The sequence below is a fragment of the Deinococcus carri genome, from assembly GCF_039545055.1.
Lineage (GTDB): Bacteria > Deinococcota > Deinococci > Deinococcales > Deinococcaceae > Deinococcus > Deinococcus carri.
Genome location: NZ_BAABRP010000009.1, coordinates 75,001 through 130,753 on the forward strand (window position 1 = coordinate 75,001; position 55,753 = coordinate 130,753).

Genomic DNA, 55,753 nt, shown 5'->3' on the forward strand with positions numbered 1-55,753 from the left:
TTCACCCCGGCCCGCCTCCGTCTCGCGCAGCAGTTCGCCCACCTGTGCCCCGCTCAGCCGCCGCCGCACGTACGCGAGGTCGCGTTCCAGGTCGCGGCGCAGGGCGCGGGCGTCGCGCAGTTCGCGTTCGGCCGCCGTGATGCGCTGGGTCAACACGGCCAGTTGGCCGCTCAGGTCGGTTTCCAGGGCTTGCAGGGCCTCCGGCGTCAGCACCTGGCGGCCTTCCGGGTCGCGTTCCTGGGGCTGGGAGAAGGTGGCGCGGATGGTGTCCAGGCTGAGGCCCAGCGCCCGCATCCGCCGCACGCGCTCCAATCGGGCCACGTCCGCCTCCGAATACAGGCGGTAGCGGCTGCCGCTGCGCCCCGGCGTGACGAGGCCCAGTTCCTCGTAGTACTTCAGGGTCCGCAGCGTGAGGCCCAGCCGCGCGGCGACCTCGCCCACACGGTAGCGGGGGATGTCGTCGGGGGTGGCCGGGCCAGTCATGGGGAACAGTCTAGGGCAGCGCGAAGTGAAGTTGCCGCGTGTCTTGGCAGCAACTCCACTTCGCGCTGCCCTCATTACGGTTTCTCACTCCGTTCGGCCCAGAAACTACCCTTCTGGGCACCGCCCTCAAGTCAGTGAACGTGCGGGTCGCTGGACCGCGCCGCGTCGATGGGGCGGGCGGCCAGGGCCATCAGCAGCACGGCGAGCGCCACCGCCACGGCCCCGAAGGCGTAGGGCACGGGCGCGCCCAGACGCTCGGCCACGACTCCGCTGGTCACGGGTGCGGCGGCCGCCCCCAGCCAGCGCAGGAAGTTGTAGGCGCTGGTGGCCGTGGCGCGGGGCATGTGGCTGACCTCTACGCTGAGGGTGGTCAGCAGGGCGTTCATCAGGCCGAAGAGGGTGCCGCTGAGGACGACCAGCGCAATCTTCACGCCGCTCGCCAGGGGCGCGAACCCCAGCAGCACGAACAGCAGCGTGAGGCCCGCCAGCGCCCCGATGACGATTCGGCTGGCGCGCACCCGGTGCAGCAGCCGCTCCGCCAGCAGGGTGCTGCCCAGCCCCAGCAGGAGGCCCCAGCCGAAAAAGGTCAGGCCCAGCCCCAGGGTGCTGAGGTGCAGAAAGAGCGGCGTGTAGCCCAGCAGCAGGAAGAACCCGAAGTAGTACAGCAGCCCCGTGATACCGACAGCCAGAAAGGCGGGGTGGCGGTACGCGCGGAACACGTCCCCGACCGGGCGCACCGGTTCCCGCTTCTCCGGTACCCGCACGAAGACCGCGACGGCGGCCAGGGCCAGCAGCATCAGTGCGGCGGCCCCCAGAAAGGGAAAGCGCCAGCCGTGGCTGCCCAGCACGCCGCCCAGCAGCGGCCCCATGCTCATGCCCAGGCCGATGGCGGCCTCGTAGCGCATGATGGCCTTTTCCGCGTGCCCGATCAGCGCCAGCAGCAGCACCAGCGCGGTGGGTGTGAACAGCGCGCTGCCCAGGCCCCAGCCCCCCCGGAACACCGCCAGCGCGGGAATGCTGCCACTCAGGCCGCAGGCGAGGGCGAAGACGGCAATCAGCGCGAGGCCGAGCAGCGCCACCCGGCGGCGGCCCAGGCGCGTGCCGATGTTCCCGGCGAACAGCGTCATCACGGCCATCACGCCCAGGTAGGTGGTAAAGAGCAGCTCGACCTGCGTCGGCGTTGCACCCAGTTGGTGCCCAATCTCCGGGAGGATGGGGTCCACCACACCGATACCCATAAAGACGATCAGGCACGCCGCCGTAATGGCCCAGGCCGCGACGCCCTGCCGCGCCGACGACCCCACGTCCGCGCTGGCAGCAGGATGGAGAGAGGAAGGAGTAGACATAAACCTAAACGTACACGTACAGGTTGTGAAAAACCGTGATCGTCCTTCCCTCCTGTCACTGTTCTCAGGACAGGCTCAGGGGATGGGTGTTTGGCGTCCGTCTGTGCAACTCCCTCGGCGGGAAGGTTTCCAGCTCATACGGCACGCCAGAACCGTTTGCTGCCCACCAGAGCGGCTCCCAGAGTTCAAGGCCAGAACACCCCGGAAGCGGGGGAAGGAGGCAAACAGCCGGCCCCCTCCCCTACACCAGCCCCAGCTCGGCCCGCTGTGCCCGCGTCAGGCTGCTCAGGACGAGGGCATGACTTCCGGTCAGCAGGTCATGGAGCAGAGCCTCGGGCACCGTGCCATCCAGCGTGACGGTCACCCAGTGGCGCTTGTTGAGGTGATACCCCGGCACGATGGCGGGATATCCGGCGCGCAGGTCATCACCCCGTTCGGGCCGCACCTTCAGGCTGAGGGTCACCGGGTCGCCCGTGATGTCGGTCAGGGCGTACATCTTCCCGCCGACTTTAAAGACCAGGGTGGTGGCGTCGAAGGGAAACGTCTCGCACGACCCTGGCAGGGCAGCGCAGGCGGCACGCACGTCAGCGATGGAACGCATGAACACAGTATCTGGCAGCAGCAGGCGGGGGACGCTTCCGCTCACATCCCCCGCAGGCCCATCAGGTCCAGTTCCCACCGCAGTTGTTCGGAGAGGTCGGCGGGCAGGTCGGCCTCCAGCGCCAGCCAGGGCAACTCCTCCAGCGTCTCACAGGTCCAGTCGTGGGTACCGCGGCCCGTCCGCAGGCGCAGGCGGACGCGCCCGCTTGCCAGGATATCTACCCGCAGGCGGCACTCGTCCGCACCGTAAATGTTGAAAATGGCCCGCCTGACTTCGCCCTGGTCCATGGCCTCATCCCAACTTGCTCTGATTCCAGAACACCCGGACAAAACACCGGATGTTCTCGGTGGCTAGAGGCTCAGGGGCGGCCCTTCGCCTTTCTTGCCGCGAGCAACGTAGGCGGACTCGCTCATGGTCCATCGCCGCAAGCCGGTCTTTTCTTCTTCTCGCTCCGCTCCGGTTCGTCTACGCCTCACCTGAAGTTGGTATCAGTTCTTCTCGCCGAAGCTCCAGATTTCCAGGTCGTCCACGGCCTCGCCCACCTTGCGAAGCTGCGCGAGGTCCTCGGCGCGGGCCTGGGTCCTGGGCTGCGTGGAGGCGTCGTGGCCCACGGCGGCGGCCATCACGTCGGTGGGCACGGAGGCGATCAGGGTGGCGAGTTGTTTGGGGGTGGCGTCCAGCAGGGCGTCGGACAGAATCTCATCGGGTACGGCGGGCGTGATGCTGGCCCGTGCAGCGGCCAGGGCCGCCGGGTCGATGTCGGGCCTGAGCGCCGTCTCCTCGTCCAGCCCGGCGGTGCCGGGGGGCTGGGTACTCCCCGAGGACGCTTGCCCCGCCGACCGTTTCCGCATGCGCAGGAACAGAACCACGCCCACCAGAAGAGCGATGAGAATCAGGAACTTCATGTCTCTACCTTAGCGGCACGCGGCCCCCCTCCGCTTCCCCTGACCGGAGGGGGGGACGTGAAGAACCCCCCAGCAGGCAGCAAAAAAAGGGCAGGGAGCGCCGGGCCTCTGCCCTCATACTCCCTGCCCTTTGTGCCCTCGTACGGATTCCGGCTCAGGCCTCGCTGTAGGTCTTTTCAATCGGCATCCCGACCGCGTTGCCCCACTCGGTCCAGGAGCCGTCGTAGTTGCGGACCTGCGGGTAGCCCAGCAGCTCGCGCAGCACGAACCAGCTGTGGCTGGAGCGTTCCGCGATGCGGCAGTAGGCGATCACGTCCTTGTCGGGGGTCACGCCCTCGCCCGCGTAGAGGTCGCGCAGTTCGTCCGCGCTCTTGAAGGTGCCGTCCTCGTTGGTGGCGCGTGCCCAGGGGATGTTGCGTGCGCCGGGAATGTGGCCGCCGCGCAGCACGCCTTCCTGGGGATAGTTGGGCATGTGCGTGACCTTGCCGGAGAACTCGTCGGGGCTGCGGACATCCACCATCGCGCCCTGGCCGCCGCGCACGGCCTCGATATGCGCCTTCACCTCGTCACGGTAGGCGCGCAGGCTCTCGTCGCGGTGCAGGGCGGCGTACTGGGTCGGCTCATAGCTGGGCGCATCGGTGGTGAGTTCGCGGCCCTCCGCGACCCACTTCTGGCGGCCGCCGTTCATCAGCTTGAGGCCCTGCACGCCGTTGTAGCTGAGGAACCAGTAGGCGTAGGCGGCCCACCAGTTGCTCTTATCGCCGTACAGCACGATGGTGTCGCCCTCGCGGAGGCCCAGGCGGCCCAGCAGTTCGGCAAGCTGCCCGGGCTGGATGAACTCGCGCATGACCGGGTCCCAGAAATCCTGCTGCCAGTCCACCTTCACCGCGCCGGGGATGTGGCCGGTGTCGTAGAGCAGGATGTCCTCGTCCACCTCGATCAGGCGGACGCCGGGGGTGCTGAGGTTCTGGGCCACCCAGTCTGTGCTGACCAGCACGTCTTTCGCGTATTCCATGTGTGCCTCCTTCAGGCGTTCGGAGCTGATTGTACCTGCGCGGGCCATTCATTGACCAAAAAGGTCAACTGGACAGGCCTCACCATAACCCGCCCGGCGGCGGGGGTACAGTGACCGCATGACGGACGCCGCGCCCCTGCCCGAGAAGCTCCAGAACATCGTGACCCTGTTTCGCAGCGCGCCCAAGCCGCTGCGCCTCCAGGCCCTGCTGGAGTACAGCAAGAAGCTGCCGCCCCTGCCCGAGAAGTACGTGGAGCACCCGGAGTTCCTCCAGCCGGTGCCCGAATGCGCCAGCCCGTTCTTTCTGGTCACGGAGCAGAACGGCGAGGGCGGCGTGAACATGCACTTCAAGGTGCCGGAGGAAGCGCCCACCGTGCGCGGCTACGCGGGCATCCTGCGCGAGGCGCTCAATGGCGAGTCGCCCGAGACGATCCTGAACGTGCCCGACCAGTTCTACATGGACATGGGCCTCAGCGAACTGATCACGCCGATGCGCCTGCGCGGCATGGGAGCCATCCTGATGCGGCTGAAGAACGACGTGCGGGAACACGCTCAGGGCCAGGGCTAGGCGGCTGGCGGACGGCCGCCCTGGTCCTGGTTTCACTCCACGGGGGTCAGGTCGCGGGCGGGCGGCCCGTCGCGGTGCGCCTCCATCAGCGCGGTCAGTGCCCGGCCCCGGTGGCTGAGAGCGCGCTTCTCGGCCACGGTCATCTCGGCCAGGGTGCGGGTCTCGCCGTCGGGGACGAAGAGGGGGTCGTAGCCGAAGCCATTCTCGCCGCGGGGGCCTTCCAGCAGGGTGCCGGTCATCTCGCCGCGGTAGGTTTCCAGGTGGCCGTCGGGATAGGCGAGCATCACCACCGAGACGAACTTCGCGCGGCGGTCGGCCGCCCCACGCAGCCTTTCGAGCAGGTAGAGATTGCGTTCGAGGTCGCTGTCACGGCCCCCGAAGCGGGCGCTGTACACGCCGGGCTGCCCGCCCAGGGCCGCGACCTCCAGCCCCGAGTCGTCGGCCAGGGCGGGCAGGCCGCGGGCCATCGCTGCCGCGCAGGCCTTGAGGGCCGCGTTCTCCTCGTAGGTGGTGCCGGTTTCCTCGGGCAGAGGCAGGCCGCCCAGGCCCTCCAGTTGCCAGCTCAGGCCCGGAAGCGCCTCGGCGATTTCGCGCACCTTTCCGGCGTTCCCGGTCGCCACGACCACCCGCATCCCGCTCCCGTTTTCGCCTGTTTCCGCGTTCCTCGTCACCCGCCGAGTGTAGGCGAGGCGCGGCCCGCCCGCGTGAGCATCACGCCGTTTGGGGGGTGCCCCGCCGTCCCGGCGGGGGCACAGTGCCGAGGGGCAGGTCGGCCCGCACCCGCCACCTCTCTTCGCCCGCCCGCTTCTCGAAGAGGGCCACCGAGCGAAAGGTCTGGGCGTGGTGCGGCGCGGTCAGGGCCTCCAGCCGGGCGCGCAGGCCCGCCGGGTCCGGGCCGCCGTAGGGCTGCACCAGCGTGAAGTGGGGCTGCCAGGAATCCAGCCCGCGCGGCGTGTGGAGGAGCCGCAACCTGGCCTGCTGAAAAGGCTCGGCGTACTTCCCCGCCGCCACCTGCCCGGCAAAGGGCGAGGCGGTCACGAACCGCGCGAGCCGCGCCAGCAGCAGCGTATGCAGCACCAGCAGCGCGCCGCTGGCGTCCAGGCGATGCACCCAGGTGGCCCCGTCGTCCCAGGCCTCCACCCGCCCGCCTGTCAGGGTGAGGACCGCGCCGGGCGTCAGGCAGGCAAGGCAGGCCCGCACCTCCGCCTCGATCTGCGGCCACCAGGCGGGGTCGGTGTAAAACCCCTCCACGACGGTCAGGTGCAGCCCATACGGCCCGGCCTCCGTCTGCCATTCCGGGCGCAGGAAGTCCGGCAACGCCACTTCGCGCCCCGCGCGCACGTCGAAGCCGAGCAGCCCGCTGCCCAATTCGTAGTACGGGTCGCCCGCCGGGGGACAGAGGTAGACGCCGAAGCGGGTGCCGTGGCGGGGGTCAGTCATAGGCGCACCTGGAGGTCAGAACGGGAAGCTGACGGCTCAAAGCGGACCGCTCCCCTCAAAACACCCGCCAGCGGTAGAACAGGAACGCCAGGGTGGCGGACAGCAGACTGGCGATGCTCAGCACAATCCACATGCCCTCGGGGTTCTGCTGGAGGGGCAGCGGCACGTTCATGCCGAAGATGCTGGTGATCAGGGTGGGAATCGCCACCAGGATGGTCGTGACCGTGAGCACCTTCACGACCTGGTTGACGTTGTTGCTGATAACGGAAGCGAAGGCCCCCGCCATGCTGGTCAGGATGTTGCTGGCGATGGACGCCATCTCGATGGCCTGGAGGTTCTCGATCAGCACGTCGTCGAGCAGATCCGAGTCCTCCTCGTACATCTCGAAGATGCGGTCGCGTTTGACGCGCTCCATCATGGCCTCGTTGGCCTTGAGGCCGGTGATGAAGTACACCAGGCTCTTTTCGAGCTTGAGGAGGTCCATCAGCTCCCGGTTGCGGGTGGCCGTCTCCATGCGGTCCTCGATGCGGTCCACCTGCTTGTTGATCTGGCGCACGTCGATCAGGAAACGCTGGGCGTTGCGCAAAAAGAGTTGCAGCGTGAGGCGATTTTTCTTGACGGTGGACACGCGCCGCACCAGGCCGCTCACTACGTCGTTCACGACCGGGTTCTCGGTGGCACACACCGTCACGAGGCAGTGGTCGGTGTGCAGGATGCCCAGCGGCACCGTGTCGTAGGGAATGTCGCTGTCCTCGCCCAGCCGGTAGCTGGTCTGCATGATGATCAGCAGCTGGCCGTCCTCGCGCTCGAAGCGGGAGCGTTCGTCGGGGTCGAGGGGATAACTCAGGTAGTCGAGGTCGAGGCCCGTCTCGCGGCTCACGCGGGCGAGTTCCTCGGCGGTGGGGGCGGTCGCGTTGATCCAGCAGCCGTCGATGTAGCTGCCGATCACCTGCAACTTGCCGCCGATGCTGCGGTAATAGGTCAGCATGGCCGCGCCGCCCTGGGTTCAGTGTCCTGCATGGTGCGTCCTCCGGGAGTGGGATGGCGTGGGGGCCAAACTGGGCGGGTCCTGCTCGGCCTGGGGTTCGGGATTCACGTCATCACCTCCTCTCGGGAAGCGCCGCACCTGCTCGGCAGGCTGGGGGCACCAGCCGCCATGCTAGCGGGGGCCGGTGGGGCAGAGCAAGGGGAACACGTCCTCGCACCCGGCCAAAAAAATGCCCCGGCACGGGGCCGGGGGCAGAGAAGGGCGTCGAGCGGGCGTCAGAGGCCGAAAAAGGCGCGGTTCTTGACGATGAACTCGGTTTCGCCGGCGGGCACGTCCTCTTCGGGGAAGATGGCGCTGACCGGGCAAGCGGGCACGCAGGCCCCGCAGTCGATGCACTCGTCGGGGTGAATCACGAACTGGTCGCCGCCGTCGTAGATGCACTCCACGGGGCAGACCTCGGTGCAGGCCTGGTCCTTGACACCGATGCAGGGGCTGACGATGACGTGAGGCATGGGGCACAGTATGCACACCCCCCTGGGGCGTGACAAGGCCACAGGCCTCAGAACTTAGACAGGGATTTTTGAGCCAGACACGCCGGGGGGCAGGTGGGCTTCGGCCAGCCGCAGATCGGCGTCCTTGTCCACGTCGGTGCCGATGGCGGCGTGCGGGGTGATCAGGGCGCGGGCCGGAACGCCCAGGATGGCGCTGACCCGCGCTTCGAGTTCGGCCACCGTCAGGCGGCGCGTGACCAGCCTCAGCAGGATGCCCGGCCCGATCAGGCCCGCCAGTTTCAGCGGGGCCTTGCGGGCGGCCAGCACCTCGCGCAGCCGGGGCAGGAACTGGCCGATCAGGCGCGGGTCCAGCAGAAAGACGTTCCCCCCCGTGAAAGTGCCTTCCCGCAGGCGGGCATAGGTGCGCTTGACGCCGGGAAAGGCGCGCTCGCAGTCCTCCCGGCGGACCACGGGGTAGACCAGGGCGGCCTCCGGGGGGGCGGCGTCCAGCACCTCGGCCAGGTGCCCCGGCGTGACGAGCGGAATGTCGGCCGTGACGACCAGCACGCGCTCGCCGCCTGGCAGGCCGGAAGCGGCGAGTGCCTCCACTCCGGCTTCCAGGTTGCTCAGGAGGGTGCCGTGGTCGGTGACGCGCTCGTCGATCAGGGGGTCCATCGCGGGGAGGGTGGGGCCGACGTAGGCGACGCGTGAGACGCGCCCGCTGGCGCGCAGGGCACGCAGGACATGCAGGGCCATCGGCTCGCCGCCCACCGGAATCAGCGCCTTGACGGGCACGCCGTGCGCCGCCGCGAAGGGGTCGCCGGGGTCGCCGCCGCCCAGCACGACGGCGCTCCATTGCCCGGCTCTAGGCTGTGTCATGCGGGAGAGGGTAGCACTCCTGCCGGAAGCAGGGGACGGGCCGGCAGGTGCAGCGTGGCCGTGAAGCCCTGACCGGGGGCACTGTCCAGCGTGAGCGTGCCGCCGTGCAGTTCCGCCGCCCGGCGCACCAGCGCGAGGCCCAGGCCATGCCCGCCGGTGCTGCGGCTGGCGTCGGGGCGGTAAAAGGCCTCGCCCAGCCGCGCCAGCACCGCCGCCTCCACGCCGGGGCCGTCGTCGCGGACCTCGACGATGCCGCCGCCTGCCCCGTCGTCCCGGACGCTGACCGTGACGGTCGCGCCGGGGGCGTGCAGCGCCGCGTTCGCCGTCAGGTTCCAGACGGCCTGGCCCAGCAGCACCCGGTCCCCCGCCACCCGGACGGGCTGCGGGGCGAGCAGGTCCACGTCGGCCTCCGGGTTCAGCTCGCGGGCACGGTCCACCGCCCCCGCGGCGAGGTCGCGCAGGGGAACCTCCTCGCGGGTCAGGGCCGCCGGGTCACGCGCGAGCAGCAGCAGGTGGTTCGCCAGGTCGGACAGCCGGGTGATGTCCGTTCCGATTTCACGCAGTTCGGCGCGGTAACGGTCGGCGCTGCGGTCGCGGGCCAGCGTGGCGTCCACCCGCGCGGTCAGGGCGGCCAGCGGGCTGCGCAGGTCGTGCGCGGCGGCCCGCAGGAAGTCCTGCTCGCGGTCGCGGGCGTCGGCCAGGCGGGCAAACGTCTCCTGGAGGGTCAGGGCCAGCCGCGCGAGTTCGTCGCCCTCGCCCGCGCCGGGGACGGGCCGCCGCAGATTCCCCCCCGCCCCGATGTCCCGCGCTGCGCCTTCCAGCGTCCGCACAGGCGCGAGCAGCCGCCCCGCCACCGTCCAGCCCAGGGCCAGCGCGAGGGCCAGCGCCAGCGGCACCAGCACCCACAGCGCCCGCCCGAAGGCCGCCTGTGCCTCGCCCAGTGCCCGCGCGTCGGTCACGACGGTCAGCTCGGCGCGGCCACGAGCCAGCACGCTCACCGCCACCAGGCGGTCGCCCAGGCGGTACGTGCCGGGCCGCAGGCCCGTGGGAATGCCCTCCGGGAAGCGGGGGGTGGTCAGCATCCTGACCCGGCCGCCCCCCGCCGTGAGCAGCCGCACGTCGAGCTGGCGGGTCTGGGGGTCGGCGTCCACAATCGCCGCCAGGTCCGCCGGGGCCAGGGTGCCCTGCACGCCCAGCAGGGCTGCCAGCAGGTCGTCGCCCCGGCCCAGTTCCGCCGCCACCCGCGCCTGCACCACCCCCACCGCCGAGGTCAGCCGGTCCCGCTGCGCCGCGAACAGAAAGCTGTTCACCACGAAAAACAGCCCCGCCGCCACCAGCGCCACCGCGAGCGCCGTCGCCAGCGCGGCCCAGAGGGCGAGGCGGGCGCGCAGGGAAAGGGGGGCGCGGTGCGCAGGAAGCGGGGCGCGGGGAATGTTCTCCTGCGGACCGCGGACCGCGGAGTGCCTCCCCCTCATACGAATTCCGGTTGAACAGTGATGCAATCACTGCGAAACCCGACTGGAAGGACTCGTAGAGCTGCGCAGCAGAGCAGGAAAAGGACGGATTCCAGAATGGAGTGAGCCTTCGGCGCTTTCCCGAAGGAGAACGGAATGGCCGGAATCCGTATCACCGTTCCACCCGGTACCCCCGCCCCCGCTCGCTGCTCACCGCCTCCGGCGCGAGCTTGCGCCGCAGGTAGCGCACGTACACGTCCACGATGCGGGCCTCACCGCCGAAGTCCGGCCCCCACACGCGGTCGAGGAGTTCCTCGCGGGCAAACCAGCGGTCGGGCGAGAGCGCCAGGGCTTCGAGCAGGGCGTACTCGCGACCCGTGACGGCGACCTCTGCCCCGTCCCAGGTGACGGTGCGGGCCACGGTGTCGAGCAGGCCGCGCCCCCCCGCGAAGCTGACGCGCGGTGCCCCCTGCCCCCGCTCGCGCCGCGACAGGGCACGCAGGGTCGCCAGCAGTTCCGGCATGGCAAAAGGCTTGACGAGGTAGGCGTCGCCGCCCAGATCCAGGCCCTGCACCCGGTCACCCAGCTCCCCGCGCGCGGTCAGGAACAGGATGGCGGCGTCCACGTCCGCCTCCCGCAGTGCCCGCGCGACCGCGAAGCCGTCTAGGCCGGGCAGCATCACGTCCAGCACGATCAGGGGGTAGTCGCCCAGCAGGGCTTCTTCCAGCCCCTCCGGCCCGGTCTGCCGCCACGTGACCGCGTAGCCCGCCTCGCGCAGCGCCCCCACCGTGGGCTGGGCGATGCGCGGGTCGTCCTCCACGAACAGCAGCCGCATGGGGTTAGTGTAGAGGTCGCGGCGAAGCGGAGGTTAGGGCGGCGCTCCGTTGCGTTGCCGCAAGTCTCAGGCGTCTACTCCACTGCGCGCCGCCCTTTTTGCGTTTCTCGCTTCGCTCGGAAAGGTTGCCAAAAGACGGCAACCTTTCTGCGCCCCCCCTTAAGCGGCCACGGCCCGCAACAGACCCCAGCCCAGCAAACCCACGGCCACCAGCACGAGCAACCCCAGCCCCGCACTCCGTGCCCGCGCATCGGCCAGCACCGGAGCCGGGAGTCCCCGCGCGGCGAGGGCGAGGATGGTGGGCACCACCAGCAGGTCGTCGCCCCACCCGGCCAGCGGAATCACGTCCGGCAGCAGGTCCACGGGACTCAGCGCGTAGGCCAGCGCCAGCAGCGCCGCTGCCCGCGCCCCCGCAGGCGTCCGCCGGTCCCCCACCGCAAAGAGCAGGGCCAGCGCATCCCGCCAGAACAGCCGCAACCGTGCCATCACGCCGGGGAATACGGTGGGAAGGGGGCGGAAGTTCCGGTAGCCTGGGCCAATCCCTGAAGAACCGAGGCAACCCTCAGGCCAAAACGCAAAAAGTCGCCCCACAGAAAGCAAAAGCTCTTGCCTCCCCTGTTTTTAAACTTTGGAGCCGACGCCCCAGTTCCACCCTTCAAGTGGGCGAGCCTGGAAGAGGAGCTTTCGGGCCGCCAGGCCCGCAGCCGCCAGGTGAATCGCAACAAGTTCCAGGCAGGAACCGTCAACGCTCAAAGCATGTTCGCCGCCGGGCGGGACACCCTTTGCCCAGCGCAGCGCCGCTCCCCCCAGCCCCCCTACCCCCAGAGGGGGCAGGGGGGCTGGGGGGGTGGGGGCTACTCGCAGCAAGATGCCCTGCCCCTCCCAACGTAAGCAGCTAAAACACACCCACCCACCAGCTTCCCCCCGCCTCTGCTACACTCTTTTCCGGCTGCGGGCATCTGCCCGGCCCCGGAGGTCATCAGGAAAGCGGCTCGTCCGTAAGGAGGAGCAGGCGTGTACCGCGAGGACACGCGAGAAACCGCGAACGCCACATCACCGACCAAACGCCCCGCCCGCGCGGGGAGGTGATGCTTCTGGCTCGTTCCGGTTTCTCCCACGGGGAGGACAGCCCGGTTCGGGCGTGTTCGCGTTTGGCCTGAGGGCCTTCCCTGTGCTAGGATTTTTCACTGGTGACTCGCCCGTGGGGTGAGCTTGGCCTCTGCCGGGGCAGCGTTCTTTCGGCAGTGTGGCAGGAGGATTTGGGATGTTTGCGATCATTCAGAGCGGTGGGAAGCAGTACCGCGTGCAGGAAGGCGACGTGGTGCGCGTCGAGAACCTCCAGGGCGAGGCGGGCGACAGCCTGTCCCTGACCCCCATCTTCGTGGGCGGCGAGCAGGCGGTGTTTGGCGAGGGTGCGGGCCGCTTCACGGTGAACGCCGAGATCGTGGAGCACGGTCTGGGCAAGAAGATCTACGTGCGCAAGTACAAGAGCGGCATCCAGTACCGCCGCCGCACGGGTCACCGTCAGGGCTACACGGCCATCCGCATCACGGGCATTCAGGGCTAATCCGGACGGAGGTGAATTGAAATGGCACACAAGAAAGGCGTAGGTTCGTCCAAGAACGGACGTGACAGCAATCCCAAGTACCTGGGCGTCAAGAAGTTCGGCGGCGAAGCGGTCGTCGCGGGCAACATCCTGGTCCGCCAGCGCGGCACCAAGTTCAAGGCTGGGCAGGGCGTCGGCATGGGCCGCGACCACACCCTCTTCGCGCTGGTGGACGGCAAGGTCGTCTTTACCAACCGCGGCGAGCGGGGCCGCTTCATCAGCATCGAAGCCCCTCAGACCGAAGTCGCCGCCGACTGAACGCGGCGGGACAGCAGAGAGGCCGGGCCTGCGGGTGCCGGCCTCTCTGCTGTTTCCCGCGCGGCTGGCGGTCAGGCTGCCCGGCGTGACCCGCCAAGGCGTGCGGTAAACTGAGGCCAGTTGCGGCCTGACCGCCGCGCCCGTCACCCAGGCGGGCAGAAGCGCGGTCAGGCTGCTGTTCACGGGGCCGCGCGAGCAGGCCCCACAAAGGAGCAGGCATGGCGTTTCGAGACGTACTGGACATTGAAGTGGCCGCGGGCAACGGCGGCGACGGCAGCATGAGTTTTCACCGGGCCAAGTATCTGGAAAAGGGCGGCCCGGACGGCGGACACGGTGGGCGCGGCGGCAGCATCATCCTGCGGGCGATCGAGGGCGTGGAGAGCCTGGAGCGGCTGGTGGGCCGGCGCAAGTTCAAGGCGCAGAACGGGGCCTACGGCGAGGGCCGCCTGCGCCAGGGGTCCGACGGTGAGGACCTCTACATCGACGTGCCGGTCGGCACCACCGCCTTCGACCGCGACTCGGAGCGGGTGATTGCCGACCTGGTGCGCGTGGGGCAGGAAAAGGTGATCGCGCGCGGCGGCTTCGGCGGGCGCGGCAACTCCACCTTCGTGAGCAGCACCCGGCAGGCCCCCCGCTTTGCGGAACTGGGCACGCCCGGCGAGAAACGGCGCGTGCGGCTGGAACTGCGCCTGATCGCGGACGTGGGGCTGGTGGGCTACCCCAACGCGGGCAAGAGCAGCCTGCTGGCAGCCCTCTCGCGCGCCAACCCCGCCATTGCCGATTACCCCTTCACCACCCTCTCCCCCATCCTCGGGGTCGTAGAGAGCGCGGACGGCGAGCAGCGCTTCACGATGGCCGACATTCCCGGCATCATCGAGGGGGCCAGCGAGGGCAAGGGCCTGGGGCTGGAGTTCCTGCGGCATATCAGCCGCACCCGGCTGCTGGTGTACGTGCTGGACGTGACCCGCGACCCGGTAGAGGAGCTGCGCGCCTTGCAGGCCGAACTGCGCGCCTACGACCCCACGCTGCTGGAAAACGTCGCAGCCATCGCGCTGAACAAGGTGGAACTGGTGGACGCCGATATCACGGCGATGGTGGAGGACGAACTGGCCGAATTCGGGCTGCCGGTTCTGCCCGTCAGCGCCAGGACCAGCCAGGGCCTGCCCGAACTGCGCGAGGCCCTGTTCGCCCTGTTGCCCGACCGCGAACTCTGGGCGCAGACGCACGCGCTGGACATCGAGCCGGAGGAGGTGCGGGAAGAACCCCTCACCATCACCTTCCGCGAGGGCGAACCTGAGCGCGGCAGCACGGCACCCGAGCGCATCTGGGAGGTGGAGGGCGGCGGCTTCGAGTTCCGCATCAACCGCTTCGCCCGCCACATCGAGGACGCCGCCGAGTACCTCTCGGGTCTCTTCAAGCGCCAGGGCCTCTACAAGGCGCTCAAAAAGGCCGGGGCACGCGAGGGCGACACCGTGGAAATCGGGGCCTTCCGCTTCGAATATTTCGACGACGAGGAGTGACAGGCGCGCCTGGGGGCGTAGGTCTAACCGTCTCCTATCAAACGGTCTAAAGGTCGAACGGTCCGGGAAGCGGGTTGCCTCTCCCTGGACCGTTCGACGGTTTGACCTTTAGACCCTCAGACGGAAGCCTCAGCTCCCCTTCGTCAGAATCCGCACCGACAGAATCTTGTCGGCCACCGCGCCGGGGATGGGCGTTTCCTGGCCGGTGCTGGTGTCACTGGTGCGGGTGAGTTTCGCCAGCACGTCGTCGCCCTGCACCACCTTGCCGAAGATGGTGTGCTTGCCGTTCAGGGAGTCGGTGGGCGCGAAGGTGATGAAAAACTGCGAGCCGTTGGTGCCGGTGCCCTGCGGGCCAGGGCCGCTGTTCGCCATCGCCAGGACGCCGGGGCCGTCGAAGGTCAGCCGCGTGCGAATCTCGTCGGGGAACTGGTAGCCGGGGCCACCGGTGCCCCACCCGGCCTTCTTGCTCTCGTCGGCGCTGAGCGGGTCGCCCGTCTGCGCCATGAAGCCCTCGATGACGCGGTGAAAGCGGATGCCGTCATAGAAGTGGTTGCGGGCCAGCGTCACGAAGTTGTTGACGGTGACGGGCGTTTCCTGTTCGTACAGGTCGGCCAGAATCTGGCCCCGGTCGGTGTCGATCAGGGCGTAGTAATCCTTGCCGTCTTGCAGGCTCATGGCGGGTTCGGCCTTGAAGTCGCGCACGGGCTTGTCGGACAGCGGCGGCACCAGCGTATAGCCCGCGGGAAGGGGACCGGGGGTGGTGACGGCCGCCGCCTTGGTCGTGTCCGTCTTGGTGGTGTCGGTGGTGGCCGTGTCGGTCTTCGTGGTATCGGTCTGGGTGGTGTCGGTCGCCGTCTCCTTCTTCTGGCAGGCGGACAGGGCAAGGAGCGCGGTGAGCAGCAGGGCGGCCTGTTTCATGACGCGCAGTCTAGCGGGCCTGCGTGAGGACCGCTGCGTCCTCATGGGGCCACATCTTCTACACTGGGCGGGTGATCGTGACGATAGACGGCGTGGCCGCCAGCGGAAAGTCGAGCGTCGCGTCGGGCGTCGCGCGGGCGCTGGGCGTGCCCTACGTGAGCAGCGGGCTGCTGTACCGCGCCGCGACCCTGCTGGCCCTCGAAGCGGGCGTGCCGCTGGACGAGGCCCCCGCCCTGCTGACGCACCTGCACGCCCACCCCCTGCGGCTCGAAGCCCTCTCGGCGGGCAACCGCGTGTGGTGCGGCAAGCGCGAGCTGACGGACGACCTGCATTCCTCGCGGGTGGACGGCGGAGTGAGCCGGGTGGCGGCGCTGCCCGAGGTGCGCGCCTGGGTCGATGCCCAGCTTCGCGCCCTGCCCGCCCCCTTTGTCGCGGAGGGCCGCGACATGGGCACCCACGTGTTCCCGCAGGCGGACGCCAAGTTCTACCTGACCGCCAGCCCCCGCGTGCGAGCCGAGCGCCGCGCCCGCGAACGCCCCGAGGATGTGCCCGCCATCGAGGCGGCCCTGATCGAGCGTGACCACCGCGACCGCGCCCAGAGTGCCCCGGCCCCCGACGCCCGCCTCATCGACACCGGGACACTGCCGCTGGACGGCGTGATCGGCGCGGTCCTGGCGGCGCTGCCCGCCCGCCGGGCGTAGGGGGAGCGGGTGCCTGCCTCCGCCCTCTCCGCCGAGGCCATGCCGGTTCCGCACCCCCTGGCCTATCCCCTGGTTCACGCCCTGGTGTCCCTGCCCGTCGCCTACGGGGGTGGCCTGAGCGTGGAGGGCCTGGAACATGTACCACATGGCACGCCCGCCGTGATTGCGGGAAATCATCAGCTCGCCCTGGACCCCTTCGTGATCGGGTACGCCGTGCCGTCCCGTCTGGCCCGCGTGCAGTTCATGGCGAAACAGGAAGCCTTTACCTGGCCGCTGGTCGGCCCCATCCTGCGGTCGGTCGGTGCCTTTCCGGTGGACCGCACGGCGCACGACACGCGGGCGGTGCGGCAGGCCATTCGCGTGTTGCAGGCGGGCGGCATAGTCGGCATCTTTCCCCAGGGCACCCGCGGCGGCGCGGAGCTGCACGGCGGCCTCGCCCTGATCGCCCTGCGGGGCCGCGCGCCCATCGTGCCGGTGCGGGTCTGGCACGAGCGCCCCACGGGGCTGCGCCGGGGCCTGCCGGGGGGCCACTGGTACGTCCGCTTTGGCCCCCCCCTCGCCCCCGAGGGCAGCATTCGCGGCCTCACGCTACGCTGGGAAAACGCGGTGGCAGTGCTGGGGTAGGGCGGGGACGTAACCGGTTGCCGGACCTTTGCGAGCCGAACGGAGTGATACGGGATTAAGTTGATTCGCTGATATCAAGATAGCTTGCCTGCCCCCTCTCCCCCTGCGGGAGAGGGCTGGGGAGAGGGGGCGACCGGGCAGCTTGCACGCTTCCCGGATGCCAAGGGCTCATTTTAATCCCGTATGAGAAACCGTGAGGAGGGTGGCGCGCAGTAGAGTTGCCGCCCGAGACATGCGGCGACGTAACGGAGCGTCCCAACCCAAGCACAGAGATGCGGTGCAGGACTCAAGCAGAGGCCCCCAAGGCCGCAACGCAGCGCGCAAGAAGCAAAGAAGCAGGGCAGGGAGTGGTTCCCTGCCCTGCTTCTTTGCATGACCCGAACTGGAAGGTCAGCGCACCACTGTGAACTTCTGGCTGGTGTAGACCTCGGTGTGGGCCGGGTTGCTCTCGTCGCCCAGCGCCTTCAGCACGCGCAGGCGAAGCTGGTACTGGCCCGCGGGAGCATCGCTGCCGTTGCTGAGCTTGCCGTTCCAGCGGAAGGTGTCGAAGGCGTCACTGTTGGCATCAACGTAGATGTTCGTCTCGTTGCGGCCCCAGTAGTTGTAGGTGGCAATGGTGTCCTTGAGGTTCCCATTCGCGTCCAGCAGCTCGAAGGAGACGCGGCGCGACTGGTGCGAGAACTGCGCCAGCACGTAGGGCGAGTCCAGGTAGTTGCCCACCTTCTGGAAGGTGTAGTCGGGCAGGGTGGTGGGCTTGTCGCTTTCCATGTACAGCTCGTCGGCGACATCGTCACCCAGGGCCGGGAAGTCGTAGACCTTGCCACCGATCTGCACGTCGCCCAGCACCTTGATGCTCTGGTAGTCGCCCTTGAAGCCGCTGTAGGGCACGTTCAGGCTGTTGCCCGAGGCACTCTCCAGATACACGTAGCCACCGTACTGCGACCGGTCGGGGGCACCGGCGGGCGGCGTCACCACGATGTTCAGCTCGGCCTCACCGTAGGGCGGCACCACCACTTCGACCGTGCCATTGTCGGCGTCCTTCCCGTTGATGGTCATGGTGGCGTACTTCTGGCTCGGGCTGGGGGCCAGCGTCGTGCCGCCGATGGTCAGGGCGGGGTAGTTGTAGGCCGTGAAGACCTCGCGGCGGGCGCTGTTGTTCTTCAGCACCAGCACCTTGCTGCGGGTGGCAAAGGTGTCACTCTCACCCAAGCTGAGCTTGCTGGGCGTCACGCTGACGGTGTTGTTGTAGGCGTTGACCACGTTGACCATGCCCGCGCCCTGAAGCTGCACGTAGGTGGGCAGGCCCTTGATCAGGGTGGCCCCGTTCAGGAACCAGCGCATGGAAGCCGTGTTCATCAGGCGGGTCCGCATGTCCTTGGCCTGAATGTTGGGGTAGGCCTGGAGCATCAGCGCGGCCACACCCGCCACGTGCGGCGCAGCCATGCTGGTGCCGCTCAGCACCGCGTAGCCCGTCGCTTCCTTGCTCAGGGGGTACGTGCTCTTGATCAGGCCGCCGGGGGCCGCCAGGTCAGGCTTGAGTTCCAGGTCGGGCGAGGCCCCGAACGAGGAGAAGCTGCTGATCGCGTTGCCGGTGGGGTTGGGGAAGCTGCTGGTTCCGGCGTTGAAGGTCATGCTCACGCCGCCCGCGATCAGGCTGTCGATCTTGGCCCCGTCGGAAGCCAGGATGGACACGACCGGAATCTCGACCACGTCGTTGTCGCTGGCGAGAGACGGCGCGACGGTGGGGCTGATGAACCCGGCGGTGTTGTTGTAGAGGATGACGGCCTTAGCCCCGGCCTTCTGGGCATTCAGCGCCTTGATGCGGAAGGAGCAGGTGCCGCGCCGGACCAGGACAGCCTTGCCCGCCAGGCTGTTGGGCGCGTAGGGGTCGCAGCCATCGTTGGTGGCCGTGGGGCTGCTCTTGGGTCCCTTGGTGATCGGCAGGGACAGGCCGGTGGGTGCATCGGGGGCACCGGTGGCGGGCATGTAGCCGATCTTGCTGCCGTCGGGGTTGATGGTGAAGTTCGCCAACTCCATCTTGATGTTGTCCACCGACGCGACCGCCATCACGTTCTCGCCCAGGCTGGGCGCACCCGTCGCGTACTGGCCGCTGGTCCCGCTGTTGCCTGCCGAGACGCTCACGACCATACCCTTCTTGACCAGACGGCTGGCGGCCTTGGCGGTGGGGTACTCGGGCCACTGGAAGGACGCGCCGATGCTCATGTTCAGCACCTGCATGCCGTCTTTGTAGGCCATCTCCATCGCCTGGAGCATGATGTCGGACTGGGTGCTGCCCTCACAGCCGAACACCTTGTAGGCACCAAAGGAGACTTCGGGAGCGACACCCTTGAAGCCGGTGGTGGGATCGTTTCCGCCCACGATGCCCGCCACGTGCGTGCCGTGGCCGCCGCAGTCGTCGGGGTTCTCGTCGGGCATGGGGTTGTAGTCGGCCACGCCCTGGGCGTCCTTGGAGCCGAACTTGTCGCCCACGAAGTCGTAGCCCTTGATCACGCGGCCCTTGAAGGCCGGGTGGTCGAGGTCGATACCGGTGTCCATGATGGCGACCTTGACGCCCTTGCCGGTCAGGCCGAGTTCGTTCTGCGCGATGTCGGCACCGGTCATGGTCACGGCCGTGACCATGTCGGGCTGGAGGACGTCGTTCAGGTCACGCTGAACCTTGGGCATGTCGATGCGCTCGACCGGGTAGACGGCCAGCACGCCCGGCACGCGGGTGATCTCGTTGACCTCCGCATCGCTGGCGCTGATGCTGAAGCCGTTGAAAAGTGTGCTGTAGCTGGCGAGTTCCTGGTACTTGATGCCCTGCTGCGCGGCCAGGCTGCGGAAGGCCGCCTGCTGCGCCCCGATGCTCTGGGCACCCAGCGCCGTGGGGTCGCCTTCCAGCTCGACGAACCACTTGCCGGGAACGAGGTCTGCGCCGCGCATCTGGCCGAGGCTGATCGGCTGGCTGGCACCGGGGTTGCTGGCCGTGCTGGGCGTGGTGCTCTGACCGCAGGAGGCCAGGACCAGGGCAACGGTCAGCAGCGGAAGGCTCTTGAGGGGGTTCTTCACGGGAGGACTCCTTTACCGGTGTCTTACCGGCGCATCAGGTCGAGCTGGTAGGTGTTGGTAGCCTTGTCGTCGCTGGCCTGCTCGTCATCGTGGATGTTGAAGCTGGTCACGACCACGTAGTAGGTCCCGTCCTTGGGCACGTTGAAGCGAATCTCAGACTCCAGACCCGCGCCGCTGTCGTCGTCCTTTTCCAGCACGGTCTTGCCATCGGGCATCAGGATCATGACATAGGGGTCGAGAGTGCTGGCGGAGTTCACGCTGACGCTCTTGACGGTCAGCTTGAGCATGTCGCCCGACGCTGCGTTGAATTTGAAGTAGTCGAAGTCGCGCGCCTGTCCGGCAATGGTGCCCTTCTGGGACACGCCGATGGTGAGGGGAGCAGCCATAACCAGGCTGTCGTTCGGCTCATTAGCGTCGGTGATAGCCACAGTCACGGTCGTGCTGGCCTCACCTACATTGCCCTGGTCGTCGTAGGCCCGAACAGTGATGTTGTGAACGCCGTTGTCCGCGTACCCGTAGATCACCCTGACCATATAGGGAGCTTCGTTATCGGTCCCCACCAAGCGGCCGTTGTCGTAGAACTCCACACGCGATACGCTGCGGCCGTTCGTGATCGCCGCGCTGAAGGTCACCTGGCCGCCCAGGGTCAGCGTGGAGGGCAGCGCCGTGAGGCTGACCGCAGGCCCGTTGCCAGCAGCATTCACGGCGACGGTGGTGCTGGCCTCGGTCATGTTCCCGGCTGCGTCGCTCGCCACGACCCGGTAGGTCACGCTGCCCTGGGTGCCCGCCGCAACGGTATCGGTCAGCTCATAGGGGGCGCTGGTGTCCTCACCGAGCTTGGTGTCGCCGCGGTAGAAGGTGACTTTGGTAACCCCGACGTTGTCGCTGGCCGTCGCGACCAGCTTGACGCTGCCGCCAGCGGTAACTGTGGTGGGCGTAGCCGCCAGCGAAATCTTGGGGGCCTCGGTGTCGCCCGAAGGCGCGGCCGGGATGTTTACCGTCAGGGTGCCGGTTGCCGTTCCCCGGTTCCCCGCCGCGTCCACCGCCACAGCCTTGATGGTGTGGGTGCCGTTGTCCGCCGCGGCGTAGCCCTGGCTGACCGTGAAGGGGGCTTCCTTGTCGGTGGCAATCAGTTTGTCGCCGTCGTAGAACTCCACGGCAGTCACGCCGACATTGTCCGTGGCGGTGGCCGTGAAGGTGGCCTGACCGGCGGCCGTCAGTTGCGTGGGGGCCACCGTCAACGCCACCTGGGGAGCCTGGGTGTCCTTGGTCCCACCCGTGTCACCTGAAGGCGTGCCCCCCGTTCCACAGGCAGAGAGCAGCAGGCCGGTCAGCAGGGCGAGAGACAAACTGCGGTGTGCTTTCATGTGAACTCCTTGGATACCGAATGAGGAAGAGCAGTCTGGGAAACGACCCAGAACAACATGACCCGAGGTGACAGGCCGTCCCTCAGACTTTCAGTTTTGCCGTGATGCGTTGGGGCGCATCCTAGCGTCCCCATAAGCAGAGTGCAAGGTTTTCCCATCCCAGGGTCAGCTGTTCCTCATAGACCGAAACTGTTTCCCACGGCAGCACCATCCAGCCTCCCTCATCCCGACCTGCTTTGAGTCCCGGATATTCACGTAGCCTCATGCCCAGGGACGGCCTCCCGCTTGCGAGCAAGTAACGGAGGCTGACCCGCTTGCGACCTCTCGCTGCCAGCCGGTCCTTTTTGCTCTCTGCTCTTTTGCTCTCTGCTCTGCCCCGCAGGCGTCGTGAACGGACCCCACTCCTCAGCTTTGCCAGTCCGCTCGCCCCTCGTCTTGGCTCACCTGAAGTTGGAATCAGGCCAGCACGGCCACCGGACCCAGGGCCACCACCGTCGGGCGAACCAACGGGCAGAGGGCCAGCACGGCCCGCACATCCTGCGGGGTCACGCGGGCGTAGCGGTCCACCAGTTCGGCGGTGCTGAGGGCGCGGCCCAGCGCCAGCCCCTCCATGCCCAGCGCGAAAAGGCGGCCCTGGGGCGTCTCGGCCCGGAGCAGGGTGCCCACGGCCAGCTTGCGGGCGGCGCGGCGAATGGCGGCGTCCGTCAACGCGCCGGGCACGGTTTCCAGCACGGCGCGGTAGGCATCCAGCACCACCTGCGCCCGGTCGGGGTCACAGGAGAAGCCGCCCTCGAAGGTGCCCGCGCCCTGGTAGTCCAGGTGGGCGAGGTCGGCGCTGTCACTCAGCCCGGTATCGAGCAGCGCCCAGTACAGCAACCCGTTCTCGCCGCCCACCAGCTCGGCCAGCACGGTGGCCGCCTCGCGCAGGGGGTGGGTGGCGGGCAGGCCGGGCAGCGCCAGCGCGACCTGCACGCGGGTGAGGTGGTCGCCCGGCACGACCCGGACGGTGCCGGGGGCGGCGGGACGGGCGGGGGCGAGGGGAGCCGGGGCCCGCCGCGCGGCGGGCCAGTCACGCAGTTCCGCCTGTGCCCAGGCCAGCACCGCGTCCGGGTCGAAAGCCCCCACCACCACCAGCGTTACCCGGTCCGCGCCGTAGCGTTCGCGCCAGTTGCGCTCCAGGGCGGCGCGGGTCAGGTGGCCCACCGTTTCGGGGGTTCCCAGCACCGAATGGCCCAGGGGATGCGTGCCCCAGTAGTCGGCGCGCAGTTCGTCGGCCACGCGCACGGCGGGCTGCTCGGCGTACATGGCGATTTCTTCCAGAATCACGCCGCGCTCGGGTTCGATGTCTTCCGGGCGCAGGGCCGGGCGCAGCAGCTCAGTCAGCGTCTCCAGCAGCTCGCCCACCTGTTCGGGGAGGGCGGCGGCGTGGTAGACGGTCGCCTCCTCACTGGTAAAGGCGTTGGCGTGGCCGCCCAGGTCGTCGAGGCGCTCGTTCAGCTCGGCGGCACTCAGCCGGGCCGACCCCTTGAACATCAGGTGTTCGAGAAAGTGCGAGGCCCCCAGCTCCTCCGGGCGTTCGTCGCGCGCGCCCGTCGCCACGAAGTATCCGGCGGCGACCGTCTGTGCTTCCGGGTCGGGTTCCAGCAGCAGGGTCAGGCCGTTCGGGAGGAGGTGCTGGCGCAGCGTTGGCGGGTGCGGGGTCATCCCACCAGCTCCTGCGGGCCGAGGGTCACGCGGGTCACCTGCGCGGCGGGATGGTAGCCGGCCAGGAAGGCGTTCACGTCCTCCAGGGTCAGGGCCGCGAGCTGCGCGCGGAGCTGCGCCACCGGGCGGACGTGCCCGAACACAGCCAGGTCACGGGTGAGGCCACTCGCGCGGGCGCGCAGGCTCTCGGCCCCGAAGACCACGCTGGCGGTCAGGCCGCGGCGGGCGCGTCCGAACTCGGCCCCGGTCAGGCCCTGCGGCAGCCGGGCGAGTTCGGCCAGCAGCACCTCCAGCGTCTCGGGGGCGCGCTCCGGCGTGCTGCCCGCGTAGGCCGTCAGAAAGCCCTGCCCCCCCAGCAGGACGGACGAGGCCATCACGCTGTAGGCCAGGCCGCGTTCCTCCCGCACCGCGTGAAAGAGGCGGCTGGCACTCCCACCTGACAGCGCCGTCAGCGCCACCTGCCAGGCCAGCCAGTCGGGGCCGCGCGGGGAGACCCCCGGAGCCGTGAGACTCAGATGCGTCTGCTCGGCCTCCGGATAGGGAACGTGGGCGCGCAGGCCGGGCCGGAAGAGGGCGGGGACTGTCTCGTCCGCACCAAGGCCCCAGCCCGCGAAGGTCCGTTCCAGCAGCGTGCGCACCTCGGCGGGGTCCGCATCGGCCACCAGCCCCAGCAGGCTGCCGCGGGTGCCGTAGCGGTCGAGGAAGCCGCGCAGGTTCCCCACATCAAGCCGGGCGAGGCCCTCCGGCGTGCCGCTGGCCGGGTGTGCGTAGCCCGCGAAGGGCGAACCCGGTGCGCGGGGAAAGGCCAACCGCCGCGCCTCCGTCGCCAGCAGGTCGGGCGGGCTGTCCTCCAGCCCTTCCAGGTCCTGCCGCGCGAGGTCGGCGAGGATGGGCAGCTCCTCCGAGGGCAGCGCGGGGCGCAGCAGCAGGTCGGCGACCAGCGCCAGCGCCGCCGGGAGGTCCGCCGTCAGGCCGCTGACGCCGAAGCGGGTCGCCTCGGGGCCGACGCCGCCGCCCCGGCGCACGCCCAGGTCGTCGAGCGCGTCCTGAAACTGCCGGGCGTCGCGGCCCCCCGCGCCCTTGTAGAGCCACTCCTCCAGCACGCCCGCCAACCCCTCCAGGCCCACCGGGTCATGGGCGCTGCCCACCGGTACCCGTAGGTCGAGCGCGAACCCCGGCCCCTTGCGGCGCTCGAAGGCGGCGGTGAGTCCCCCCTCCAGAGTCCAGACGTGCGTGGCGGGGGCGGCAGTGAGCGTCACCGGGGGATTGTAGCGCCGCCACGGCGAAAGACCGGGGGCCAGGTCACGGGGACGGTAACTGCCGATACAGAATGAAAATGAGGCCTCGGCATCCAAGGAGCGTGCAAGCTGCCCGGTCGCCCCCTCTCCCCGGCCCTCCGCTGCGCGGCTCGGTGAGTCACCCGCAAGGGGAGAGGGGGCAGCTCAGGAAACTGGAGCAATCAGGAGGATTTTTTGCATCCGGGAGTGGGGAGAGCAAACCTGCCTGTACACCCTTCCGCCACCCCTGTCTTTTCAAACTTTGGAGCCGATACCCACGTCCCACCCTTCAAGCGGGCAGGCCTGGAAGACAAGCCGTTCGGGCCGCCAGGCCCGAGGCCGCCCGGCGGGCCGGGCTTGGCGTGGAGGGGGAAACCGGGGCGGAGCCTGACAACGCCGGAAACGCCCGGAACCTCCCTTGCCCAGCGCAGCGCCGCTCCCCCCTGCCCCCCGGTGGGGGGTAGGGGGGCTGGGGGGGCGGGGGGAAGCTCGCTACAAGATATCCTGCCCCTCAACATCCTTCCCGCCCTACAAGGAGAGCAAAAAACACGTCTCAGCCAAAGAGCTTCCTCCTATCAGCCGTTGCCAGAGGCTACGACCCGTCCGCGAGGCGCAGTTCCGTAGGCGGCGGCGCGTGCAGCGTCAGGCGCTCGCCAGTCAGTGGGTGCGTGAAGGTCAGGCGCTCGGCGTGCAACAGGTAGCCGCCGTCACCCGGCAGCCCCGGCAGGTCAGGTCGGGGGCCGCCACCCGGCGCATACAGCGGGTCCCCGACCAGCGGATGCCCAATGGAGGCGAGGTGAATACGAATCTGGTGGGGCCGCCCGGTATGGATGTCCACCGCGAAAAGCGTCTCCCCTGCCCGGTGGTCCGGCCCCCGCCGCTCCAGCACGCGGGCCAGGCTGGAGGAGGCCTTGCCCGCCGCGCTCGCCGCGAAGACGCTTCCCAGGCGGGGGTGCGGCACCGGACCGATGGGCGTGGTGATGTGGAACTCGTCCTCCGTAGCCCAGCCCGCTGCCAGCGCCCGGTACTGCTTGCCGACCGCGTGGTCCCGCCAGGCCTGCGCCAGCATGGCCGCCGCCCCGGGGGTCCGCGCGAACAGCACCAGCCCGGAGGTGCCCCGGCCCAGGCGATGCAGCGGGCGGGCCTCCGGGAAGTCGGCCCGGACCCGCGTGAGCAGGGTGTGCTCCAGAAAACCGCCGCCCGGCAGGGTGGGCAGGCCCGACGGCTTGGCGACCACCAGCAGCGCCGCGTCCTGATACAGCAGGTCGTAGTGCAGCGGCACGTCCTCCTCCTCCCAGGGGGGGCGGTGCCATTCGAGAACCTGGCCGGGGGTCAGCACTTCCGCGCCGTGGGCGGGCACGCCGTTCAGCACGACCTCGCCGCCTTCCAGCCTGGCCCGCCAGTCGGCGGCGGTGGAATGGGGGTAAAACCGGGTCAGGTAGGCCAGCGTGGTCAGGCCCCGCGCACGGCGGCCCAGTTCCTCGCGGTAGGTGTAGCCGCCGTTGCGGGCCACGCTGCCCCTCTCCTCTCCGGGGCTACGCGACCGGACGCCGCTGGTACAGGTCCACGACGCGGTGCAGGAAGCGCAGGCCCGGCCCCAGGCTGCTGGCCTGCACCCACTCGTCCTCGCGGTGGGCGTTGCCGCCCCGGTACACCCCCAGGGCGATGGCGGGCAGGTGGTAGGGCGCGGCCGCGTTGGCGTCGGTGCTGCTGGAGGCCAGGCGCAGGTCGGTGTGGCCCTCGCGGGCGGCCTCGCGCGCCAGATGCAGCAGCGGATCGGCTCCCAGGTCGCCCCCCGGACGGTCGCCCACCCGCTCGAGCCGCACGGTCACGCCCGCCTCGCGGGCCGCCGCGTGCAGCACCGCCTGCGCCCGCGCGTCGAGGTCGGCCAGGGCCTCCGGGTCCAGCGAGCGCAGGTCGAGCAGCAGCTCGGCGCTTCCGGCGATGGAGTTGACACTGGTGCCGCCCCGCGCCTCGCCCACGTTGAGCGTGGTGCGCGGGCTGCTGGGGCGGTGCAAGGCGTACAGCGCGCTGATGGCGATCCCCAGGGCGTGCAGGGCGCTGGGGGCCTGGTCCCCCCAGGAGTGCCCCCCCGGCCCCAGGAATACGGCCCGGTAACGCCGCACGCCCACCGCCCGCGTGACCGCAACGCCCAGGTAGCCGTCCACGGCGATAAAAGCCCCCAGCTCGGCGTGGTGGCGGGCCAGCAGGTGCTTCGCGCCACGCAGGTCGCCCAGGCCTTCCTCGCCCACGTTGGCGGCCACCCACAGCGGGCGGCGCAGGCTGCGTTCCTGCCCGCGCAACTCGCGCAGCAGGCCGGTCACGACCGCGAGGCTGGCGCTGTTGTCGCCCACGCCCGGCCCCACCAGCCGCCCGCGTTCCTCGCGCACGGTCACGTCGGTGCCGCGCGCGAAGACGGTATCGAGGTGCGCGGCGAGCAGCAGCGCGGGCCGGCCTTCGGTGCCGGGCGGCGTCAGGCAGGTCAGGACATTGCCCACCTCGTCGCGCACGACCTCGTACCCCAGGCCGCGCCACAGGTCCGCCATCAGGGCGGCGCGCTCCCCCTCCTCGAAGGTCGGGGCGGGCGTCTGCGCGATGCGCGTGAGGTACGAGAGAGGCATCGCGGGCGATTGTAGCGGGTGCGGCGGAGGGGCAGTGCCCTGTGCGGGGCCAAGCATGAAGGCCGGGCGTGGCCTTCGGGGCACAGGCCACAAAAAGCCCCCGACCACCGGGGCCGGGGGTGTGCGTTACGGCTCGCCTCAGTGACGCAGCAGCCGGGAGCCGATCGCCGCGGCCAGGCCCACCAGGCCCGCCTTGACCATCGGGTTGCTGAGTGCGCCGCCCTGGCCGAAGGCCGCCTCCAGCGGGCTGCGGCTGTCCTGCGCCGGGGCCTGCGCGGTGCGGGTGTAGGCGTCGGCCAGGTCGTCGGGGTCGTCGGCGCGGACATTCTGGACCGGGCTGGCGGAGCTGCGGACCATCGCGTCCCCGACCTGCTGGCGGTCTTCCGGCGACATCTGCCCGAAGTAGTCGTTCAGAACCTGGCGGCGCTCCTCGGGCGAGGCGTTCTGGAGGTAGTCGTGGATATAGGCGGCGGCCTCCTGGGGGGTCACGGTGCCGTCCCCGTTCGCGTCGCGCGGGTCAAGGCGGGCCATCTGCTCGTGGCGGTCACGCTGGTCGAAGAACATAACAAACCTCCTGGGAAAAGGGGCCGTCTGACCACGGCGGCCAGACCTGAGGGACAACGCCAGCACGCTAGCCCCCGGCGGGCCAGCGTGGGTGAGGCTCCACTTCACGAAGGTTCATAGCTCGGCCGTGTCCCGGCTCCGGCCATGCGCGAGAGCGTGCGGCGGGACAATTCCGCGCCGGGGCCGCTGCTAGATTGCCCCCATATGCGTTCCCTCGTGCTGATCGGTCACGGCTCTCATCTGAACGGCGAGTCGGCGGGCGCGGTCTACCGGTATGCGGAGCTGCTCCGCGAGCGCGGCCTCTACGACGAGGTCGTGGAAGGCTACTGGAAGGAAGAACCGTCGCTGCGCCAGGTCCTCAAAACCACCCGCAGCACCGACGTGACGGTGATTCCGATGTTCATCAGCGAGGGCTACTTCACCGAGACGGTGATTCCACGCGAGCTGGGCCTGGGCCACCAGGGGCCGGTGCCGCCGGAGGGCGTGGCCCGCGTGCTGGGCGGCAAGACGGTGCGCTACACCCTGCCCTACGGCGTGCATCCGGGCATGGCCGAGGTGATTCTGGCCCGCGCCCGCGAGGCGCTGCCCGACCTCAGCCCGCAGGACACCGCCCTGATTGTCCTGGGCCACGGCACCACCCGCAACGAGAACAGTAGCCGCGTGATCTACCGCAACGCCGAGCTGATGCGCGACTCCGGGCACTTTGCCGAGGTCCACGCCCTCTTTCTGGACGAGGACCCGAAGGTGGGCACCTGGCCGGAAGTCGTGCGGGCACCGCGGGTGGTGGTCGTGCCCTTCTTCGCGTCCGAGGGCTGGCACACGCTGGAAACCATCCCCGAGGACATGGGCCTGACGGGCGAGGTCACGAGCTTCCCGGACAACCCCCACGGCCCCCAGACGGTGTACTACGCGCGGCCGGTGGGCACCCACAGCGCGGTCGCGGACGTGATCCTGCACCTGGCGGAGGAGGCGCGCGGCGCGTCGGAACGGGGCGGCGACGAGGACCGCAGCCACGCCGAGGCCTGGGCCGCCTTCCTGACGCTGGCCCGCCGGGGCGTCCGCGTGGGCGAGGCGCTGATCACCCCGCACGGCGGCCTGTACGAACTTCGCCACGCCCTAGACGAGGGCCGCCCCACCGACAGCCTGACCACCGTCGTGACCCCCGAGGGTCTGCGCGACCTGACCCGCCGCGACGAGGGGGGGCATCACCGCCCGGTTCACACCTTCCGCACCCTGCCGCGCGGCTGGCGGGCGGTGCTGTCGGAGGCCGACCTGCCGCGCGGGATGGGCTACCTGTACCCGGCGGTCGTCGAGGAAGGCTACGCCCACCACCTCCACACCCTGCGCCCCACCCCCTGGCCCACCACCGCCCGCCGCCAGACCGGCATCTACACCAAGGTCCAGCGGGCCACACCCGAACAGGTCGAGAACGTGGCGCGTGACGTGTGCAGCCGCTGCCTCAAGACCCGGCTATGGGCCGGGGAGAAGCTGCCCGCCACCTTCTTCGGCGGCGTGCCCGGTGCCATCCCCTGCCCCGAAGCCTGCACCTACTTCATCGCGGAAGTGCGCGAGGAGGTCAGCGGGAAGCGGGGCGCAGGCAGCCACGGACACGAGGACTGAGGGACGCGGGAAAAGAGCTTCCCATCTTTCCTACATCCCACAACCGACAACCCACATCCCAGGATGAGAGAATGCCCCCCATGACCGCCCCGCGACCCGCCAAACCGCGCGCCCGCATTCCCAAGACCGTCTGGGACCTGATCTTCACCCTGGTGATCCCGATCCTGATCCTGAATCCGAACCTGCTGGGCCAGGACGTCGGTGTCTCGGACCTGCTGGGGGGCGGCACCGCCGGGAATGTGCGGGCGTACCTGGTCGCCGCGCTGATTCCGGTCGTGTACGTGCTGACCGACCTGTTCGTGAACCGCAACGTCAGCCCGGTCGCCCTGATCGGCGGGGCGGGGGCGATTGTCAGCGGCGCGCTGGCCTTCTGGTACGTGGACGGCTTCTGGTACGCCATCAAGGACAGCGCCCGCTCCTACCTGACCGGCATTCTGTTTCTGCTGAGCGCCGCAACCAGCGTGCCCCTCTTCCGGGTGTTTCTGGACGCCGCCAGCATCGGTGAGAAGCCGGAAGACCGCGCCGCCACCGGCCAGGCCATGCGTGACCCCGTCATTCACCGGGGACTGGTGTGGGGCACCGTCGCCTTTGCCCTGGTGGACCTGATCGGCGGCGTGGTGAACAGCGTCGTGAACTACCAGCGCGTCACCGCCAAGTTCGGCAGCGACGCCTTCAATGCGCAGGTGGCCGAGGTGAACGCTATCATGCGCGTGCCGGGCCTGCTGATCAGCCTGCTGGGCGTGGGCCTCGCCATCTACCTCGTCCAGACGGCTGTGAAGCGGCGTTATGGGGCCGGGGCCAGCCTGCTGGAGCCGTCCAAGCTGGCCGCCATGATGCGCGAGCGGGGGGAAGTGGGGGCGTAGGCGGTGAAGCTCTGAGCTTTGAACCAGCCCCCGGAAGCTTCAGCTTTTAGCGTCCGCCATCTTTTTCAGAGCTGCATAGCTCACGGCCCATAGCTCCTCCCCTACTCCCCCGTCCGCGCCCGCCGTTTCTGGTAGGCCCCGGTCAGCAGCTCCGCGATGTACTCGCGGGTAAAGGGCATGCCGCTGGCCTCGGCGGCGGCAATCTCCGCGTCGCGGTTGTAGGTGAGGCGCACGAAGCTGGCGCTGTGGGCGGGACTCTGGGGGTCGAACTCCAGAATCAGATAACTGGGCAGGGTGCTGTCGAGGGGATTACCGACCGAGCCGGTGTTGATCAGGGGGCGGCCCTCCACGTCCAGCATCAGGGTTTCGTGGACGTCGGCGTAGACCAGGGCGTCGGCGTGCGCCTTCAGGCCGAACTGGGGGTTGGGGGCATAGGCCTCGATCTGCTCGGCCAGGCTGGAGTGCGGGTACAGGCGGTGAAAGAGGCCCTTGGAGCTGGCGTGGACAAAACGCCACCACGCGCCGCCGAACTGCTCCTCGATGCCGTAGGGCAGCCCGGCGAGGTAGGCGAGCTGCTCGGGCGAGAGCTTGGAGCGCGGCCAGAGGTCCTGGGGGCGGTTGGTGGCCCCGGCCACGCGGGCGTCCCAGTTGCCCTGGATCACGCGGGTGGCGTGGGCCTGGGTCCACTCGACCACCTCGCGCGGACGCGGCCCCTTGCCCACCAGATCGCCCAGCACCCACAGCTCGGTGATGCCTCTCCGCTGCACGTCCGCGTGTACGGCCAGCGTCGCCTCCAGATTGGCGTGCAGGTCCGCGAGAACGGCGAGACGGATCATATGGGGCGCAGTCTAGCCCAGCCAGTTGCGGGGGCCGGGCGAAGATCAAGGAAGGGATTAGAGCATTTGTCAAAAAGAGACCTTCTTTTTGACCGAGCGAAGCGAGTGAAATAAGGAGAGCGTTTGGGACTTGCAAAGCTGCGAAGCAGAGAATGGAGGCGTTGGAGGCGCTTTTCCTCCAACGGCGTAATTCGGACAAATGCTCTGGGAGCCGGGAACGGCCCTCACCCCTCCCCCTACAGACCCCCCCGCGGATTCACGTCCACCCGCACCCGCGCCTTCCAGTTCCGGTCCAGGGTCGCCAGGAGTTGCGCCAGGCGCGCGTCGTCGCGGGCGCGCAGCAGCAGGTGATAGGGGTAGACGCCGCGCAACCGGGCCACCGGGCTGGGCGCGGGGCCGAGGACTTCCCCGGCGGTGGCCCCGGCCCCGTGCAGCGCGTCGAAGACTTCCTGGGCGGCCAGCCGCGCCTTCTGGGGGTCGCGGGCGGCCACCTCCACCTGGGCGAGGCGGGCGTGGGGGGGGTAGCCCAGCGCCGCGCGGGCGCGTTCCTCGGCGGCGGGATAGGCCAGCGTGTCGCGGCCCTCGACCAGCACCTTGAGGGCGGGGTGGTCGGCCTGGAAGGTCTGCACGACCAGCAGCGGCGCGCGGTCGGGGTGCCACTCGGTAAGCTGGCGCAGCAGGCGGTGATACCGCTCCGACGCCCGGAAGTCCGAGACGTTGAGCCAAGTGTCGGCCAGCGTCACGCCGATCAGGGCCAGGTTGGGCGGCGCGTCCTGCGCGAGCAGCAGCTGGGTGCCCACCACCACGCCGCTTTCCCCCGAGTGCAGGGGCGAGAGGTCGTCCTGGCGGTCACGGTCGCAGCGGTAGACCGGGAGGCCGGGGGCGAGTTTCGCCACCTCCGCCGCGATCCACTCGGTGCCGGGGCCGCGCGCCTTCCACATCCGCTCGCCGCACTCGTCGCAGCGGTCGGGGATTCCCTCATGGTAGCCGCACTGGTGGCAGGTGAGCTGGCGGGTTTCCTGATGAAAGCGCAGCGGCACGTCGCAGTTGCGGCACTGCGGGGTGTGTTCGCACACGGGGCAGCGCAGCAGGGCCGAGTACCCCCGCCGGGGCGCGAGCAACGCCGCCTGCCGCCCGCGCTCCTGCACCTGCCGCAGCAGCCGCGCGAGGTCGTGGCTGAGGGGGTAGCCCAGGTCGCCGGGGGTGAGGTGAACGCTGGAAAGCGGCCCCAGCTCGGGCTGCTCCGGGGGGTTGGCGTAGTCCACCACATGCACGCGGGCACGCGGCGGCGGCAGCACCGCGCCGGGCAGCGGCACGCTCTCGGCGGCGGGGGCGCTGCCCACCAGGGCGAGGGCGGCCCCCTGTGCGGCGGCCACGCGGGCGGCCACGTCGGGGATAAAGGCGTGCGATCCGGCGGGCAGCTTGTAGGCGTCGCTGCCCTCCTCCAGCACGATCACCAGGCCGGGGTCCTCCAGCGGGGCGGTCAGGGCCAGATAACTGCCGATGACCAGCCGCGCCTCGCCCGTGCGGATGAGGTTCCAGGCATGGTCCCGCTGCACGTCGCCCAGCGCCCCGCTGACCTGCACCGCGCGGGTGCCGGCAGGGGCCGCCAGGCCCGACAGCCCCTCCCAGGCACGGCGCAGGGTGGCGTGGTCGGGCGCGAGAACGAGCACGCCGCGCCCCTGCGCCAGCAGGCGGGCCACCCGCGGCCCCAGCGTGCGAAAGCGCGTGGCGGGCCGCCCGCCGTGCAGCCGCCACGCGGGGACTTCCGGCAGGCGGTCGGGGTCGGGGGTGGTCCAGGGGGCCGCGGGTTCGGGGAGGGGCGGTGGCGGCGCGGGTTCCTGCACGGGGTCCGCCCAGCCCCGCGCCGCGAGGGTGGCCGCCAGCGTGGGTGAGAGGGGCACGCCGTCCGCCGACGCCCCATTGGCCCAGGCGCTGAGTGTCTCCACCGGGCCATGTTGCGCCAGCCAGCCCCAGGCGGGCGGTGGGGGCGCTTCCTCCGGCACGTACTGCGCGCCGCCCGCGTTCAACACATTCGTGACCACGCTGGCGCTCACGCCCGCGCCGCGTGCCCAGGCGCTGAGGCTGTCCTGCGGGCCGTGTTCCGCCAGCCAGGCCCAGGCCACCTGGCCTTTGGGCGTGAGAGTCGCCGGGGCTTCCGGCACGGCCCGCAGCACGGTCACGGTCCGGGCCGCGGCGGGGACGGCGGCCAGCGGACGCGCCCGCACCACCCCCTGCGTGCGCGCCATGGGCCGGAAGGCCTCCTCCAGCAGCCCCTGCTCGCGGATGGCGTCGAGCAGGGCCGGGGCAAAGCCCGCCGCAGCGGTCCAGGCGGCCGTGGGGACGTGGCGGGCAAAGGCGCTGAGGTCGGCCCCCGCTACCGCCCGCACGCGGTGGTCGAGCTTCACGCTCCAGCCGACCCCCAGCAGGTCGCCCCACACCAGCCCGGCGGGGAGGCGGGCGTCCCGCGCCCAGGTGGTGACGGCCTCCACGGTGGCGGGCGGCACCCACGGTCCCTCCCCGCCCTCGAGGAGGTGGACGGCCTCGCGCAGGCGGTGGGTGCCCCGGCCCTCCCCCGCCCCGACCACCAGCCCGGCGGCCAGCTCGCCGCGCCAGGGTACCAGCACCCGGCAACCCACCGGCACCGCGCCCCCGTACCCATGCGGCGCGGCGTAATCCAGCGCCGGGACCGGCAGCGGCACCACCACCTGCCAGGGCACCGGGGGCCGCGCTGCCGGGGAGGGAGAGGCGGCGGGCAGGGTCACGCGCCCGAAGCTAGCGCAAGGGTGATAGGCCGGGGGGTGGCGCGCGTGCCAAAGTGTCCGCCCCGGCAGACCAGGCTGGGGGCCGGGAGGGAGGACGCGCTACGCTGGGCCGCGTGACCGCCGCGCCTGCCCGCCCCGCCCCGCCGCCCTCCGTCCGCGCTGGGGTGGGGCTGGCACTGGTGGCGGCCCTGAGCTTCAGCACGCTGGGCATCTGGGGCAAGCTGGCGGGGCAGGTGGGGCTGGACAGCTTCAGCGTGCTGGCGTGGCGCTTCGGGCTGGTCGCGGCCGTGCTGCTGCCGCTGGCGGGCCGGGGGTTGACGTGGCGGCAGCGCGTGCCGCTGCTGGGCGCGGGGGTGCTGTATGCCCTGGCGACCACCTGTTATTTCGGGGCACTGGCGCGCGTCACGGCGGGCGCGACGGGGCTGCTGCTGTACCTCGCCCCTGCCTTCGTGGTCCTGTTCGGGTGGCTCCTGGGGCGCAGACCCGACGCGGCGCGGCTGGGGGCCGTGGCCCTCGCCGCGCTGGGGATGGGGCTGGTCGTGGGCCTGCCCGGCGCGGGGGACCGTGACCCCCTGGGCCTGGCGCTGGGCGCGGGGGCGGGGGCCTTTTACGCCGCGTATCTCCTCGCCTCAGAACGCTGGCTGGCGGGCGTTCCGGCGCTGGCCTCCACCGGGCACCTGGCGCTGGTCGCGGGCCTGTACTTCACGGCGCTGGCCCTGAACCGGGGCACCCTCCATGTTCCGGCCACCCCGGCCCAGTGGAGCGTGACGGTGGGCATGGCGGGGGTCGCCACGCTGGTGGCCGTCCCGGCCCTGTACGGCGCGGTCGCGCGTCTGGGGGCGGCCCGCGCCAGCCTACTGGGCACGCTGGAGCCGCTCTTTACCGTGCTGCTGGCCTTTCTGGTGCTGGCCGAGCCGCTGCGGCCCGCCGTGCTGCTGGGCGGTGCCTTCATCCTGGCGGGGGCCGCCCTGGCACAGCGGCGAGGCGGTTAGCTTCTCCCGCTGACGGCTGACCGCCGAAGGCTCCACACCGTATCCTGTACCCCGTCTAAAAAGGAGACGGAATGACATTACTGGGTCGGGTGGGACGTGCCTTGCTGTGGTTGGTTCTGCTGGTGCTGGTGCTCGCGCTGGCGGTGGTCGTGTGGCTGAAGGTGACTTCCGCACCGCGCGTGAGCGGCACGGTGACGCTGCCGGGCCTCACGGGGCCGGTGACGGTCACGCGGGACGAGTGGGGGGTGCCGCACATCCGCGCGCAGGCGTCGGACGAGGACGCCATGTACGCTCTGGGCTTCGTCCACGCGCAGGACCGGGCGTGGCAGATGGACTTCCAGCGCCGGGTGTCGCAGGGGCGGCTGGCGGAGGTGCTGGGCAAGGCGGCCCTCCCGCAGGACCGGTTTCTGCGGACCTGGGGCTTCCAGCGCGCGGCCCAGAGCGCCCTCCCGGCCCTGTCGCCCGAAACGCGGCGGATGGTGCGGGCCTACACGGCGGGCGTGAACGCGGGGTTCCGCCAGGGCAAACTCGCCCCCGAGTTCCGCATCCTGGGCTACACGCCCGAACCCTGGACCGACGTGGATTCCATCTCCTGGAGCAAGCTGATGGCCTACGACCTGGGCGGCAACGCGGACGACGAGATCCTGGGCACGCGGGTGGTGAAGCGCCTGGGCGAACCGGGGCTGAACGAGGTCCTGCCGCCCTACCCGCAAAACGCCCCGACCATCCTGGACCGCGAGGAACTCGGGCTGACCGGCCAGGCCCCGCGAACCGGGAGCGAGACGGCGGCCCTGCCCGACGCCACCCTGCGGGCGCTCCAGGCGCATCTGGACGCCGCCCGCAGCCTGGGCATGGAGCGCGTCCCCGGCAAGGGCAGCAACGACTGGGTGATCGGCGGAAGCCGCACCGCCAGCGGCAAACCCATCCTGGCCGACGACCCCCACCTGGCGCTCACCAGCCCGATGCTGTGGTATCTGGCCGACGTGCAGGGGCCGCGGCTGCGGGCCATCGGGGCCAGTATTCCCGGCCTCCCCGGCATCGTGATCGGGCGCAACGACCGCGTCGCCTGGGGCGTGACCAACGTGAATCCCGACGTGCAGGACCTCTACATCGAGCCGGAGGGGGCGCGGCTGACCCAGCGCACGGAAGTGATTAAGGTCAAGGGCCAGCCGGACGTGCGCCTCACCGTCCGCGAGAGCGCCCACGGTCCCATCATCAGCGACGTGGGCGCGGGCGAGGTGGGGCCGCGCGTGGCACTGAAGTGGACCGCGCTGAGGGAAGGCGACACCACGCTGGACGCCTTCCTGGGCCTGAACTACGCGCGGAACTGGACCGACTTCACGGCGGCGCTGGAGAAGTACGTGGCCCCCAGCCAGAACTTCGTGTATGCCGACGTGGACGGCAACACCGGCTACTACGCGCCGGGCCGGGTGCCGCTGCGCCAGGGCTGGGACGGCTCGCTGCCGGTGCCGGGCGACGGCCGCCGCGAGTGGACCGGGTACATCCCCTTCGCGCAGCTCCCCCACACCTACAACCCCGCCGACGGGCTGGTCGTCACCGCGAACAACAAGGTCGTGCCCGACGCCTACCCCTACCCCCTCGCCAACATCCGCAACTGGGCCGAGCCGTACCGCGCGCAGCGCATCACCGACCTGCTGACGCAGAAGCCGGGTGGGCTGACGCTGGACGACGTGAAGGGGGTGCAACTGGACACCGTGAGCCTGGTGTGGCGCGACCTGAAGCCCTTCCTGCTCGCCACGCAGCCCGACGGGGACCTCAGCCGCCAGGCGCTGGACCGTCTGCGCGGCTGGGATGGCAACGAGCGGGCGGGGAGCGTGGAGCCGACCCTCTTCGAGGCGTGGCTGGCGGAGTTGCAGACGATGGCGCAGGACGAACTGGGTGACGGGACGCGCGTGAACAGCCTCGCTGTGCTCAACCAGCTGCGGCAGGGTGGCGAACTGTGCCGCGACGAATCCGCCGGACGCGCGGACTGCGCCGCCGAACTGCGGGCCAGCCTCAGGCGCGCCGTGGACGGCCTCGCCGCCCGCCTCGGCCCCGACCCCGCGGGCTGGACGTACGGCAAGGTCCACACCGTCGCCAGCAACCACCGCGCCTTCGGGGGCGTGAAGGCGCTGGCGTGGCTCTTCAACCACTCTGCGCCCACGAACGGCGGCACCAACACCGTCAACGTCGCCCGCCCCGAACCCGGCACCATGCAGCAGACGCACGGCCCCAGCTACCGCCAGATCGTGGACCTCGCGGACCCCAACCGCAGCGTCTACGTGGGCAGCCTGGGCCAGAGCGGCAATCCGCTGGGCAACCACGTCAGTGACCAGCAGAAGCGCTGGGCGGCGGGCGAGTACCTGCCGATGAGCACGGACGCGGGGGACTGGGGCCGGGTGCAGACGCTGACGCTGCGGCCGGGACGGTGACAGAAGCGGCGCGGGGCGGGAAACCCTCTCCCGCCCCGCGTCCTCTGCCTCACGCCCGCTGGGGGAAGGAGAGGTGGCCCTCGAACTGCCAGAGGTTGAACCTCCGGGGCTTTTTCTCGACGAGCGTGCCGTACATCAGGCCGTGCTGGGTGCTGACGTGGACTTCACAGCGGCCACTGTTCAGGTGGCAGGCCGCCCGCAGCGCCACGATGTCTGCCGTCAGGGCCTCACTTCGCTGCGCGCCGGACTCCGCGAGAATGGTCAATCGTTTGGTGTCGCTCACGCGGTACTTGCCCTGGAGAGTCAGCATACCCCAGGGTACGCGCTGCGCCAGGAAGAGATTCCCTTCCGCGTTGCAGAGCCTGGCCCGCCTACTCCCCCTGAAGCGTCAGCACCAGCCGCCGCGCGCCCCCGCCCTCGCGGTGTTCGCAGAGGTAAATGCCCTGCCAGGTGCCCAGCGCCAGCCGCCCCTCCCGCACGGGCAGCGTCAGGGTGGGGCCGAGCAGACTGGCCTTGATGTGGGCGGCCATGTCGTCCGGCCCCTCCAGCGTGTGCTCGAAAGCGGGCCAGCCGTCGGGAATCAGGTGGTTGAAGAAGCGCTCGAAGTCGCGCCGCACGTCGGGGCTGGCGTTCTCGTTCAGGGCCAGGCTGGCGGACGTGTGCTGGATAAAGATATGCAGCAGGCCCACCCGCACCCGCGCGAGTTCGGGGACCGCCGCCACCACCTCCCGCGTGATCAGGTGAAAGCCGCGCGGAAGGGGGCGGAGACGCAGGTCGTGTTGTGCCCACATGGACTGTGCCGACATGGAAAGAGGGTAGTGGGAAGTGGTCAGTGGTGAGTGGGAAACGCACCCCCTCATCACTCATCCCTCAACCCTCATCCCTTCCGTTTACTCTGCTTCCCACGCCATGCGACGCCTTCTCATCCCCGCCCTGTCCACTGTCCTGATGACCGCCTCCCCCGCCACGGCCCTCTCGTCCCTCACGCTGCCGCTCACTGTGCCGCTCGCCGGGGTGCAGCAGGCCGCCAATGCCCGCGTGCCGGGCGAGTTCGCGCGGCTGGACGAAACGCGCGAGTTCCTGGGCGGGCTGCTGAGTGTCAAATTGACCGGCACGGTGACGCGCGCCGGACACGTGACCGTGAGGCCGACGCCGGAGGGGGACGCGCTGCTGGTGAGTGTGCCCATCCGCGCGGCCTTCCGGGCCGAACCCGCGGGCCTGGGGTCCTTTCTGGCGCGGGATTTCGGCGGCGCGGCGACCGTCAGCCTGCGGGTCGCGCCCTTCGTCACGCCGGAGTGGGAGGCGGGGGCGAAGGTGACGGGCGACTACACCTGGACCGACCCGCTGAGCGTGGAACTCACGCAGGGGGTGAAGGTCAGCGTGCAGTCGCTGGTCGACGGGCAGGTGCGCGCGCAGCTCGACCGGGTGGCGGCGGAGGTGGCCAAGGCCGTGCGCGAGGGCGCGAACCTCCGCACCCGCGCGGGCACGCTGTGGGCACGCGCGCAGCAGCCCTGGACCCTCCCCACCCCCGACCCCGCCTATGCCCGCGTGACGCCGCGCAGCCTGACCGTCAGCCCCCCACGCTTCACGCCGGACGCGCTGAAACTGACGGTGGGGGCAACCTTCGACCTGAAGGCCGGGCTGGGGCGGGCACCCGCGGTCCCGGCCACGCCGCTCCCGCCCCTGAAGGTCGCCGCGCCGCCGCCCGCCGGGGTGGACCTGCGGGTGCCGGTGCGGCTCCCCTACCCCGAACTGTCGCAGGCGGCCACCCGCGCGGCGGGCGAGCGAACCTTCACGTTGCCGCTGCCCCTCTCGCCCACCCTGCATGTGGACCGCGTGACGGTGACGCCGCGGGGCACCCGGCTGAACGCCGCCGTGACCGTCACGGTGTCCGGCCCGCTGGGCCTGCGCGTGCAGGCGACGGCGGATGTGGCGGGAACACCCACCCTGGACCCCACGGGCCGCGTGGTGACGCTGAGCGGCGTGACCGTCACCACCCGCCGCGAGGGACTGACCGGGCGTGTCATCGGCTGGCTGGCCGACGAGCGGGCGCAGGCGGAGCTGACCCGCGCCACCCGCTTCGACCTCACGCCCCAACTGGAACGGGCCAGGGGACAGGTGCAGGCCCGGCTGCCCTTCACGCCCGCGCCGGGGGTGCGCCTCGCCGGAACGGTCGGTCCCCTGCGGCTCACGGGGCTGAACGTCACGCCGGACGCGCTGGTCGTCACCGCCGCCGCGACCGGGCAACTCCAGGCGACGGTGGACGCGGGGGCCGTCAGGTGATCAGGGAAGGAGGACGGGCCGGAAGGGGCCACCCGCGGTGCTGGCCGTGAGTTCGCGGTCCCGCACGCGGTAGATCACGTCCTGCGGGTGGCTCAGGGCCAGGGCCTGCTCGGGGGTCAGGCCCAGCAGGTGCAGCCGCAGCAGCCGCCCGATCATCTCGTGCGTCACGAGCAGCACCGGGCCGTCCCCCGCCTCGCGGATGGTCTGAAGGGCGCGGGCCGCGCGGGGGGCCGCCGTCTCGTAGCTCTCGCCACCGGGCAGTACGGTGCGGTACTTGTCGCGCTCACGGGCGGCGGCCAGCTCGGGGAAGCGGGCGACCCGCTCGGCCCTCAGCAGCCCCGCGAGGTCGCCCGCGTCCACCTCCGCCAGATCGTCCAGCACCGTGAGGGGCACCTCGCGCCCCTCCAGCACCCGCTCTGCGGTCCGCCGGGCGCGCCCCATCGGGCTGGTGTAGGCCCGCGCGAGGGGTACGCCCGACAGGGTGAGCGCGTGCGCCCTGGCCTGCTCCAACCCCAGCGTCGTCAGGGGGGAATCCAGCCGGCCCTGGGGGCGGCCCTGCACGTTCCACTCGGTCTGGCCGTGGCGCAACAGGTAGAACGTGGGGCCGGACATGCGCCTCAGCGCCGCCCGAAGGGATTCCCGGTCCCGGTGGTGGGCGTGGTCGCGGTGCCGCTGCGGCCCATGTCGCCGGTTCGCCCGCCGTCGCGGCCCAGGCCCGCCCCGCCGGCCGTGGACTGGGCCGGGTGGGCCGGGGCGGCCGGGGGCGTGTAGGTGGCTCCCCCGGTGCCCGCGCTCGCGTCGTTGGCGAGGCGAGCGAACTCCTTGGGGTCCACCGCGCGCTCGACGCCGGTGTCGTAGCTGATGACGCGGCGGCGGTAGAGGTTCGCCAGGAAGGCGTCCATCGTGACCATGCCCTCGCGCGCGCCGGTCTGCATGGTGGAGACGATCTGGTAGGTCTTGCCCTCGCGGATCAGCGAGCGCACGGCGGGCGTGGCGATCAGGAGTTCGTAGGCCAGCACGCGCCCCGGCCCGTCGGCGCGCGGCAGCAGCTGCTGGGTCATCACGGCGACCAGGTTGTTGGCGAGCTGCACGCGAATCTGTTCCTGCTGCTCTTCGGGGAACACGTCCACGATGCGGTCGATCGACTCGGGCGCGGAGTTGGTGTGCAGGGTGCCCATCACCAGGTGGCCGGTTTCGGCGGCGGTCACGGCAGCCTTGATGGTCTCGTAGTCGCGCATCTCACCCACCAGAATCACGTCGGGGGCCTGGCGCAGCGCGGCGCGCAGGGCATCGTTAAAGGACATGGTGTCCGCGCCGACCTCGCGCTGGTTCACGATGCTCTGCTTGTGCGTGTGCATGAACTCGATGGGGTCCTCGATCGTCACGATGTGCAGCTTGCGGGTGGTGTTGATGTGGTCGATCATCGCGGCCAGCGTGGTGCTCTTGCCCGAGCCGGTCGGTCCCGTCACCAGCACCAGGCCGCGCGGCGAGTTGGCGATGTCCAGGATGTTGGCGGGCAGGCCCATCTCCTGCGCGCTGCGAATCTGGGTGGGAATCAGGCGCAGCACGCCCCCCACGAAGCCGCGCTGCATAAAGGCGTTCACGCGGAAGCGGGCCTTTTCGCCCAGCGCAAAGGAAAAGTCCAGCTCGCGCTTTTCCTCGAAGATGCGCTGCTGACGCTCGTTCATCATCGAGTACATCAGCTTGCGGGTGTCGGTCGCGGCCAGCGGCGCGAAGCCGTGCGTCTCGTACACGCCGCTCAGCTTGAACTGCGGGGCCAGGCCAGCGGTCAGAATCACGTCCGACGCGCCCTTCTCGGCGGCCAGGCGCAGGATGTCGGTGATATCGGCGGGGGGCAGGGTCATGGGGGAACCTCCAGGGATGAGGGATGGGGGATGAGGAGGGGCAGAGGGCAGGTGACTCATCACTCGGCCCTCATCCCTTAACTGCTGGTGACGGCCAGCACTTCTTCCAGGGTGGTCAGCCCCGCCAGGGCCTTTTCGATGCCGTCCTGGCGCAGGGTGCGCATCCCGCTCTCGCCCAGGGCCACGTCGCGCAGCTCGGCGGCGGTCTGCCCGGCCCCGATGGCGCGGCGCAGGGGGTCGTCGATCACCATCAGTTCATGAATGCCCATGCGGCCCTTGTAGCCGGTGCCGCCGCAGCGGGGGCAGCCCGAGCCGCGCACGAGCTGCGCGCCGCGCACCTCCGCCTCGCCGATGCCCAGGCGGCGCAGCACGTCGGGGTCGGCGTTGGTGGGCTGCCGGCACTCGGTGCAGACGCGGCGCACCAGACGCTGGGCCAGCACGCCCACCACCGAGGCCGAGATGTTGAACGGCTCCACGCCCATCTCGTCGAGGCGGGTGATCGCGCCGGGCGCGTCGTTGGTGTGCAGGGTGGCGAGCACCAGGTGGCCGGTCAGCGCCGCCTCGGTGGCGATCTTGGCCGTCTCGGTGTCGCGGATCTCCCCCACGAAGATGATGTCGGGGTCCTGGCGCAGGAAGGCGCGCAGGGCGCGGGCAAAGGTCATCCCCGCCGCCGTGTTCACCTGCGACTGCACGATGCCCGGAATCTCGTACTCGATGGGGTCCTCGATGGTCGTGGTGTTCTTTTCCGGGCGGGCGATGCGCTTGAGGGTGGAAAAGGAGGTAAAGGACTTGCCCGACCCCGTCGGCCCAGTGATCAGGAAGATGCCGTTGGGCTTTTCCACCACGTCCAGATACCGCCCGAAGTTGTGCTCGGAAAAGCCGAGCTGCTCGACTTCGGGGATGTTCTCGGCCTTTTGCAGCAGGCGCATCACGGCCTTCTCGCCGTACACGGTGGGCAGGGTCGAGAGACGCAGGTCGATGTCGATGCTGCCCTTGCGGAAGCGCACGCGCCCGTCCTGGGGAATGCGCCGCTCGGCGATATCGAGATTGCCCATGATCTTGATGCGGGCCAGGACACTCTGGGCACTGCCCTTGGGCAGCTCGGGCTGCTCGCGCAGCACGCCGTCCACGCGGTAACGCACCCGCAGCGAGGTGGCGGTCGGCTCGATGTGGATGTCCGACGCTTCTTGCAACGCGGCCTCGCGGATCAGGTTGTCCACCACGCGCACCACGGCGTTGTCGTCCAGGCCCGCCGAGAAGTCGAGTTCGGCCTCGCGGGTGGCCTCGCGCTTGCTGGACTGCTTGGCGAGTTCCTGGTTGAGCGCCGCCATGTCCTTGTTGCCGAAGTAGCGCTCGATCAGGCGGACGATGTCCTTTTCGGCCATCACCGCCGGCACGATCTCGCGCCCCGTAATCAGCTTGAGGTCGTCCAGCGCGAACACGTTGCGCGGGTCCTTCATGGCGATGACCAGCGCCTCGCCCTGGAGCCGCACCGGCACCACCGCGTAGCGCCGCGCGGTGGCCTCGGGAATCATCAGGGCGACCTGCGCGTCGGGCGGGTTCTGCACCGGGTCGAGGTACTCGTAGCCGAGCTGCGCGGCCAGCGAGCGCGCCAGCATCTCGGGGCTGATCTTGCCCGACTGCACCAGCGTGTCCTCCAGGCGGCCCCCGCCCGCGTTCTGCTTCTGGAGGGCGGCGTCGATCTCGTCGGCCCCCGCGAAGCCCAGCTCCACGATCACCTCGCCCAGCGGCTTGACCTTGCCGCCGCGCGCCTGCACCTGGAGGGCTTCGCGCAGCTGCGCGCGCGACAAGCTGCCCTGCTGGACCATCTGCTCGCCCAGGCGGCCGCGCTGCGGGTAGTAGCGCTCGATCAGGCCCTCCAGATCGCGCGGCTTGGCGAGCACCAGTTGCACGGGCCGTCCCAGCAGCGCCTCGATCTCGCCCAGGCGGCGCGGGTCGGTGGCGATCACGGTGATGCCCTGGTCGGTCTCGTCCACCGGCACGGCGGAGAGGCGCAGCGCGTCGGCACGCAGCAGGCTGCCCAGCACGTCCTCGGTGGGGTGGAAGTCGCGGGGATTGCGCAGGTACACCGCGCCCGCCTGCTCGGCCAGCACCTCGTAGAGCTGGTCTTCCGTGATGACGCCCTGGGTCACCAGCGTGTTGCCCAGCGCCTCGCCGGTCTGCTGCTGCGCGTCGAGCGCCACCTGAAGCTGCGCGTCGGTCAGCATGCCGCGGTCCATCAGCCGCTCGCCCAGCTTGCCGCCGCCCCGGCTGCCGCCGGTGTCGCTGGGCAGCACGGGCGTCAGGCCGAGTTCAGGGTAGTAGGTGGCGATGGACCACTGCACCTGATCGCGCAGGGCCTGATACGGCTCGATGTTCAGGCCGCTGTCGTCCTCCAGCGCCTCCAGCGCCACGCTGGACAGGGGGTCCACCAGCGCCACCCGCAGGGTCTGGCCCTCCAGCGCGAAGGGAAAGGCCTGCACCTGCTGCGCCGTCTCCGCACGGATGGCCGAGAGCGCCCCCGCCTCGGGCGTCACCACCAGCAGGTTCACCAGCGGAATCCCCAGTGCCTCCTCGATGGCGCGCGCGATGCGCTTCTCGCCCACCTGCCCGGAGTCGATCAGGATGTCGGCCAGTCGCCCGCCGACCTCCGCGTGGCGCACCAGCGCCTTTTGCAGGTCCGTGTCGTTGACGTACCCCTGTTCGAGCAAAATTGCGCCCAGCCGCCTGTCACCAATCGAGAGTGCCACCGTTTGCCTCCATTCTCCGCACCTGCGTCATTGCCTCGTCGCTCCCGCGCGCGCCGCGCTCAGGGCTTCCAGTCGTGTCCATACCTTCTCAGCACCGTGCGCTCCAGCCGCCGCGTCACGCGGGTGTGCGGCAGCGCATTGACCGTCAGGGGCCGCACCAGGATGGTGTGCATCCCCGCCAGATTGCCGCCCAGCACGTCGGTGAACAGTTGATCGCCCACCATGCCCACCTGCCACGCGGGCAGGCCCAGCGTCTCCAGCGCCCGGCGAAAGGCGCGCGGGTTGGGTTTGCCGGCCATCCCCACGCCCTCGAAGCCGAGCTTCTCCACCCAGAAACGGGCGCGCCGGCTGGTGGCGTTGCTCAGCAGGTACAGCCGGATACCGGCCCGGCGCAGCTCCGCCGCCCAGCCCATCACGTCCGCCCGCTCCTCGTAGCTGCCGTAGGGAATCAGGGTGTTGTCGAGGTCCAGCAGCAGCCCCCGCAGGCCGCGCCCCGCCAGGAACTCGGGGGTGATGTCGTGGATGTGGTCCAGCACGTCGCGCGGGCGCAGCAGGCTCATGCCTCCCCCCCCCGCCCGGCCGGGACAGGCGGCAGCCCAATGACCGCCCACATCCGCCCAGTGCGGCCCGCGTCGCGCCGGTACGAGTAGAAGTCGGCCTCGGTGGAGCAGCGCCCGCTGACCCAGACGTGTTCGGGGCGCAGGCCCACCGCCAGCAGCACGGCCCGGTTCGCGCCCGCCAGGTCGAGATGGGATTGCCTGCCGCTCTCCAGCATGAACGCTCCCAGCCCCGCTTCCCGGAAGCCGCGGGCCACGTCCGCCCCGACTGGGTACTGCTCGCCGCTGATGCCGGGGCCGACCGCCGCGCGGATGTGGGCCGGCGTCGCGCCACGTTCCACCATCGCCTCCACCGTCCGCGCCGCGATGCGCCCCAGCGTGCCGCGCCAGCCTGCGTGGGCCGCCCCGACCACCCCGGCCTGCGGGTCGGCCAGCAACAGCGGGTAGCAGTCGGCGGTGCCGATGGCGAGCAGCAGCCCCGGCTCGGTGCTCACCAGGGCGTCCCCTTCCTGCACGCCGGGCGAGGCCTCCCGCACGTCGTTGCCGTGGACCTGATTCAGGCGGGCAAGCCGCCCCACACCGAAGCCCAGCGCCTCCGCCACCCGGCGGCGGTTCTCGGCCACGGCCTGCGGGTCGTCCTCGCGGTCGTCGAGATTCAGGCCCGCGTAGGGTCCCTGCGACACGCCCCCGCCGCGCGTGGTGAACGCGTGCGGGACGGGCAGGACCGGGGAACGCAGGAGCATCAGGCGGTCAGTATCTCGCGTCATCTCTCACCGGATTCTGACGCGTCAATCCCCCGGTGGGGGCAGAGAGGCGGATGGCAGAAGGCAGAAGGCGGATGGCAAAAGGCCGGGAAAGCCCGCGCCACCCACCTTCTGCCTCTTTTGCACCCGCTTCAGCAGTCCTGGCCCTGCCGCTGCTACAGTCGCCCCCATGAGCGTAACCGTTGACCTGTCCAGCAAGACCGCCCTGGTGATGGGTGTCGCCAACGCCCGCAGCCTGGGCTGGGCCATCGCGGAGCAGCTTCTCGCGGCGGGGTGCCGCGTGGGCTTCTCGTACCAGGGCGAGCGCCTCAAGCCCGAGCTGGAGAAACTGACTGCCGGGCGGGACGGCACCTGGATCCAGCAGGCCGACGCGACGAGCGAGGACGACCTGACCGCCCTCTTTGCCCGCGTCCGGGACGAGTTCGGGCACCTGGATTACCTCGTCCACTCCATCGGCTTCGCGCCGCGCACGGCGATGGAGGGCCGCTTCCTCGACACCACGCCCGACGACTGGAACACGGCCCTGAACGTCAGCGCGTACACGCTGGTGAGCGCCGCGCGGCATGCCGAACCGCTGCTGCGCGAGGGCGGCAGCATCGTCAGCCTCACCTACCACGCCTCGCAGCAGGTGGTCCCCAAGTACAACGTGATGGGCGTGGCGAAGGCGGCCCTGGAGGCGGCCACCCGCTACCTCGCCTCCGAGCTGGGCGCGGCGGGCGTGCGCGTGAACACCATCAGCGCCGGGCCGATGCGGACCATCGCCGCCCGCTCCATCCCCGGCTTCGGCACCATGTACGAGAAGGCCGCCCAGAGTGCGCCCCTGGGCCGTAACGCCACCCCCGAGGAGGTCGGCGGGCTGGCCCTCTTCCTGCTCAGCGACCTGGGCAGCGGCGTGACCGGGCAGACGGTGTACGTGGACGCCGGGGCCAGCATCATGAGCATGAAGGTGGAGTGAGGGGGGAGGGACGCGGTGCGCGGTACGCGGTGGGGTCCAGTCTTTCCCCGCGTACCGCGCACCGCGCCCCACGCACTATCATCCCCCCCATGACCCTCACGCCCACCGCCCTCGTGCTGCTGACCGCCCAGCGGCATCACCTGGAGGACCATCCGGCGGAACAGGCTGTGTCGCAGGCCTGGCAGGCGCAGGTGAGGGCGGCGCGGGCGGCGGGGCATCTGGTCGTGCATGTGCAGTGGGACGGCGCGCCGGAGACGCCGTTCGAGACCTTCTCGCGCGGGTGGGTGCTGCACCCCGACTTCCGCTCGGAGGCGAACGACCTCCCGGTGCGGGCGGCCGGACCCGACGCCTTCGCGGGCAGCGCGCTGGACGCCGAACTGCGAGGCCGCGCCGTGCGCGAACTGCACCTGCTGGCGCTGCCGGGGTCGGACGTGCTGCCCGCCACCGAGACGGCCGCCCGCGCCCTGGGCTACGAGGTGCGGGTGCTGGAGGCGCTGCCGGAAACGCTGGGCACGGTCTAACGCAGGACGGACAGCGTTAGTCTCTCCAGCGATGCCCTACCAGCCCATCCTCGGCACGCTCGGCTACGTCCTCTCGCCTGACCGCCGGGAGGTGCTGCTGCTTCACCGCGATACCCGTCCGGGCGACCACCACCTGGGCAAGTACGTCGGGCTGGGCGGCAAGCTGGAGCGCGACGAGAGCGTCACGGCGGGCCTGCGGCGGGAACTGCTGGAGGAGGCGGGCATCACCGCCACCCGCATGAGCCTGCGGGGCACGCTGAGCTGGCCCGGCTTCGGCCAGAATGGTGAGGACTGGCTGGGCTTCATTTTCCTGATTGAAGCCTTCGAGGGCACCCCGCCGGCCGCCAATGCGGAGGGCACCCTGTCCTGGCAACCCCTGGCCCGGCTCCTGGGCGGCGAGTTGCCGCTCTGGGAGGGAGACCGGCTCTTTCTGCCGCTGGTCTTTGACGACGACCCCCGCATGTTTCACGGTGTCATGCCCTACCGGGACGGCCACCCGGCAGGCTGGGACTTCGAGCGGCTCTGACCTGTCTCCTCTGGCCCACCCCCTCTGGCCCGGCCCTGCCTAGACGTTTTTAGAAACCGCTTTAAACTCTAGTGCGGAAGGCGGGCGGCGCGCTACAGTGCGCACGTGACTTGGCTGAAGCCGGTGAGCATCGACGCGAACGCGCAGGCGGCGTACAGCGAGTTTCTGCGTGACCTGGAGGCCAGGCTGGCGGACCCGCGGACGGACCGGAACGTGCTGGCCCGCGAGGTGCTGGCCCAGGCCATGTACGGGCGCGAGTACGGGCAGCTCCTGGCCGACGCGCCGCTGGCCGCCCTGAACCTCGACGCGCGCAACGTGACCTTCGAGGCCGAGTACTACATGGCGACCGACGCTTCGAGGTTCGCGCAGGTCAAGCCGCTGCTGTGGCTGTGGAAGAACCTCGACCTGACGCCCACCGGCCAGAATCCGGTGCTGGGGATTCCCGTGCGCCGTCTGCTGGCCGAGCGCATCTTCAAGCGGGTGGGCCGCAACTTCAAATGCTGGCAGAACGTGGAGTTCTCGGTGGGCTACAACATGGAAGTCGGGGACGACGTGGTGGTCCACCGCCACGTGCTGCTCGACGACATCGGGGGCATCGAGTTGCAGGACGGGGCTTCCGTCAGCGACTACGTGAACATCTACAGCCATACGCACTCGGTGCTGGACGGCCCCGACGTGACCCTGCGCCGCACGGTGATTGGCCGGGGCGCGCGCCTCACCTACCACTCGACCATCCTGGCGGGCAGCGTGGTCAGCGACGACGCGATGCTCGCCACCCACGCCCTGCTGCGCGGCGACATTCCGCCGCACGGCATCGCGATGGGCGTGCCCGCCCGCGTCACCCGCTACAAGCTGCGCGACCCGCAAGAGTACAGCGTGGACGCCCGCACGTGGCCGCACGAGCCGGGCCGCAAGGCCAATCCCGCCTTCCCCGACCCCACCCCCAGCCAGACCCGCAAGCCCACCCTGGAAGAGACGGGCGAGGGCTGAGCCGAACTTGACGGGGCCGCTCACTGCCGGGGCCTGCCGCGAGGCGATGTGGAACCGGCTGGCCGCCACACGGGCGGTGAGCTACCCGCTGCCCCCCCACGGCCACCACCCCAACTTCGCGCGGGCCAGGGACGCGGCGCGGCACCTGCTGGCGCACCCCGAGCTGGCAGGCGTGCGCGTGCTGGTGGCAGGGCCGGAGCGGGTGTTGCTGCCGCTGCGCAAGCTCGCGCTGGAGGCAGGCCTGACGCTGTACGTGCCGCACCAGAAAAAAGAAGGCTGGTACTGGCGGCTCACCGAACTGGCGGGCGCGCAGCTCAGCCGGATGGCGGCGGTAGGCGAACCGCGCCTCCAGCCCGAGGGCGCGCAGGCCGCCGTCCTCGCCTGCGTGGCGGCGGACCGTCAGGGCGGGCGGCTGGGCAAGGGCTTCGGGTGGGGCGCGCGGGGGTTGAAGCTGGACCTGCCCGAGTACACGCTGGCACATCCGCTGATGCTGCTGGACGGCCTCCCCTGCCCCGCCGACTCGGTGGTCCGGTTGATTAGCACGCCGGGTGGCGTGGTGACGCCGGGAAAACCTTAGACTGAGTTCATGACCAAGCGCAGCAAGGTGTTCGTGCCCGCCGTCGTGACGGTGGCGACGGTGGGGGTTGCCGCCGGGGCCGCCTACGTGGCCCGCAACCACAAAGGCGACGTGAAGGAGTTCTTTGTGGCGCAGGGGCTGGAGCGGCCCGCCGGGCGCATGAGCTACACCGACCTGGGGCAGGGGCTGGAGCGCGGCGGCGTCTTCCTGGCGCAGCGGGCCACGCGGGCCGCCGACACCGACGCCAACCGCGCGGTCCTGACCCATATCATCGGCATCGAGCGCTGGGGGCAGAACCGGCTGCGGGCAGCGCTGGGCCAGCGCGCCTTCGAGCGCGACGAGCATCACCCCTACAAGCCCGGCGCGGGCACCACCCTGCGCGAGCTTCAGAACCTGCTGTCGCAGACGCGCGCACAGACGGTGGACCTGGCCCGCCAGCTCCACGCCGCACCCCCCCAGGACGACCTGAAGGTGGAACACAACGGCCTGGGACCGCTGACCCCCAAGGCCTGGCTGCGCTACCTGACCCAGCACGCCGACCTGGAAAGCCGCAAGCTGCGCGGGGCCAAGGACCTCAAGGCGCTGGGCGAGTAGGCCATGAACCGCGCATGACCCTGTCCACCCTCCTCACTCTCGGCTATGAAGAGGCCGACCTGGACGCCTTTCTCGCCACCCTGGAGGAGCACGGCATCACGCTGCTGGTGGACACCCGCGAGCGTGCCCAGAGCCGCCGCCGGGGCTACAGCAAGACCGCGCTGGGGCAGGCACTGGCGGAACGCGGCATCGGCTACCGCCACCTGCGCGCGCTGGGCACGCCGCCCAGCCTCCGCAAGGAGTACCGCCTCAGCCACGACTTTGCCCTGCTGGAACGCGGCTATCACGCCCACCTCGCCACCCAGGGCGAGGCGCTGGCGGAACTGGGGGCACTCGCCGCGCGTGAGCGGGTCTGCCTGCTGTGCTACGAGGCCGACCCCGCCGCCTGCCACCGTTCCCTCATCGCGCGGCGGCTCCAGGTGCTCGGACTGGTGGGCGCGGTGGAGCACCTGCACGTCCCGCCCCATTCCTGACCTACCCCGGCCTTGACCTTCCCTTGAGGGCTTGTCCATACCGTAACAGGGGCACACTTTGGCCGGGCGCGGAACGGGTCGAATGGGCCATGTTGACTTTTTCCCTGTGGGGGTGCCCATGACAGCCGACCTGTCACCGAACAGCCCGTCGCCCCGGCCTTACCGGCAGCACAGCACCGAATCCCTGCTCTCGCCCACCGAGCGCGGGGTGATGGGGGTGCTGGGGCTGGCCGCCCTGACGCTGAGCCTGCGCGGCGGTGCGTTGGAACGGCTGCTGCTGGGGGCAGTGGGCGTGGGGCTGGCGGGCATGGCCGCCACCGGGACCAACCCGCTGGCGACCGCCCTCAAGATTCGCCAGAACGAGGAGGGCGACACGCTGGTGAGTGACGCCATCACGGTCGGGAAGTCGCCCGAGGACCTCTACGCGGTCTGGCGGAATCTGACCAACCTGCCGCTGCTGATGCGCCACCTCAAGTCGGTGGAGGTTCTGGACGAGCGGCGCTCTCGCTGGACGGTGCCGGGGCCGGTGGGCGACGTGAGCTGGGAGGCCGAACTCACCGCCGACGAGCCGGGACGCCGCATCGCGTGGCAGTCGCTGCCCGGCGCGGCGGTCGAGAACAGCGGCGAGGTGCTGTTCCGGCCCGCTCCCGGCGACCGGGGCACCGAGATCCGGGTGAACCTGGCCTACCGGGCACCCGGCGGCACCACCGGCGCGGTGATTGCCCGCCTCACCGGGCAGGAGCCTTCGCAGCAGCTCCGCGACGACCTGTTGCGCTTCAAACGGGAACAGGAACTGGGGTACTACCCCACCACCGAGGGCCAGAGCAGCGGCCGCGCCGCGAAGGGGGGACAGCAGTGAAGGCCGTCGTCTGGCAGGGCACCAACAAGGTGGGCGTCGAGCGCGTGCCCGACCCCACCCTCATTCTTCAGACCGACGCCATCGTGCGCGTCACCTCCACCGCCATCTGCGGCTCGGACCTGCACCTGCTCGACGGCTTCATCCCCGGCATGGAGCGGGGGGACATCGTGGGGCACGAGTTCATGGGCGAGATTGTGGAGGTGGGCCGCGACGTGCGCAACGTGAAGGTGGGCGACCGGGTGGTCGTGCCCTTCAACCTGGCCTGCGGGGTGTGCGACCCCTGCCGCCGGGGCTTATTTAGCGCCTGCGACAACTCCAACCCCGCCCCCAACGCGCGGACGGTGGAGGCGCTGTACGGTGCGATGAGTCCCGGCGGCCTCTTCGGCTATACCCACATGTTCGGCGGATACGCGGGCGGACAGGCGCAGTTCGTGCGCGTGCCCTTCGCGGACGTAGGGTGCTTCAAGATCGAGTCCGACCTGCGTGACGAGCAGGTGCTGTTTCTCACCGACATCTTCCCCACCGGCTACCAGGCCGCCGAGCAGTGCGGCATCGTGCCCGGCCGCGACGTGGTGGCGGTGTTCGGGGCGGGGCCGGTCGGGCAGTTTGCGGCCCGCAGCGCCCTGATGCTGGGCGCGGCCCACGTGATCGTGATCGACCGCGTACCCGAGCGCCTGGGGATGGCCGAGGCGGCGGGCTGCCAGGTGATCAACTACGAGAAGGAAGACGTGCTGCTCGCCCTGCGCGACGCCACCGGCGGGCGCGGCCCCGACCACGTGATCGACGGTGTGGGCCTGGAAGCGCACGGCCACGGTCCCGGCGCGCTGCTCGACACCGCCGAACAGAAGATGCGCATGAGCTTCGACCGCATCACCGCCGTGCGCTGGGCCATCCTGAGCTGTGCCAAGGGCGGCACCGTCAGCATGCCGGGCGTGTATGCCGGGCTGGTGGACAAGTTCCCGCTGGGCGCGGCGTTCGGCAAGGGCCTGACCTTCCGCCTGGGCCAGACCCATACCCACCGCTACGTGCTGCCGCTGCTCGACCGCATCCAGTCGGGCCAGATCGACCCCAGCTTCGTGATCACCCACCGCGCCTCTCTGGACGAGGCCCCGGAACTCTACAAGACCTTCCGCGACAAGCACGACGGCTGCGTCAAGGTCGTCCTTGACCCCTGGGGCCAGCCCGGAGAGGTGCAGAAGGTCTGATGCGGTTCATCTATTAGGGGGAACCCGACCGCAGGGAAAAGCAAAAGGGACGGATTGCGGGCAGAGCAAGAGGCGGGCACACTGGCTCCCGCCTCTTGCTCTGTGTCCAGTTCCCATCCTGGCCTAGCGCCGGGCCGCCTGCTGCCACAGCTCGCTGGTGCGGCTGCGCTGGGGAGCGAGCAGATGCGTGACCTGCTCGCCCAGGCCGGCCCACAGCCACAGCGCGCCGCCCGCGGCCAGACCGCTCAGCATGACGGCGGGCATCAGCAGCGCCCCGTGCGCCGCCAGCACCTGCTCGACCGTACTCAGCATCTTCTCGGAGGGCGCGCGGGTGACCATCTGCACGGGCAGCAGGAACAGGCCGATGCCCAGCAGCACGGCGGCCAGCACCCGCAGCGGCGTGGAAACGCCCCGGTGGAGGCTGTGGAGGCCGGGGGCCTGTGCTGTCTGGGCTTGGGCCGTCTGGGCTTGGGCCGTCTGGGAGGCCTGGGCCGTGGCCGCCCCCATCCAGCGCACCCAGCGGCCCAGCGCCGACCAAACCAGGGCCACGACCGGCGCGACCAGCAGCAGCGCAAACAGACCCGTGAAGGCCGAGTACACGCCGGGCCGCAGGTTGTGCCAGGGGCCGGGCGAGGCCCAGTTCAGCGCCCGCTCGACGAAAAAGGCCAGCAGGCTGCCCAGCAGCAGCAGGCGCAGCGCCCACGCGAACCCGCTGAAGACGCGCCGTGCCCCGGCTGCCCGTTGCGGCAGCGCCCGCAGCCAGGCCCACAGACTGAACGACAGCCCGGCCCCGCACACGCCGGCTCCCATTAGCAGCGCCTCGAACGCCGCGACCATCAGGGCGGTGTCGTCCGGCCATTCCAGGTGGGGCAGGTAGGGCCACAGCGAGGTCAGGAGCACCAGCGAGAGCAGCGCCAGCCCAGCGGCCCATCCCCCGGCCAGCAGCAGCCCCAGGCCCTGAGACGCAAAGGGTTTCATGTGGGTCAAGTATAGGAGGAGGCGCGGCCAGATTTCGCCGCATCTCCCGCATCCTCCCCGAGTCCCGGCCGCACAGCACAGCCCGCCGTGCAGCAAAACTGTAAGAGGGGGCTGCGTAGAGTCGGGGGCATGAGCGTCTTGCAGGCCTTACTCGGTGTCATGGTGAAGGCGGGGGCCAGTGACATTCACCTCCGGGTCGGGAGTCCCCCCGCCGCCCGCGTGAACGGCGACATGGTGCGCTTCGGCGAGGACCGGCTGCTGCCCGACCACGTCGAGGGGTTCGCCCGCGAGATGATGACGCGCCCCGGCCTGTGGGAAGAATTCCTCGCGCGCCGAGACAGCGACTTCGCCTACGGCGTGTCCGGCCTCGCCCGCTTCCGGGTCAATGCCTACTACCAGCGCGGCACCATCGGCCTGATCATGCGCGTGATCGAGGAAAAGCCGATTCCCAGCTTCGCGGAACTGGGCCTGCCCCAGGCCACCTTCGAGGCGCTGGGCGCACACGAACGCGGGCTGGTGCTGGTGACTGGCCCCACCGGGTCGGGCAAGACCACCACCCTGGCCTCACTGATCAACCACATCAACACGACCAGCCCGGTGAACATCGTCACCCTGGAAGACCCCATCGAGATCCTGCACCGCGACAAGCAGGCCATGATATCCCAGCGCGAACTGGGCAGCGACACCCTGAGTTTCGCGGCGGGGCTGCGCGCCTCCATGCGCCAGGACCCCGACGTGATCCTGATCGGCGAGATGCGCGACAAGGAAACGGTGGAAGCCGCCCTCTCCGCCGCCCAGACCGGCCACCTGGTCTTCAGCACGCTGCACACGCTCGACGCCATCCGCACCGTGAACCGCATCATCGACTTCTTCGCACCGCACGAACGCGACCAGATTCGCCTGGGCCTCTCGGAGAGCCTGGTGGGCGTGGTCAGCCAGCGCCTGCTGCCGCGCAAGGGCGGGGGCCGGGTGCTGGGCATGGAAATCCTGCTGGGCACCCCCACCGTCCGCGAGTGCATCAAGGACGCCGACCGCACCGAGGAAATCAAGCAGGCCCTGCAAGAAGGCGGCCTGCACGGCATGCACACCTTCGACCAGCACCTCGCCGAGCTGGTCAAGGAAGACCTGATGACCGAGGAGGACGCCCTGCAATCGGCCACCAGCCCCCATGAACTCAAGCTCTCGCTGATGCGCCACCAGTTCGCGTAGAAGCGGAGCAGGGACAGGACAGAGGGAAGGCGGGCCGGAAGGTCCGTTTTTTTTCCTGCTGCGGGCTGCCACAGAAGAGGAGAGGGCCAGCTACGCCCTCTCCTCTTCCGTCACGCCTGCATTCCCCGCCCCTTGTTCATCCACGCGGGCGGCTTGGGCGCGAAGCGGCTCAGAATCGTGCCCTGGTCGTAGGCGAGGTAGGCGTCGGCCCAGGGGAAGGTCTGGTTCAGCGCCCGGATGGCGTCACTGCTTCCCATGTTGTGGTCGAGCTGGTAGACCACGAACTGCTCGGGGGTTTCCAGGCGCAGGTAGGTGGGCATGGACCCGGCGTGTTCGTCCAGCACGCTCTGGAACTCGCCCACCGCGTCGGGCGTGGCCGTTTCCAGGTCGATGGTCACGTACATGACCTTGGGCACCTCGCCCAGTTGCTCGACGCTGACGACTTCCTCCGCGATGGCGCGCAGACCGCCATCTTCCGATTCCAGTTCCACGATCACCAGGGCAGGCGTGTCGTTGACCAGCTTCTCGTGGATACGGTCGTAGGCGCGTGAAAAGGCCACCAGCTCGGTCTGCCCCGACTCGTCCGCGAGGATGAAGCGGGCCATCATGCCGCCGGACTTGGTGGGCTTCTTGACCACGCTCTCGATCATGCCCGCCAGCACCGCCTTGAGGCGCTTGCCCGGCGCGACGTTCTGCGTCTGGAACCAGGTGTCCAGGTCGGAGATGCGGCAACTGGCCGCCTCACGCAGCCCCTCGTGCTGTTCCAGGGGGTGCCCGCTGATGTAAAGACCCAGGGCTTCTTTCTCGATGGCGAGGCGCTGGAGGTCGGTGTAGGCCTCGACGCCCGCGCGGAGTTTGGGTTCGGGGGCCGTCTCGTTCATGCCGAACAGGGCGTCCATGCCGCTGTTCGCCATCGCTGCCGCGCCCTGCGCCCAGGCCATCGCCTCTTCCAGGCTCTCCATCAGCTGGCAGCGCTCCCCGAAGCGGTCGAAGGCCCCCGACTTGATCAGGGATTCCATCGCCTTGCGGTTGCAGACCTTGTTGCCCAACCTTGAGCAGAAGTCGGCCAGCGACTTGAACGGCCCGCTCTTCTCGCGTTCCTCCAGAATCCGCTGCACCGCGCCCTCGCCCAGGCCCTTGATGGCATACAGGCCGAACAGAATCTCGTCGCCCTGCACCGCGAAGTCGGGCGCGGAACGGTTGATGTCGGGGGGCAGCACCCGCACGTCCATCTTGCGGGCGTCAGAAACGTACTCTGCGACTTTATCGGAATCGCGGCGTTCTACAGTCAGAAGTGCCGCCATAAACTCAACAGGGTAATTTGCTTTCAACCATGCGGTCTGATAAGTAATTACACCATACGCGGCACTATGACTCTTATTGAATCCGTAGTTCGCAAATGCGTCCAGCAAATCAAAGAGTTTATTCCCCTCGTCCTTGGGAACACCGTTCTTTTCCGCACCCTCCACGAAGATCTGCCGCTGCCGCTTCATCTCCTCGGCGTCCTTCTTGCCCATGGCGCGCCTCAAGAGGTCGGCCCCGCCCAGGCTGAAGCCCGCGACCTCGGAGGCGATCTGCATGATCTGTTCCTGGTAGACGGGGATACCGTAGGTTTCGGCCAGGATCTTTTCCAACCACTGCGCGGAGGTCGGGAAGCCGTCCTTGACGTAGTCCACCTCCTCGACGCCGTGGTGGCGGCGGACGTAGGTGGGGATGTTCTCCATTGGGCCGGGGCGGTACAGCGCCGAGAGGGCGATGATGTCCGCAAGGCGGCGGGGTTTCAGGCGGCGGGAGGCGTCCGCGATGCCCGCCCCTTCGAGCTGGAACACGCCCTTGGTGTCGCCGCGCGAGAGCAGCTCGAAGGTCTGCTCGTCGTCGAAGGGGATGGTGTCGAAATCCATCTCG

At 70.1% G+C, this 55,753-nt stretch carries 54 protein-coding genes (2 of these 54 running past the window's edge); 21 read left to right on the top strand and 33 right to left on the bottom strand.

Annotation, left to right across the window (positions count from 1 at the left end; genetic code table 11):
* From ABEA67_RS12290 to ABEA67_RS12315, 6 genes are all read right to left on the bottom strand, one after another.
* Window positions 1-483, bottom strand: partial view of a MerR family transcriptional regulator gene (locus ABEA67_RS12290; RefSeq protein ID WP_345465517.1) — the 5' portion only. Its footprint begins 3 nt before the window's first position; 483 of the gene's 486 nt are visible here — the first part of the coding sequence; the start codon lies at window positions 481-483; the stop codon falls past the left edge of the window.
* Between the two features lie 131 nt (window positions 484-614).
* Window positions 615-1,829, bottom strand: a complete 1,215-nt coding sequence (locus ABEA67_RS12295; protein ID WP_345465519.1) for an MFS transporter — start codon at window positions 1,827-1,829, stop codon at window positions 615-617.
* 241 nt (window positions 1,830-2,070) lie between these two features.
* Window positions 2,071-2,430 carry an MmcQ/YjbR family DNA-binding protein gene (locus tag ABEA67_RS12300; protein ID WP_345465521.1) on the bottom strand — a complete coding sequence of 120 codons (360 nt, stop codon included), beginning with the start codon at window positions 2,428-2,430 and terminating at the stop codon, window positions 2,071-2,073.
* Window positions 2,431-2,471: 41 nt separating this feature from the next.
* Window positions 2,472-2,717, bottom strand: a complete 246-nt coding sequence (locus ABEA67_RS12305) for a hypothetical protein (protein WP_345465523.1) — start codon at window positions 2,715-2,717, stop codon at window positions 2,472-2,474.
* Between the two features lie 201 nt (window positions 2,718-2,918).
* Window positions 2,919-3,335 carry a hypothetical protein gene (locus ABEA67_RS12310; protein WP_345465525.1) on the bottom strand — a complete coding sequence of 139 codons (417 nt, stop codon included), beginning with the start codon at window positions 3,333-3,335 and terminating at the stop codon, window positions 2,919-2,921.
* Window positions 3,336-3,489: 154 nt separating this feature from the next.
* Complete coding sequence (locus ABEA67_RS12315) at window positions 3,490-4,350, bottom strand: sulfurtransferase (RefSeq protein WP_345465527.1); 861 nt, start codon at window positions 4,348-4,350, stop codon at window positions 3,490-3,492.
* A gap of 118 nt (window positions 4,351-4,468) precedes the next feature.
* Between ABEA67_RS12315 and ABEA67_RS12320 the strand changes: the two genes are divergently transcribed.
* Window positions 4,469-4,918, top strand: coding sequence for a SufE family protein (locus tag ABEA67_RS12320; RefSeq protein ID WP_345465529.1), 450 nt, complete (start codon window positions 4,469-4,471; stop codon window positions 4,916-4,918).
* Between the two features lie 32 nt (window positions 4,919-4,950).
* Here ABEA67_RS12320 and rdgB read toward each other — a convergent pair whose 3' ends face one another.
* The 8 genes from rdgB to ABEA67_RS12360 form a co-directional block, all read right to left on the bottom strand.
* Window positions 4,951-5,550: an RdgB/HAM1 family non-canonical purine NTP pyrophosphatase gene (gene rdgB, locus ABEA67_RS12325; RefSeq protein WP_345465637.1), complete on the bottom strand. Its 600-nt coding sequence runs from the start codon at window positions 5,548-5,550 to the stop codon at window positions 4,951-4,953.
* Between the two features lie 79 nt (window positions 5,551-5,629).
* Window positions 5,630-6,358, bottom strand: coding sequence for a hypothetical protein (locus tag ABEA67_RS12330; protein WP_345465531.1), 729 nt, complete (start codon window positions 6,356-6,358; stop codon window positions 5,630-5,632).
* A 55-nt stretch (window positions 6,359-6,413) separates the two neighbouring features.
* Entirely contained in the window at window positions 6,414-7,346 is a 933-nt protein-coding gene (locus ABEA67_RS12335) for a magnesium transporter CorA family protein (protein ID WP_345465533.1), read from the bottom strand.
* Window positions 7,347-7,621: 275 nt separating this feature from the next.
* Window positions 7,622-7,858: a ferredoxin gene (locus tag ABEA67_RS12340; RefSeq protein ID WP_345465535.1), complete on the bottom strand. Its 237-nt coding sequence runs from the start codon at window positions 7,856-7,858 to the stop codon at window positions 7,622-7,624.
* Between the two features lie 54 nt (window positions 7,859-7,912).
* On the bottom strand, window positions 7,913-8,716 hold the full coding sequence (locus ABEA67_RS12345; protein ID WP_345465537.1) for a nucleotidyltransferase family protein: 804 nt from the start codon (window positions 8,714-8,716) through the stop codon (window positions 7,913-7,915).
* Window positions 8,713-10,191 carry a sensor histidine kinase gene (locus ABEA67_RS12350; protein WP_345465539.1) on the bottom strand — a complete coding sequence of 493 codons (1,479 nt, stop codon included), beginning with the start codon at window positions 10,189-10,191 and terminating at the stop codon, window positions 8,713-8,715. The genes ABEA67_RS12345 and ABEA67_RS12350 overlap by 4 nt, the downstream gene beginning before the upstream one ends.
* A gap of 151 nt (window positions 10,192-10,342) precedes the next feature.
* The gene (locus tag ABEA67_RS12355) at window positions 10,343-11,005 is read right to left on the bottom strand and encodes a response regulator transcription factor (RefSeq protein ID WP_345465541.1); all 663 of its coding nucleotides are present in this window, start codon (window positions 11,003-11,005) and stop codon (window positions 10,343-10,345) included.
* A gap of 159 nt (window positions 11,006-11,164) precedes the next feature.
* Complete coding sequence (locus ABEA67_RS12360) at window positions 11,165-11,491, bottom strand: YkvA family protein (protein ID WP_425557193.1); 327 nt, start codon at window positions 11,489-11,491, stop codon at window positions 11,165-11,167.
* Between the two features lie 778 nt (window positions 11,492-12,269).
* On the opposite strand from ABEA67_RS12360, the gene rplU reads away from it, so the two are divergent.
* From rplU to obgE, 3 genes are all read left to right on the top strand, one after another.
* On the top strand, window positions 12,270-12,572 hold the full coding sequence (rplU, locus tag ABEA67_RS12365; protein WP_345465545.1) for a 50S ribosomal protein L21: 303 nt from the start codon (window positions 12,270-12,272) through the stop codon (window positions 12,570-12,572).
* Between the two features lie 21 nt (window positions 12,573-12,593).
* Window positions 12,594-12,869, top strand: coding sequence for a 50S ribosomal protein L27 (gene rpmA / locus ABEA67_RS12370; RefSeq protein WP_345465547.1), 276 nt, complete (start codon window positions 12,594-12,596; stop codon window positions 12,867-12,869).
* 218 nt (window positions 12,870-13,087) lie between these two features.
* A complete protein-coding gene (gene obgE, locus ABEA67_RS12375) occupies window positions 13,088-14,389 on the top strand; it encodes a GTPase ObgE (protein ID WP_345465549.1) in 1,302 nt (433 codons plus the stop codon).
* Between the two features lie 129 nt (window positions 14,390-14,518).
* Here the strand turns inward: obgE and ABEA67_RS12380 are convergent, their stop codons facing one another.
* On the bottom strand, window positions 14,519-15,307 hold the full coding sequence (locus ABEA67_RS12380) for a peptidylprolyl isomerase (protein WP_345465552.1): 789 nt from the start codon (window positions 15,305-15,307) through the stop codon (window positions 14,519-14,521).
* 71 nt (window positions 15,308-15,378) lie between these two features.
* On the opposite strand from ABEA67_RS12380, the gene cmk reads away from it, so the two are divergent.
* Complete coding sequence (gene cmk / locus ABEA67_RS12385) at window positions 15,379-16,008, top strand: (d)CMP kinase (RefSeq protein ID WP_345465555.1); 630 nt, start codon at window positions 15,379-15,381, stop codon at window positions 16,006-16,008.
* Window positions 16,009-16,017: 9 nt separating this feature from the next.
* Entirely contained in the window at window positions 16,018-16,632 is a 615-nt protein-coding gene (locus tag ABEA67_RS12390) for a lysophospholipid acyltransferase family protein (RefSeq protein ID WP_345465557.1), read from the top strand.
* 390 nt (window positions 16,633-17,022) lie between these two features.
* Here the strand turns inward: ABEA67_RS12390 and ABEA67_RS12395 are convergent, their stop codons facing one another.
* The 7 genes from ABEA67_RS12395 to ABEA67_RS12425 all read right to left on the bottom strand — a co-directional run bounded on the left by ABEA67_RS12395 (window position 17,023) and on the right by ABEA67_RS12425 (window position 27,234).
* Window positions 17,023-19,701: a S8 family serine peptidase gene (locus ABEA67_RS12395; RefSeq protein WP_345465559.1), complete on the bottom strand. Its 2,679-nt coding sequence runs from the start codon at window positions 19,699-19,701 to the stop codon at window positions 17,023-17,025.
* Window positions 19,702-19,724: 23 nt separating this feature from the next.
* A complete protein-coding gene (locus tag ABEA67_RS12400) occupies window positions 19,725-21,068 on the bottom strand; it encodes an Ig-like domain-containing protein (protein ID WP_345465561.1) in 1,344 nt (447 codons plus the stop codon).
* A 456-nt stretch (window positions 21,069-21,524) separates the two neighbouring features.
* On the bottom strand, window positions 21,525-22,772 hold the full coding sequence (locus tag ABEA67_RS12405) for a M16 family metallopeptidase (protein WP_345465563.1): 1,248 nt from the start codon (window positions 22,770-22,772) through the stop codon (window positions 21,525-21,527).
* Window positions 22,769-24,031, bottom strand: a complete 1,263-nt coding sequence (locus tag ABEA67_RS12410) for a M16 family metallopeptidase (RefSeq protein WP_345465565.1) — start codon at window positions 24,029-24,031, stop codon at window positions 22,769-22,771. The genes ABEA67_RS12405 and ABEA67_RS12410 overlap by 4 nt, the downstream gene beginning before the upstream one ends.
* 610 nt (window positions 24,032-24,641) lie before the next feature.
* Window positions 24,642-25,562 carry an RluA family pseudouridine synthase gene (locus ABEA67_RS12415; RefSeq protein ID WP_345465567.1) on the bottom strand — a complete coding sequence of 307 codons (921 nt, stop codon included), beginning with the start codon at window positions 25,560-25,562 and terminating at the stop codon, window positions 24,642-24,644.
* Between the two features lie 22 nt (window positions 25,563-25,584).
* Entirely contained in the window at window positions 25,585-26,670 is a 1,086-nt protein-coding gene (locus ABEA67_RS12420) for a M20/M25/M40 family metallo-hydrolase (protein ID WP_345465569.1), read from the bottom strand.
* Window positions 26,671-26,808: 138 nt separating this feature from the next.
* On the bottom strand, window positions 26,809-27,234 hold the full coding sequence (locus ABEA67_RS12425; protein WP_345465571.1) for a hypothetical protein: 426 nt from the start codon (window positions 27,232-27,234) through the stop codon (window positions 26,809-26,811).
* Window positions 27,235-27,378: 144 nt separating this feature from the next.
* On the opposite strand from ABEA67_RS12425, the gene ABEA67_RS12430 reads away from it, so the two are divergent.
* Window positions 27,379-28,854 (top strand): DR2241 family protein, encoded by a 1,476-nt coding sequence (locus tag ABEA67_RS12430; protein WP_345465573.1) that lies wholly within the window; start codon window positions 27,379-27,381, stop codon window positions 28,852-28,854.
* A gap of 71 nt (window positions 28,855-28,925) precedes the next feature.
* Window positions 28,926-29,717 carry a VC0807 family protein gene (locus ABEA67_RS12435; protein WP_345465575.1) on the top strand — a complete coding sequence of 264 codons (792 nt, stop codon included), beginning with the start codon at window positions 28,926-28,928 and terminating at the stop codon, window positions 29,715-29,717.
* A 101-nt stretch (window positions 29,718-29,818) separates the two neighbouring features.
* Here ABEA67_RS12435 and ABEA67_RS12440 read toward each other — a convergent pair whose 3' ends face one another.
* On the bottom strand, window positions 29,819-30,553 hold the full coding sequence (locus tag ABEA67_RS12440) for a metallophosphoesterase family protein (protein ID WP_345465577.1): 735 nt from the start codon (window positions 30,551-30,553) through the stop codon (window positions 29,819-29,821).
* Between the two features lie 236 nt (window positions 30,554-30,789).
* Window positions 30,790-33,318, bottom strand: a complete 2,529-nt coding sequence (priA, locus tag ABEA67_RS12445) for a replication restart helicase PriA (protein WP_345465578.1) — start codon at window positions 33,316-33,318, stop codon at window positions 30,790-30,792.
* Between the two features lie 113 nt (window positions 33,319-33,431).
* On the opposite strand from priA, the gene ABEA67_RS12450 reads away from it, so the two are divergent.
* A complete protein-coding gene (locus ABEA67_RS12450) occupies window positions 33,432-34,310 on the top strand; it encodes a DMT family transporter (protein WP_345465580.1) in 879 nt (292 codons plus the stop codon).
* Between the two features lie 71 nt (window positions 34,311-34,381).
* Entirely contained in the window at window positions 34,382-36,742 is a 2,361-nt protein-coding gene (locus ABEA67_RS12455) for a penicillin acylase family protein (protein ID WP_345465582.1), read from the top strand.
* 49 nt (window positions 36,743-36,791) lie between these two features.
* On the opposite strand, the gene ABEA67_RS12460 is transcribed toward ABEA67_RS12455, so the two are convergent.
* Both ABEA67_RS12460 and ABEA67_RS12465 read right to left on the bottom strand, forming a co-directional pair.
* Window positions 36,792-37,052 carry a hypothetical protein gene (locus ABEA67_RS12460; protein WP_345465584.1) on the bottom strand — a complete coding sequence of 87 codons (261 nt, stop codon included), beginning with the start codon at window positions 37,050-37,052 and terminating at the stop codon, window positions 36,792-36,794.
* A 61-nt stretch (window positions 37,053-37,113) separates the two neighbouring features.
* On the bottom strand, window positions 37,114-37,533 hold the full coding sequence (locus ABEA67_RS12465; protein WP_345465639.1) for a secondary thiamine-phosphate synthase enzyme YjbQ: 420 nt from the start codon (window positions 37,531-37,533) through the stop codon (window positions 37,114-37,116).
* 118 nt (window positions 37,534-37,651) lie between these two features.
* Between ABEA67_RS12465 and ABEA67_RS12470 the strand changes: the two genes are divergently transcribed.
* The gene (locus ABEA67_RS12470; protein ID WP_345465587.1) at window positions 37,652-39,025 is read left to right on the top strand and encodes a DUF4403 family protein; all 1,374 of its coding nucleotides are present in this window, start codon (window positions 37,652-37,654) and stop codon (window positions 39,023-39,025) included.
* On the opposite strand, the gene ABEA67_RS12475 is transcribed toward ABEA67_RS12470, so the two are convergent.
* The 5 genes from ABEA67_RS12475 to pgeF all read right to left on the bottom strand — a co-directional run bounded on the left by ABEA67_RS12475 (window position 39,026) and on the right by pgeF (window position 44,964).
* Complete coding sequence (locus ABEA67_RS12475) at window positions 39,026-39,637, bottom strand: histidine phosphatase family protein (RefSeq protein WP_345465589.1); 612 nt, start codon at window positions 39,635-39,637, stop codon at window positions 39,026-39,028.
* Between the two features lie 5 nt (window positions 39,638-39,642).
* Window positions 39,643-40,890: a type IV pilus twitching motility protein PilT gene (locus ABEA67_RS12480; RefSeq protein WP_345465592.1), complete on the bottom strand. Its 1,248-nt coding sequence runs from the start codon at window positions 40,888-40,890 to the stop codon at window positions 39,643-39,645.
* Between the two features lie 77 nt (window positions 40,891-40,967).
* Entirely contained in the window at window positions 40,968-43,640 is a 2,673-nt protein-coding gene (locus ABEA67_RS12485) for an ATPase, T2SS/T4P/T4SS family (protein WP_345465595.1), read from the bottom strand.
* 59 nt (window positions 43,641-43,699) lie between these two features.
* Window positions 43,700-44,200, bottom strand: a complete 501-nt coding sequence (locus ABEA67_RS12490; protein ID WP_345465598.1) for a YqeG family HAD IIIA-type phosphatase — start codon at window positions 44,198-44,200, stop codon at window positions 43,700-43,702.
* Window positions 44,197-44,964, bottom strand: a complete 768-nt coding sequence (pgeF, locus tag ABEA67_RS12495; protein WP_345465601.1) for a peptidoglycan editing factor PgeF — start codon at window positions 44,962-44,964, stop codon at window positions 44,197-44,199. The genes ABEA67_RS12490 and pgeF overlap by 4 nt, the downstream gene beginning before the upstream one ends.
* Window positions 44,965-45,130: 166 nt before the next feature.
* Here pgeF and ABEA67_RS12500 point away from each other — a divergent pair, with 166 nt between their 5' ends.
* The 9 genes from ABEA67_RS12500 (at window position 45,131) to ABEA67_RS12540 (ending at window position 51,661) form a co-directional block, all read left to right on the top strand.
* The gene (locus ABEA67_RS12500) at window positions 45,131-45,916 is read left to right on the top strand and encodes an enoyl-ACP reductase FabI (protein WP_345465603.1); all 786 of its coding nucleotides are present in this window, start codon (window positions 45,131-45,133) and stop codon (window positions 45,914-45,916) included.
* 89 nt (window positions 45,917-46,005) lie between these two features.
* Complete coding sequence (locus tag ABEA67_RS12505; protein WP_345465606.1) at window positions 46,006-46,437, top strand: isochorismatase family protein; 432 nt, start codon at window positions 46,006-46,008, stop codon at window positions 46,435-46,437.
* Window positions 46,438-46,468: 31 nt separating this feature from the next.
* Window positions 46,469-46,963: an NUDIX hydrolase gene (locus ABEA67_RS12510; RefSeq protein WP_345465608.1), complete on the top strand. Its 495-nt coding sequence runs from the start codon at window positions 46,469-46,471 to the stop codon at window positions 46,961-46,963.
* Window positions 46,964-47,068: 105 nt separating this feature from the next.
* Complete coding sequence (locus ABEA67_RS12515; protein ID WP_345465610.1) at window positions 47,069-47,953, top strand: acyltransferase; 885 nt, start codon at window positions 47,069-47,071, stop codon at window positions 47,951-47,953.
* Between the two features lie 7 nt (window positions 47,954-47,960).
* The gene (locus tag ABEA67_RS12520; RefSeq protein WP_345465613.1) at window positions 47,961-48,530 is read left to right on the top strand and encodes a 5-formyltetrahydrofolate cyclo-ligase; all 570 of its coding nucleotides are present in this window, start codon (window positions 47,961-47,963) and stop codon (window positions 48,528-48,530) included.
* Window positions 48,531-48,539: 9 nt separating this feature from the next.
* The gene (locus ABEA67_RS12525; protein WP_345465616.1) at window positions 48,540-49,124 is read left to right on the top strand and encodes a DinB family protein; all 585 of its coding nucleotides are present in this window, start codon (window positions 48,540-48,542) and stop codon (window positions 49,122-49,124) included.
* A 14-nt stretch (window positions 49,125-49,138) separates the two neighbouring features.
* Window positions 49,139-49,597: a DUF488 domain-containing protein gene (locus ABEA67_RS12530; protein WP_345465618.1), complete on the top strand. Its 459-nt coding sequence runs from the start codon at window positions 49,139-49,141 to the stop codon at window positions 49,595-49,597.
* 118 nt (window positions 49,598-49,715) lie between these two features.
* Window positions 49,716-50,456, top strand: a complete 741-nt coding sequence (locus ABEA67_RS12535; RefSeq protein ID WP_345465620.1) for an SRPBCC family protein — start codon at window positions 49,716-49,718, stop codon at window positions 50,454-50,456.
* Window positions 50,453-51,661 (top strand): zinc-dependent alcohol dehydrogenase, encoded by a 1,209-nt coding sequence (locus tag ABEA67_RS12540; RefSeq protein ID WP_345465622.1) that lies wholly within the window; start codon window positions 50,453-50,455, stop codon window positions 51,659-51,661. The genes ABEA67_RS12535 and ABEA67_RS12540 overlap by 4 nt, the downstream gene beginning before the upstream one ends.
* 123 nt (window positions 51,662-51,784) lie before the next feature.
* Here the strand turns inward: ABEA67_RS12540 and ABEA67_RS12545 are convergent, their stop codons facing one another.
* Complete coding sequence (locus ABEA67_RS12545; protein WP_345465624.1) at window positions 51,785-52,639, bottom strand: hypothetical protein; 855 nt, start codon at window positions 52,637-52,639, stop codon at window positions 51,785-51,787.
* A 129-nt stretch (window positions 52,640-52,768) separates the two neighbouring features.
* On the opposite strand from ABEA67_RS12545, the gene ABEA67_RS12550 reads away from it, so the two are divergent.
* Window positions 52,769-53,848 carry a PilT/PilU family type 4a pilus ATPase gene (locus tag ABEA67_RS12550; protein ID WP_345465626.1) on the top strand — a complete coding sequence of 360 codons (1,080 nt, stop codon included), beginning with the start codon at window positions 52,769-52,771 and terminating at the stop codon, window positions 53,846-53,848.
* A gap of 110 nt (window positions 53,849-53,958) precedes the next feature.
* Here ABEA67_RS12550 and dnaE read toward each other — a convergent pair whose 3' ends face one another.
* Window positions 53,959-55,753, bottom strand: partial view of a DNA polymerase III subunit alpha gene (gene dnaE / locus ABEA67_RS12555; RefSeq protein WP_345465628.1) — the end only. Its footprint extends 2,186 nt past the window's final position; only the last 1,795 of its 3,981 coding nucleotides appear in the window; its start codon lies off the right edge, out of view; its stop codon occupies window positions 53,959-53,961.

Bases quoted from the DNA above. Each gene is read 5' to 3' on its own strand.
- rdgB (WP_345465637.1), bottom strand. From the start codon at position 5,550: ATGCGGGTGGTCGTGGCGACCGGGAACGCCGGAAAGGTGCGCGAAATC.
- ABEA67_RS12320 (WP_345465529.1), top strand. From the start codon at position 4,469: ATGACGGACGCCGCGCCCCTGCCCGAGAAGCTCCAGAACATCGTGACC.
- ABEA67_RS12315 (WP_345465527.1), bottom strand. From the start codon at position 4,350: ATGGAATACGCGAAAGACGTGCTGGTCAGCACAGACTGGGTGGCCCAG.
- pgeF (WP_345465601.1), bottom strand. From the start codon at position 44,964: ATGACGCGAGATACTGACCGCCTGATGCTCCTGCGTTCCCCGGTCCTG.
- ABEA67_RS12420 (WP_345465569.1), bottom strand. From the start codon at position 26,670: ATGCCTCTCTCGTACCTCACGCGCATCGCGCAGACGCCCGCCCCGACC.
- ABEA67_RS12430 (WP_345465573.1), top strand. From the start codon at position 27,379: ATGCGCGAGAGCGTGCGGCGGGACAATTCCGCGCCGGGGCCGCTGCTA.
- ABEA67_RS12425 (WP_345465571.1), bottom strand. From the start codon at position 27,234: ATGTTCTTCGACCAGCGTGACCGCCACGAGCAGATGGCCCGCCTTGAC.
- ABEA67_RS12295 (WP_345465519.1), bottom strand. From the start codon at position 1,829: ATGTCTACTCCTTCCTCTCTCCATCCTGCTGCCAGCGCGGACGTGGGG.
- ABEA67_RS12530 (WP_345465618.1), top strand. From the start codon at position 49,139: ATGACCCTGTCCACCCTCCTCACTCTCGGCTATGAAGAGGCCGACCTG.
- ABEA67_RS12405 (WP_345465563.1), bottom strand. From the start codon at position 22,772: ATGACCCCGCACCCGCCAACGCTGCGCCAGCACCTCCTCCCGAACGGC.
- ABEA67_RS12340 (WP_345465535.1), bottom strand. From the start codon at position 7,858: ATGCCTCACGTCATCGTCAGCCCCTGCATCGGTGTCAAGGACCAGGCC.
- ABEA67_RS12310 (WP_345465525.1), bottom strand. From the start codon at position 3,335: ATGAAGTTCCTGATTCTCATCGCTCTTCTGGTGGGCGTGGTTCTGTTC.
- ABEA67_RS12300 (WP_345465521.1), bottom strand. From the start codon at position 2,430: ATGCGTTCCATCGCTGACGTGCGTGCCGCCTGCGCTGCCCTGCCAGGG.
- ABEA67_RS12465 (WP_345465639.1), bottom strand. From the start codon at position 37,533: ATGTGGGCACAACACGACCTGCGTCTCCGCCCCCTTCCGCGCGGCTTT.
- ABEA67_RS12330 (WP_345465531.1), bottom strand. From the start codon at position 6,358: ATGACTGACCCCCGCCACGGCACCCGCTTCGGCGTCTACCTCTGTCCC.
- ABEA67_RS12550 (WP_345465626.1), top strand. From the start codon at position 52,769: ATGAGCGTCTTGCAGGCCTTACTCGGTGTCATGGTGAAGGCGGGGGCC.
- ABEA67_RS12460 (WP_345465584.1), bottom strand. From the start codon at position 37,052: ATGCTGACTCTCCAGGGCAAGTACCGCGTGAGCGACACCAAACGATTG.
- ABEA67_RS12360 (WP_425557193.1), bottom strand. From the start codon at position 11,491: ATGGCACGGTTGCGGCTGTTCTGGCGGGATGCGCTGGCCCTGCTCTTT.
- obgE (WP_345465549.1), top strand. From the start codon at position 13,088: ATGGCGTTTCGAGACGTACTGGACATTGAAGTGGCCGCGGGCAACGGC.
- ABEA67_RS12400 (WP_345465561.1), bottom strand. From the start codon at position 21,068: ATGAAAGCACACCGCAGTTTGTCTCTCGCCCTGCTGACCGGCCTGCTG.
- ABEA67_RS12345 (WP_345465537.1), bottom strand. From the start codon at position 8,716: ATGACACAGCCTAGAGCCGGGCAATGGAGCGCCGTCGTGCTGGGCGGC.
- ABEA67_RS12545 (WP_345465624.1), bottom strand. From the start codon at position 52,639: ATGAAACCCTTTGCGTCTCAGGGCCTGGGGCTGCTGCTGGCCGGGGGA.
- ABEA67_RS12380 (WP_345465552.1), bottom strand. From the start codon at position 15,307: ATGAAACAGGCCGCCCTGCTGCTCACCGCGCTCCTTGCCCTGTCCGCC.
- ABEA67_RS12455 (WP_345465582.1), top strand. From the start codon at position 34,382: ATGACATTACTGGGTCGGGTGGGACGTGCCTTGCTGTGGTTGGTTCTG.
- ABEA67_RS12480 (WP_345465592.1), bottom strand. From the start codon at position 40,890: ATGACCCTGCCCCCCGCCGATATCACCGACATCCTGCGCCTGGCCGCC.
- ABEA67_RS12335 (WP_345465533.1), bottom strand. From the start codon at position 7,346: ATGCTGACCTATTACCGCAGCATCGGCGGCAAGTTGCAGGTGATCGGC.
- ABEA67_RS12500 (WP_345465603.1), top strand. From the start codon at position 45,131: ATGAGCGTAACCGTTGACCTGTCCAGCAAGACCGCCCTGGTGATGGGT.
- ABEA67_RS12475 (WP_345465589.1), bottom strand. From the start codon at position 39,637: ATGTCCGGCCCCACGTTCTACCTGTTGCGCCACGGCCAGACCGAGTGG.
- rplU (WP_345465545.1), top strand. From the start codon at position 12,270: ATGTTTGCGATCATTCAGAGCGGTGGGAAGCAGTACCGCGTGCAGGAA.
- ABEA67_RS12355 (WP_345465541.1), bottom strand. From the start codon at position 11,005: ATGCGGCTGCTGTTCGTGGAGGACGACCCGCGCATCGCCCAGCCCACG.
- ABEA67_RS12435 (WP_345465575.1), top strand. From the start codon at position 28,926: ATGCCCCCCATGACCGCCCCGCGACCCGCCAAACCGCGCGCCCGCATT.
- ABEA67_RS12525 (WP_345465616.1), top strand. From the start codon at position 48,540: ATGACCAAGCGCAGCAAGGTGTTCGTGCCCGCCGTCGTGACGGTGGCG.
- ABEA67_RS12470 (WP_345465587.1), top strand. From the start codon at position 37,652: ATGCGACGCCTTCTCATCCCCGCCCTGTCCACTGTCCTGATGACCGCC.
- ABEA67_RS12305 (WP_345465523.1), bottom strand. From the start codon at position 2,717: ATGGACCAGGGCGAAGTCAGGCGGGCCATTTTCAACATTTACGGTGCG.
- rpmA (WP_345465547.1), top strand. From the start codon at position 12,594: ATGGCACACAAGAAAGGCGTAGGTTCGTCCAAGAACGGACGTGACAGC.
- ABEA67_RS12510 (WP_345465608.1), top strand. From the start codon at position 46,469: ATGCCCTACCAGCCCATCCTCGGCACGCTCGGCTACGTCCTCTCGCCT.
- ABEA67_RS12535 (WP_345465620.1), top strand. From the start codon at position 49,716: ATGACAGCCGACCTGTCACCGAACAGCCCGTCGCCCCGGCCTTACCGG.
- ABEA67_RS12505 (WP_345465606.1), top strand. From the start codon at position 46,006: ATGACCCTCACGCCCACCGCCCTCGTGCTGCTGACCGCCCAGCGGCAT.
- ABEA67_RS12440 (WP_345465577.1), bottom strand. From the start codon at position 30,553: ATGATCCGTCTCGCCGTTCTCGCGGACCTGCACGCCAATCTGGAGGCG.
- ABEA67_RS12490 (WP_345465598.1), bottom strand. From the start codon at position 44,200: ATGAGCCTGCTGCGCCCGCGCGACGTGCTGGACCACATCCACGACATC.
- ABEA67_RS12350 (WP_345465539.1), bottom strand. From the start codon at position 10,191: ATGAGGGGGAGGCACTCCGCGGTCCGCGGTCCGCAGGAGAACATTCCC.